Here is a 57,671-nt window from a genome sequence, read left to right on the forward strand (position 1 = left end):
GTCCCGGATCACTGCCCGAAGAAGAAGCGGAAGGGATCCATGGAGTCATCGTCGTCGCCCGAACCGCCCTGGCCAGAGTCACCGTCCTGACCACTGCCGTCCGAGTTCCTCCTGTTGGTTCTGGGCTTGCCCTGGACGGTCTGCTCCTCGCTGTCCAGTGTGGCGCTCAATTCGGCGGTCTTGCCGTCGCGCACCACGGTGATCTTGACCGAATCGCCGAAGGCGGCAGCCCGGACGAAGCCCAGCAGGGAGTAGTTGTTGTTGACCGCATGGCCGTTGAAAGCCACGATGGTGTCGCCCGTCTTGATGCCCGCCTTGTCGGCCGGTGAGCCGGAGACCACCTTGGTGACCTTGGCCCCGCCTCGGGTTACCCCATCGGCCTGGGCCGTGCTGCTCTGGATGGTGACACCCAAGGAGACATGCTTGGCCTTGCCGTCCTTGATGATTTCATCGGCAATCCGCTTGACCAGGTTGGACGGGATGGCGAACCCGATGCCTATGGATCCCGCCTCGGACTTGGAGGAGGCCATGGATGCGATGGAGGAGTTGATCCCGATGACCTCGCCAGCCGCGTTGAAGGTTGGACCGCCCGAGTTGCCGGGGTTGATTGCCGCATCCAGCTGAACCGCGTTGGTCACAATGGGGTTGTTGTTGCTCTCGTCCATGACCGAGACCGGGCGGTTCAGAGCCGAGACGATGCCGGTGGTGGCCGTGTTCTCGTAGCCCAAGGGATTGCCAATGGCCATGACATTCTCGCCCACAGCCAGCTTTTCGGAGTCGGCGAACTTCACAGGCTTCAGGTCGGAGGGCGCATGATCCAGGCTGAGGATGGCCAGATCGGCCGTGGTGTCGGTGCCGACCACCTTGGCCGTGTACATCTGCCCGTTGGAGAGGGTGACGTGAATCTCCTGGGCGCCATCGACTACGTGGTTGTTGGTGACCACATGGCCCTGGGTATCGAAGACCGCGCCCGATCCGGCCCCCACCCCGCTCTTGGTCTGCACCTGGATGGAGACCACGGACTCGGAGACCTGCTTGCTGATGGTCTGCCAGTCAGGAGCCTGCCCGCCCTGGACCTTGGCTGTGCCCTGGCCCGAGGAGTTGGAGGAGACCCCGCTGAGCGAGGAGGACGATGGCAGGGTGATCCATCCGTTGGACAGTGCCGCCCAACCCAGGCCCAACATGAGGGCAGCAGCCACTAGTGCAGCCACCACGGCGGTGAAGACGTACTTGCCCGTGCCGCTCATGTTGCTGCCGGCGTTGTTGACTGGACCAGGCCGGCCATTGGGGCCACCGGAGCCGAAGGGCACGAACGGTCCCTGACCGGAGGGCTGGCCACCCTGAGGGTTCTGGCCGGCATTCTGACGGGGCTGGCCACCCTGACCGAACTGGCCAGGCTGCCCGTATTGTCCGAAGAAACCCTGCTGAGGACTGGAACCATACCCCTGGTTATTGGGCTGCTGGTTCGGCTGCTGCTGACCCTGATCGTTGGCAGGCAGACGCGAGCCTGCTGGCGCGTAAGCTCCATACTCGGGCGCAGGCCGGTAGAAAGGCTGCTGCTGCGTCGGCGCATCCTGCCCCGTGGTCGAGCCACTGGAAGCGAAGGCTGAAGTCCCGGTGCCGCTATCGTCATTCGACCCGTTTTCCGTAGTCGTAGGCCGGGCATCACCACCAGGCATGGCGATGGGGGTGGTGGGCCTCTGGTCCCAGGCCTGGGTCTGCTGGTCCCCTTCTTCTGTCGCAGGGACTTGAGCAGAATCAGTCTGGTCCGTGGAAGCTCCCGTCTCCTGCTCTTGATCGGCGGCCCCGCGCTCGATGTGGCTTGGCTGCCAGGACTGATCGTCATCGCCGCCCCTCCAAGGGTCGGCCTTGTGCTCTTCAGCCATTTCTGCTCCTTTGGATCGATGCCGCTGCCTGCTATTCGGTCACGCTTGTCAATCTACCCCGTCGCCCGCGGTTTTTGCTGTTTCCGGCTGACAGGCGAAGCGGGTCCTCGCATGCATTGCTTCCAAGTCTAGAGCCGAAATGCTGAATGTTGTCTGAACATTGGATGAAAGTCACATCGACTGTACGCAGGGCGGCAGCGGGACGGTTGGAAGTCTTGGATACAGTGGAGCCATGAGCCTGATCACCAACCCACTGGGAACCGCGCCGGGCCGACCCGGCGACCGCGCTGCATTCTCTTTCGAGACCCTGAACCGCCTCCCTGACAGCGCCGAAGGCCTGGGACACGATGGCCGCCGCTACGGCCGCACCGGCATCATCCACACCCCTCACGGAGACATCCACACCCCCGCGTTCATCCCCGTGGCCACCCAGGCGGCCATGAAGGCCGTCCTGCCCGAGCAGATGCGGGAGCTGGGTGCCCAGGTCCTCCTGGCCAACGCCTTCCACCTGTTTGAACGTCCCGGTCCCGACATTCTGGACCAAGCAGGCGGCCTGGCCCGGTTCATGAACTGGGACGGCCCCACCTATACCGACTCGGGCGGCTTCCAGGTCCTCTCGCTGGGGGCTGGATTCAAGAAGACCCTGGCCATGGACGTGACCGGCATGAAATCGGACCAGGTGATTGCTGAAGGCAAGGAGCGCCTGGCCTTCGTGGACGAGGACGGAGTCACCTTCAAGTCTCCGCTCAACGGTGACCGTCACCGCTTCTCGGCCGAAATCTCCATGGGCATCCAGCACCGCATCGGCGCCGACATCATGTTCTCCTTCGACGAGCTGACCACACTGATGAACACCCGCACCTACCAGGAACAGTCAGTGGAGCGCACCTTCCGTTGGGCCAAACGCTGCGTGGAGGAGCACCAGAGGCTGACCCAGGCACGGACCGGCAAGCCCTACCAGGCCCTGTTCGGCGTGGTACAGGGGGCCAACTATGAGGACCTGCGCAGACGCGCCGCCCGCCAGATCGCCTCCCTGGACTTCGACGGCGTGGGCATCGGAGGCGCCATAGAGAAACGGCTGCTGGGACAGACCTGCGCCTGGATCTGCGACGAAATGCCCGAATCCCGGCCCAGGCACGTGCTGGGCATCGCCGCCGTGGACGACATCTTTGCAGGCGTGGAGAACGGCGGGGACACCTTCGACTGCGTATCCCCGGCCCGCTGCGGCCGCAACGGGGCCGTCTTCACCCGTGACGGCCGCTGGAACATCAAGCGCGCCCAGTTCAAGACCGATTTCAGACCCATCGAAGAGGACTGCGACTGCTACACCTGCACCCACTACTCCCGGGCCTACATCGACCATCTCCTTCGCGCCCATGAGCTCAACGGCTACACGCTGGCCACCATCCACAACGAACGCTTCTTTGTGAGGCTGCTGGACGAAATCCGCCAGTCCATCGACGGCGGCTACTTTGACGAGTACAAGAAGGAGACCCTGGCCCGGTTCTACGCTCACGGATCCAAGGGCTGAACCAACACGCCCTTATTGCGCCGCGCAGACAACCGTGCTAACCTTTTCAGTTGTCTGCGAACGTGGCGGAATGGTAGACGCGCTGTCTTCAGGTGGCAGTGAGCTGATGCTCGTGAGGGTTCAACTCCCTCCGTTCGCACTTGTAGATATAAATGAGGCGCCGGAATCCCGGCGCCTCATTTATATTTTCTGACCTGTCTTTAGCCGTTCAGGCCAGCAGGGCAGCGATGCGGTCTTTGATTGGCCCATCCTGGGCGTTGGCCATGAAGTATTCCGCAAAGTGTTCGCCTGCTATGGTTTCCTTGACGAAATCAGGATCCAGCCTATCCAGCACTTCGGTGAGAGGACGATAGACTTGAGCCTTCACCTTCTGCAGGATACCGGCATTGCAACGCTCCGGCACAGCCCGCTCCTTGGGATAGCCGCCTCCCATGGGCTCTGCGAAGAGCCGCTCGAAGATCAGCTCCAGATTGAGCTCACCGCCCCAGCCAAAACCCTTGGCGAAGGGAATCGACAGGGCGTTGCCTCCGTTGATCTGGCTGAACAGATAGGCGTCAGTGGGCTCCTCCGCCAGACCGCAGACAATCCCGGGGAAGCTGTTCAGGGCGGTCATGGCCCCTTGACCTGTGCCGCAGCCGGTGATCACGAAGTCGACTGCCCCAGCGTTGAGCAGAATGGATGCCAATAGCCCATTCTGCACATAGGTCAGCTGGCTCTCTCCCTGCTTGCCGTACATGCCGTAGTTGAAAGTCTGATATCCCTTGCTGTCGCAGACCTTCTTCAAGGTCTCAAAAATAATCTGATTCTTGGCGGCCTGAGAATTTTCGTTGATTAATGCCACTTTCATGATCGTGCATTCTCCTTTGCTGATAGATTGTCAATATAGTGGGATTCTGGCACCGCAGTTCACTCCGGCTGCTTGCCGATATAAGCCAGGATGCCCCCATCCACATACAGCACCTGACCGTTGACGAAGTCGGATGCCGGGGAAGCCAGGAAGACTGCAGGCCCTTGTAGGTCTGCGGTCGAACCCCAGCGGGCAGCCGGGGTCTTGGAGATGATGAACCGATCGAATGGGTGCCGGGATCCATCAGGCTGGCGCTCGCGCAGGGGAGCCGTCTGTGGTGTGGCGATGTAGCCTGGGCCAATGGCATTGCACTGGATGTTGGCGTGCCCATACTCGGCGCAGATGTTTCGGGTCAGCATCTTCAAACCGCCCTTGGCCGCCGCATAGGCGGATACTGTTTCCCTTCCGAGCTCGCTCATCATGGAGCAGATGTTGATGATCTTCCCTGCGCCCTTGGCGATCATGCCCGGCAGCACAGCTTTGGAGACGATGAAGGGGCCATTCAGATCCACGTCCACCACCTTGCGGAAATCGGCGGCGCTCATGTCAAGCATGGGAATGCGCTTGATGACGCCTGCGTTATTGACCAGGATGTCTACGGTACCCACCTCCTTGCCGATGCGCTCCACCATGGCCGCCACAGCCTGCTCATCCGTGACATCGCAGACGTAGCCATGCACCGGAATCCCGGCTTCCCGATAAGCGGCCAATCCACGATCCACCGATTTGGGATTGGAGGCGTTGAAGACGATGGTGGCGCCTGCCTCATGCAAGGCCGAAGCAATGGCGAATCCAATGCCGTAGACGGCCCCGGTGACCAGCGCTACCTTACCTTTAAGTGAAAACTGGTCCATGGAAAACCCTGTCATGATAACCTCCTTACGAATTGGTCGGGATCCAAGGAACCCAACCGTTTTCCTCTGCTCCGCGGACGCGAATATACGTCAATTCAATAATTGGCATATCTCTCCACTACGCGGGCGATGGCCGGCCCCTTGGTCTCCTCGAAGACCACAGCCGACATGGGCCTATAGGCCTTGACAAGATCCAGAACGGCGGGAACGTCCATGATCCCCTCGCCATTGTCGCAGGGTTGGACCTGTTCCTTGCCGGGTACGATTCGATAGTCCCGTACATGAACGGCCAGGATCCTGTCAGCAAAGGCATCAAACCCGGCCCGGGCCAAGTCCATCTGTTCCCCGGCATTGCCGGCAAAAATCAGGGAAGTCGGATCGAAGACCACGCCCAGGTAGGGCGAATCGATCTCATCCAGCAGCCGCCGAGTGCGCGCCACCGAACAGATGGGATGGTTGATGCCCGGCTCGATGCCGACCATGGTCCCCATACGCTCCCCGTAGGCCACAAGCCGTGATATGGATGCGCGGGCCTGCCGGTAGGCTTCCTCAGTGAAGTTGGCCTCGGTGCGACTTGTAGGCTCGGGAAGAACCGAACCTGTCTCGCTGGCCACCATCGGCGCGCCGAAGCAGCGCGCGAAGCGCAGATGCGCCTCGAATTGCCGCAGCAAGGCCTCCCGACGCACCGGGTCGGGATGGATCATGTTGATATAACACCCCAGTACAGCCACATCGACCCCGTGCGCCCCCAACTGACGACGACAGGTCTGACCAATGCCGGGATTGATTCGGTCCACCGAAGCCAGATCGGGGAACTGCCGAGCCAGAGACAGCTGGACCGCATGGACCCCATACCCCTCCAGTCGGGCGCCCAGGGATTCGAAGTCATCGACCCCGGGAACGTCATGCCCCCTCACTGCAACGGTAATCATCCTTGGGCTTCCTCCTCACCATCTCCGATTGATTGGTCAACTGTAATAGCAATGTCTGCAGGGTTTGACTTTGTTTCATGCTCTTGCCATACTCCGTTGCCAGCGAGCCGAAAGAACCAGATCTCCGGCGGTCGACCCCGAGTAAATCAACTTCTGGCCAGCCACTGCATCGTCGCCTCCCGGGTAGGTATAGCATTCCCCGGGATCGTATGCCAGGGGATGCTCAGACGGTCGGCCCTGAATGCTCAGGCGCAAACAGGTGCGATCATCCTCGGCCCCGGCTACGATCTCCGCCGGCTGCGCCTCGGAAATCCTCCAAACCCCATTGCCATCGGCCCTGGCTCCGGCACGAATCCCCATCTGGTCCCCCTGCAGAGCCAACAGGCACGTATAGGTAGTGACGGGACCTTGAAAGCGGGCGCGCAGATTGAATCCATCCGGGCACATCTCGACTTCGATCCGCGTAGACAGAGTCAGATCGTCCCGTCGGCGCCGATCGAAGTCCATGCAGGCGAAGAACCTTCCTTCGTCGGTTAACCGGTATGCAGCATCGTTTCGGCAGAATCTCTGATCAAGCGGCTGGTAATAGCCGCTGGTACGTATATCGCGCATGACCCAGGCCAGCCTGTTGCCCTGTCTGACGCAGTGGCCGGGGCGCAACGGACCCAGGCCGAAGAACTCCGGGGATATTCTCAGTGTCTCCAGAGTCAACCCAGGCGTTGAGAAATCGACAATCGTGGAGTTGTTGGCCAGCCCCGAGGCCACCCGACCAGTATCGGGAAAGTCCGATCCGGCATAAATGGAGGCTGTCATGCTCGATTGAGCCCATGAATCTCCGGACAGCAGGACCCTGGTCAGCCCGGACTGCTGATACTCCTGAACCCGATCATCGCGGTCCTCGGCCCCATCGACCTGGGGCAGAGGCCCAGCCAGGCGCGGATCCACCAGAAGCTCAGCCAGATGTCGAGCCGGATCAGCCAGACGGCGCCGGGAAAGCCACGAGGCCCAGCGAACCACCCGCGGGTCGCCCTTGACCACAGCCAACAGCCGGGCCTGCGAAAGGAAGGGCTCGGGGTCGAATGGCCGGTTCTGGTCCTGACGACGCGATTGAACGGTCTCCATCATTCCGTCTGGTCGCATCAGAGCAACCTGGGCGCGCAGGTTCCTCTCGACCAGGTCCAGGTATTGGGTATGTCCGGTCCTGCGCGACATGGCAATCAGACATGGGTTGGTCACATAGGCTGCGTAGTTGGGGCTGCGCTCCGAATAGAGACCATCGGGCTGAATATCGATGCCTTCGGCCAGCCAGGCCTCAGCACGGGAACGCAGTTCGCTCCCACCCAGGAAGAGGTTGAGCCCAACCAGGGCGCTGGCTATCTCCCATCGGTGGTTGGGAGTATGCACGCCCCCCTGCAACATGGCCGGGGCGGCACGGCGGGCTATCTCAAAGAGGGGTTCACGCACGGCCTGGATCACGGACTGGGGGCAGTCCTGGACCTGCATCAACTCCAAGGTCAGGCACAGATCATTGATGGTGAAGGCGCTATCGGGAGGAGAAACCAGATTATCCCCGCCAGAGAAGAGCCCCTCCTCCAACTGTAAGTCGGCCAAGTGCTCCAGCAGGGCCGGGAGCATTTCGGCCAAGTCCGCCGTCTGCCCGGAGGGACATATTGCAGACACAGCAACCACGGCCTTGATCAGCTCCATCGTCGGACGGTGCGACAAACCAGCCAGCAAATCAGAATCCCTATCCAGAGCCTGCAAGCGTGTGCGAACGAATCGCAGCGAGCTACTGCTCAGGATTTGGGTGTAGGACATATCTGACATCACATAGGCCTTTCCTCCATGGAATGTCCGCCCGGACATGGCTCAGCCCTTGAAGGCTGCATCGACATCCGAACCAACGATGTACTTTTGGCAGAACATGAAAATCAGAACCAGCGGGATCATGGAGATGACAGATGCCGGCAGCAGGATGGCCCAGTCGATCTTCTCCGCACCAACCAGCGTCCGCAGTGCCACCTGCAGAGTGAACCGTTTAGAGTCATTGAGAATCAGCAATGGCCAGATATAGTCGTTCCAGCGCCACTGGAAGGAGAAAATGGCCAGGGTCACAATGCAGGGCTTGGCGATGGGCAACATGATGCGCAGGAAGATCTGCAGTTCGGAGCATCCGTCCACACGGGCCGCCTGCATCATCTCATCAGGGACCGTCAGGTAGTACTGGCGGAACATGAAGATGCCGGTGGCGGTGATGATCGAGGGAACGATTATACCGGCCAGGGTGTTGTACAAGCCGATGTCGCGCACGACAATGAAGGAGGGCGACATTATGACCTCAGTGGGCAGCATGGTCGTCAGCAGTATGCCGATGAAGAAGAGCCTGGTCCACCAGTAGTCATATTTGGCCAGTGCATACCCGGTCATGGAGCTCACGATCACAGTCAGCACGGTGGTGATGATGGCAACTACTGCCGTATTGCCGAAGTAACGGGCGAAGTCGATCCTGCTCCAGGCCGCCGCGTAGCCCGCAGTGGTCCATCGGCGGGGAAGGAAGCTCATGGGCACGGCGAAAAGCTCATCCGGCCCCTTGAAGGAGGACAGAATCAGCCAGAATACCGGGAAGGCGAAGCAGATGACCAGGAACCACATCATTATGGTGGAGGGTGCGTCTGTCTTGACCCGTTGCCACCACGTTCTCACAGATACAGCATGCATATCTAGCGACCCCCTGTTTTCTTGTTCAGGCGCATCTGCAGCAGCGATACCGCAACCAGAATGACCAGCAGAACCATGGAGGCTGCCGAGGCGTAGCCGATGCGGGAGTTGGAGAATCCTGTCTCGTAGATGTACTGGACCACCAGTCGATTGGACGTGCCTGGTCCGCCCCCGTTCAGGGCCTGGACCATGGCGAACTCCTTGATGCCTCCGATAGTGCCCAACAGGACGACCATGAAGGTGGTCGGAGCGATGCCGGGCAATGTGATGTGCACGAACTTCTGCCAGATATTGGCCCCGTCCAGTGAGGCCGCCTCATAGAGGGAGGTCTGCACATTCTCCAGGGCGGTGATGAACAGCAGCATATTGAAGGCCATTCCGGCCCAGACGCCGGCAAGGATAAGCACCAGGAAGGAGAGGTTGGCATCGGTTGCCCAACGCATGGGGTGTCCGCCCAGCCCCTGGATGACCTGATTGACGATGCCGAAGCCCTCGCCGAACATCCATCGCCAGATCAGACCGGTGATGATGGGAGAGACCAGCCAGGGGATGAAGAAGAGGGTGCGGGCCAGGGTCCGGCCGACTGCCTTCCGATTGGTCACCAGAACCGCCGCCAGCAGGGACAGGCAGACGTTCAGAGGCACCGAGCACAGGATGTACTCAAAAGTGCGCAATAGTGAGGACCAGAAGTCATGGTCGGCCAGCAGCGTGGTGTAGTTGGACAGGCCCACCATCCGGTACTTGGACAGGCCCTTGTAGTTGGTGAAGGAATAAAAGAGTCCGATTGCTGCAGGCCAGATGAAGAAAATCACATAGAGCACCACAGCGGGCAGAATCAAAAACAAGGGCGCTGCCAGCGGCTTTTTCATTCTCCTGGGCGCTTTACCGCCCTCACCCGCTCTTCCATGGGACCTCACCATAGACCTCACCTCCATAGTCTTTGCCGAACCAGTGGATTCACTGTTTGTTGTCGACGGTGTAGGACTTGGTGAACAGGCGGTTCATATTAGCCACGGTCGTGTCTACATCCTGCTCGTCAGACAGGTACTTGATCGTCTCGTCCTTCATGGGGTCCTGGCTCGGCAGAACAGCGCCCTTCAGTGCAAGCTCCAGCTGGGTCATGACCTGGCGGGAAAGCACATCCTGATCGGATTCACGAATGATCTTCTGGTAGAGTTCCATGTCCTCGTTGTGGTTGGCATACTTAGGCGTGATGTCGTTGAGGGCGGGTAGATAGTTGCCCTGCTCGCAGAAGGCAGTGTAGTTCTTCTTGCTGTAGAACCAGTCGAGGAACTTTTTGCCCGCAGGACTCAGGGCGACCATGTAATTGGTTCCCACATTGGTGGCCTTGGTGGGCGAGGCAGGCATGATGACACTCTTCCAGGTGAACGAGGTGATGGATGTGTTGAAATCAGCGATCTGCCAGTTGCCCGAATAGTAGGCGGCCACCTGTCCCGACTTGAACAGAGCCGAGGGATCCTCATTGGAAGCCCAGACCGACTTGGGCATGATCTTGTCGTCATCGATGCTCTTGAGGAACTCAAGGGCCGTCTTGGCCTTGTCATCCAGACCCCAGGATCCATCCGCATGCTTGCGGACGCCCTTGGATCCGAACTGATAGAGGAAAGAGCGTTCACGGTGACTGGAGGCATCCATGACCAGGCCATACTTGGCTCCAGTAGCCGCTTGCACCTTTTTCAAGGCGGCTATGAATTCCTCCCAGGTCCAGGATCCGTCGGGATCCGGATAGGAGACACCAGCCTTGTCGAACAGCGAGGTATTGAGGAAGAGGCCCACAGCTGTCAAATCAGAGGCAATGGTGAGTATCTTGCCGTCCGGAGACTTGCGCAGAAGGCTTTTCATGGCATTATGATTATTGGCTATATTGGTCAGATCCTCCAACTGATCGGACCAAACAGGGTTGATCTGGGGGACACGCGCCACGTCGGGAAGGTCATCGGCCTTGGCGGCATTGGCGATTTTGGTGCCGAGATCCGCATAGGGCACCTCCATGATATTGACCTTAACCCCGGTGTCCTTGGTGTACTTCTGGGCCATGGTCTTGTAGGCGTTGTTCTGATCATCCGAATAGGTCAGGGTGATCTCCTTGGCATCTGCCCCAGAATTTCCCTTGGACCCGCCACCGCAAGCGGTCAGGGCGAAGATAGAGACCACCGCCACTCCAGCGGCCAGGAATCGGCGAATTATCCTTGGCATACGACACTCCTTTGTGAGTCCGATCTCACGTCCACGTGAGATATCAACTTGAGAATAATACTAGCATAGATAACGAAAGTCTGTGAACAAAATAGTGAAACTCCTGTTGATTATTGTATTGATGCACTTTCAGAATCGCAATGAATCAGGCGTCTCCACCTGTGAATCATCAGGAATATCTTAATCTGAACTACTATTTACTATCATTATAAGAATAAATGTCGGAAAGGCAAGCAGGCAATCGGTCTCTTTGCGGAAAGAAAGACCGACCACATCGATATGAGAGACAGGAAAAACATGGGCAGACGGACCGCAGGAGCGAACATGGCCCTCCATGGGAACAGAGATCGGGTTGTCACAACCAATAGGAGCGTTATTCTAGACACCCTATGCCATACCGATAGCCTTTCTCGGGCCCAAATCGCTGAGTTGACAGGAATCCCGCTGCCAACTGTCCACCGACTTTGCACCCAGCTTCGGAAGGAAGGCATTATCCAGGAGAGCGCGAAGAACCGCGATGGCCGAGGCCGGCCGGTTCGCCTGCTGCATCTGAATCCGAGCTTCCACGCCGTTCTGGTCGTCAATGTCAGAGGAACAGCCATTGATGGAGCCGTGGTCAGCCTGAATGACTGGATCCTGCACGAGGAGCACATGCCTCAACCGCCAGAGGACGATAAAGGGGGCACCGGTAGCCGCATACGCGCCATTACCGCCATGGCCCGGCTCCTGGATCGCTGGGCCGCAGATCGGTCCATTCCCTGCACCGGTATAGGCGTAGCCGTGCCCGGCATCGTCCAGAACGACGGCATGGTTACGGCCGCCAGTGAATTGGGCTGGAATGAAGTACCCCTGGGCGACATCCTGCGTACGGCCGACAAAGGCCCTGTTCTTGTAGAAAACAACGCCAATGCCTATGCATATGGAGAAGTCCTGGCAGGAGCAGGGAAAAACCATAACCCGGTGGTCGGCTACACCATCCGCCATTTCGGCGTAGGTGCCGGCATCGTCGTGGACGGCTGCATCCTACGGGGGAGCCATGGCATGGCCGGCGAGATGGGCTACACGCTGACCAGTCGGGAATCGCTGGACAATCACTACACATACGGCGGCGATTTGGAATGGCAGATCTCCCAGATCAGCGCCGTCGAGGACCAACCGAGCAAACGAAGCGAGGAAACCCTGATCGATTTGATCAGTCTGTCCATCGGGGACATCTGCCTGGTGGCCGACCCGGAAATCATCGTCCTGGACATCGCTCCAACCTTGCCAGGGCAGCGAATCCGGGAGGGCATCCGACGGCGCCTGATCGGACGCATCCCCCACATGCCGGATCTCGCAGCAACCCAGCTGGGCAGGAAAGCTCCCCTGATTGGCGTGGGAGAGCTGATCAGCCAGCAGGTCAGGACGGCGGCCTTCAATGTCTAGCATGGACAGCAGGCGGCAGGGGAATCCCCTACCTGTGATCGGCGTGGACGTAGGCGGAACCAAGACCCGCATCGATACGCTTTTTTCAAGACATCGCCAAAGCCTGACCTTGGCTTCGGACTCATGGCGGAGGAACAGCGACACCGTACTTCCACACGATATGAGCCGACTGGCCGAGCTGGTACAGGCACAGGCGGCCAAACGCCGACCTGGGCCGGCTGTGCTGTGTCTGGGGCTTCATGGGGCCGATACACCCCAGCAGCTGAACCTGGCCACGACGGCATTGACCGAACAACTGCCCGGATGGCGGATCCGCGTGGTCAACGACGCCGAGCTGCTGGGGCCGACGGCGGGCATCAGGCAGGCGTTGAATCTGGTGGTAGGCACCGGCATGGTCGTTGTCGGTCGGGATACCTCCGGCAATCTGGTGCGAGCCGACGGATACGGATACGGTTGGCTTCTGGGCGACTACGGCAGTGCCCCTGCCTTGGTCCGGGAAGCAGTCAGGGAAATACTGAACCGCGGCGTCGTCGCGGGAACGGAGGCAGTCATGGAAGATCCTCTGACACAGGATCTGCTGGAGCACTTCACCGTGCGGGACATCAACCAGTTAGCCTTGGCTTTCGGATCATCCGCAGACGAACAGGCCTGGGGGCGTCTGGCTCCGCTCTTTTTCCGGTCTCTGCAGAAAGGCTCGGCCATCGCCGACGAAATATTGGACCAGGCCGTGACCCGCATCGGCCTGGCCGTGAAAGCAGTCATTCATGCCGGGGCCTGCGGGCGCCAAGTGGTGGCTGCTGGCGGGGTCATCACCCACCAACCGATCATGGCCCACAGGCTGAGCGGGGTCCTTGCCTCATTGACAGGCGGCCCTGTCGGCCTCCGCCTGTTGGAGGACCCGCCCGTCACCGGAGCTCTGGCGATGGCTTCAAGGCTACAGAGCGATACTGGTCAAACGACCTCAACAGATGAGACAATTATCATGCCGATTAACAAAAAGGGGACTGAATCATGAAACCATCATCACCAGCGCAGTACGCCCAGGCGGCCGTGGACACCATGCGGCGTAAATTCCCCAAAGGAAGCGATCTGCCGCCCCGTAATCACTTCCATTATCACCAAGGGGTCTTCCTGTCGGGCGTTTACCAGACATTTCTGCTCAATGGCCGTGAGGACGACATGGCCTATCTGCAGGAATGGGTGGATGCCAATGTCGACGAGCGCGGACACGTACTCAACCAAGACCAGATCTGCCTTGACGACATTCAACCGGGCATTCTGCTTTTCCCCTTGGAGGAGCGAACCGGGGATCCCCGATACCGGAATGCCCTGGATCAGCTGGCCGGAGAGCTGCGGCTCTACCCCAAAAACAACGAAGGCGGCTTCTGGCACCAGCAGCGGGCGGCTGGACAGATGTGGTTGGATGGCCTCTACATGGGCGGACCTTTCATGACGGAATACGGTCGCCGCTTTGGGGACCCGGCACTGATGGACGAGGCCATCAGGCAGGCCCTGCTCATGCAGAAGAAGACGCGCATACCCGAGACCGGGCTCTGGCGGCATGCCTACGATCCTTCTCGCCAAGCCCAGTGGGCGGATCCGAAGACTGGTCTCTCGCCTGAATACTGGGGTCGATCTGTCGGCTGGGTGCCCGTAGCCATTGTGGATGAGCTCGACCAGATTCCACAGGACCACCCGGGCCGCGAGGATCTGCGAAACCTGGTCCGCGACCTGCTGACCGCCGTCTGCCGCTATCAGGGCCCCGACGGCCGCTGGTGGCAGGTTCTCGACAAGGTCGGTCAGGAGGGCAACTGGCCTGAGAACTCTTGCACCTGTCTCTTCGTGGCCGCCATCTGCAAGGCCGTAGACCAAGGCATTCTGGACAAGACCTATCTGGAAGCGGCCAACAAGGGGTATGAGGGGGTCATAAAGAGCCTTGAGTGGCAGGGAGATGACCTCCTCATCGGTGACATCTGCGTAGGAACCGGCCCCGGGAGCTATGAGGAATACTGCCAGCGACCCACCAGCATCAACGACATGCACGGGGTGGGCGCCTTCCTGCTCATGTGCGCAGGAATGGAACGCAACAGGGCCTAGTCCCCTGACTGTTGTATCTCCTCGTCCGCTTCAATGTCCTGGTCGTCGAAGACCTTGCGGCCCTTGTAAAGATCCAGGTCCAGCTCGTTCTCGGTCCTGGCCACGATGACTGCCGTATTGGCTGCGCCAGCCACGTTCACCAGCGTGCGGCCCATATCAACCAGCTGGGAAATAGGCTGCATGATAGCGATGAATGGTACGGGCAGGCCAGCCGCCGTGAATAGGGAGGTGGCGGTGATCGTGGCTGTGCCGGGCACACCCACCGTCCCCACGGAAACCACCAAGGCAAAGACGATCAGGAGGGCGAAGCGCAAGGGAGAGTAAGGAATCCCCTGGGCGTTGATAGCGAAGACCGCCAGGAGAACGGGCCAGAGCCCGGCGCATCCGGGCATGCCCAGATTGGCTCCCAGACTAGCCACGAAGGAAGCCGTCTCTTCGGGAACGCCGGCAGAGCGCAGCTGACGGACTGTGACAGGAATGGTGCCGATGCTGCTCTCCGAGGTGAAGGCCACCACGCCCGCCGGCCAAAGGGAGCGGAAGAAGGGCAGAGGATTGACCCTACCGACCAGGGCCAGGATCAGGGGTTGGACCAGGAAGAGCTGAATGGCCAGACCCAGGTATGCCACCAAGAGAACTGCCAACAGGGGCAGAAGGCTCTTCAGATTGCTGCGACCGATGGCGGCTGCAATCAGGGACAGAACCGCATAGGGGGTGAAGCCGACCACGATTTGGGTGGCCTTTGACAGGACCACATTGCCGGCTTCCACGAAAGCCTTGAAGGGGGCCACGCTCTGCTCGCCGCGCGGTGTTGAGGCGGCCTTGTTAAGAGAGACCGCCAAGAGGATGGCGAAGATCACGACGGGAATGACCTGGTTGTGGGCCCAATTGTCCGCCAGATTCGATGGGAAGAGACCGACCAGAGTATCGAGTACCCCTGGCACCTGGCGAGGTTTGGCCCCCTTGGGCAGGGCCTGGTTGAACCCCTTGCCGACCTGGAAAAGCAGTCCTAGAACCAGGGCAATCACGGCGGCTGTGAAGGTGTTGACCAGGAGAAGAACAATGGTCTTCACACTGATGCTCTTCAACCGACCAGACCCGCCGATACGGCTGATGCTGGCGATGATGCTGAAAAGCAGGAGCGGCACCACGAGGGCCGAGATGACCTCGGACCAGACGTTGCCGAATGCTCCTACATAGGTCGTGTGGCCGGAGAAGCCCACACCCACCAGGATTCCCAACACCGTCGCTATGATGACCCGCCAACTGAAGTTGACCTTGGTCTTCCTGCTCAGCAGGGCCAGTCCTGCAAAGAGAATGACGACCACTATCAGGGCCGCCCAATCCCAACTCGTTTTCGACATTGCCTCTCCCCTTCAACCTCTCTTTCCCAGGACCGAACGGCCCGGGGTTGGGGTTCAATCTAACAGGAGAAAAGCGGAAGTCCAACCATTCCCGGAAGAATGCCTATACCCGTTGCTTATGGACTGCTATTCCCAGGCGGATTAGGCCTGGCTGATGGGGGGGGGGGGGGCTAGGAGCGGACCAGGCGGGCGATGGCCTCGGAAGCCTCCTCCATCTTCTCGTCGGCCTCCTCGCCCCCCTTTTCGGCAGCCTCGCGGACGCAGTGGTTCATGTGGTCGTCCAGCAGGGTCAGGGCCACCGACTTCAGGGCGCTGGTCGAGGCGGCAATCTGGGTGAGGATGTCTATGCAGTAGGTGTCCGACTCGACCATCTGCTCAATGGCTCTGACCTGGCCCTCGACACGCCGGAGTCTGGTGATGGTCCGCTTTTTATCGTTGGCATATCCGGGCAAGAGTTACTCCATTCCTGGTCAATGGCCTTCATGGCGGAGCCAGGACCGGCCCGAATCCGTGAAACCCATATCGAAATTCACTATCAGTATACCCCTGGGGGGTATAGTAGGCCACATGAGCAGCATCCTGGTCCTTATCGCAGCCCTGGCCATCACGGCAGGCATCATCTGGTACTTCTTCGCGCCCAGAAAGGCCACCCAGGCCAGGGATGAGGGCGGCGTTCAGACCGTCCACATCACAGTCAAGGGCGGATACAGCCCTCAGCTGATCCAGGTTCAGGCCGGACGGCCGGTCAAGCTGGTCTTCGACCGCCAGGAAAGCGGGGAATGCTCCTCGCACGTGGTCTTCAACGACTTCAACATCGACAAGACCCTGCCCGCTTTCCAGACCTCGACCATCCAGCTGACCCCACCCAAGGCCGGCGACTACCCCTTTGCCTGCGGGATGAACATGCTCCACGGAATGCTCCGGGCCACCGATGGACCGACGACCGGCAGTGCCGAGGCACAACCCGAACCTTCGCAAGCCGAACCTGTCGAGGCCGCCAAAACCGCCCAGACCACTGGCGGCAGCGACCAGGACGAGGCGGATCAGGAGCGCACAGCGGAAATCCGCGACCTGACCAGGCGATTCATCGTAGCCCTGGTCTTCACGCTCCCGGTCTTCATCCCGGCCATGTTCGGCATGTTCCTGCCCATGCCCCACATTCTGATGAACCCCTGGGTCCAGCTGGTCCTGATCCTGCCAGTGATGTTCTATTCCGGCTGGCCCATCCACCGCACCGGGTGGCTGGCCCTGGCACACCGGGCCCCAGAGATGAACTCCCTGGTTGCCCTGGGCACTGCCACGGCCTTCCTCTACTCGCTGGTGGTCACCGTGGCTCCACAGCTTCTACCTGAGGGAAGTCGCGAGCCGTATTACGAGGCCGTAGGCACCATCATCACCCTGATGATCCTCGGTCAGATTCTGGAGGCACGGGCCCGGCGCGGCACCGGCGATGCCATCCGCGCCCTTGTCGGTCTGAGGCCCAAGACCGCCACCGTGGTGAGGGCCGACCAAGACGGCAGGGAGACCACCCAAGAGATCGCCGTCGACGATGTTGCCGTAGGAGACGTGATTCAGGTCCATCCGGGCGAGAAGCTGCCAGTGGACGGCCAGGTCATCTCCGGATCATCCTCAGTGGACGAATCCATGGTGACCGGCGAGCCCATGCCCGTCCTCAAACAGAAGGGTGATTCCCTGGTCGGAGCCACCGTCAACGGCACGGGCTCCCTGCGCTACAGGGCCACCCAGGTAGGGCAGGACACGGTTCTGGCCCAGATCATCCGGCTGGTCAAGACGGCCCAGACATCCAAGGCACCCATCCAGAAGCTGGCCGACCGAATATCATCCATCTTCATCCCCGGGGTAATCCTGGTGGCGCTCTGGACCTTCGTGGCCTGGTGGATGTTCGGCCCCATGCCCCGCGGCGTATACGGAATCGTGGCGGCGGTCTCCGTCCTGGTCATTGCCTGCCCCTGTGCCCTGGGCCTGGCCACTCCCCTATCCGTGACAATCGGGACTGGACGTGGCGCCCGTGCCGGCGTGCTCTACCGCTCGGCAGAGGCCCTGCAGGGGGCGCATGATGTCGATACCATCGTCCTTGACAAGACCGGCACCATCACCCAGGGCCGGCCTGAACTGGCCGATGCCCTGAGTGTGCAGGGGCTGGATGAAAACCTGCTGATCAGGGCGGCCGCGAGCGCCGAGAGCAATTCGGAGCATCCCCTGGCCCAGGCCATCGTCCAGGCCGCCAAGGACCGCAACCTGGAACTGGTCCCGGCCAAGGACTTCGACTCGGTCACCGGCGCCGGCATCGATGCGACCTTCCCCTCAGGATCTTTCGAAGGGAGCAAGGGCACCTCGCACGTCCTTGTCGGCAACCGCAGGCTGCTCGAAGGCAAGGGAATCGACCTGGAGAACGAAACAGCGAACCAGGCAGGCGCGCAATCCCTCTTCGACACCGCTCGCAGCTGGGAGGATCAGGGCCGCACGACCATCTTTGTAGCCATCGACGGCAGGCTTGCCGGAGTTCTGGCCGTGACCGACCAGGTCAAGACCGGCTCCAAGCAGGCCATCCACGACATGAACGAGCGTGGCATCCAGACCATCATGTTGACTGGCGACAACCAGGGCACCGCCGAGCAGGTCGGGGGCCAGGTGGGGGTCACCCGGGTGGTGGCGCAAATTCATCCCGAGGACAAGGCGAGCATCGTCAAGGCCCTTCAGGCCCAAGGGCACAAGGTGGCCATGATCGGCGACGGCATCAACGACGCCCCGGCCCTGGCCCAAGCCGACCTGGGCATGGCCATCGGCACCGGAACGGACGTAGCCATCGAGTCCGCCGACGTGACCCTGGTCTCGGGCGACCTGAACGCGGCTGTCAAGGCCATCGACCTCTCGGCTGCGACCATGCGCAACATCCATCAGAACCTCTGGTTCGCCTTCGGGTACAACGGCCTGGGCATTCCCATCGCCGCCGGCGTGCTCTACCCCTTCATCGGACTCCTGCTCAACCCCATGATCGCCGGAGCGGCCATGGCCTTCTCCTCCCTGTCGGTGGTGCTCAACGCCAACCGGCTGCGGCATACGCCCCTGAAGGCAAGGCCGGTCAAGGAGACCAGGCCAATCGACATGGATGCCCTGACCAGGGACCTCAGTATTTCCACTAACCAAGAGAAAGGAAATAAGATGGGACTCTTCCACCATCATGACGACATGCAGCAGAATCAGACACAGGCAGACAAGGTCACCGACCCGGTCTGCGGCATGTCCATCGACCCCAGCACGGCCGCAGCCAAGCGCGACTACCAGGGCAAGACCTACTACTTCTGCTCGCAGAACTGCGTCGATACCTTCGATGCCGATCCGCAGAAGGTGCTCAACAAGTAGAACTGCGCGTTCTTCGTCTGATCAGCGGTCGTCAGCGAGCTGCCAGGGCTGGTCAAAAAAGTCGAAGATGCGCTCCAAGTATGGCCTCAGGACCTTGTCCGGCATCTGGTAGAGCTCGTGCATGCTGCCTGGGATGCGCACCAGCGTGGCCTGGCAGCCGCCCTGCTGGACCTGGTCGACAAAACGGTTCTGGGGCATCGGCAGCACAAACCGGTCGGGCTGAGCCTGGAAAAGCAGCAGAGGGGTCTCCACCCGGCTGCACCGGTCGGGACGCAGTATGGCCCGGCTCATCTCCAGGCTCTCCCTGACCCAGCCAAAGGTGGCGGCGCTGGTCTGGTAGTGCAGTTCCTTGGCCCGTAACTTATGGGTCCAGGCCACCCGCGCCTGGCTGCCATTGGGGTACTTGCCCATGTCCAGCTCGGGGCGGAATGGGCCGAACCCCGGAGCCATGCTGCGCGAGCGGCCCATCATGCAGGCAGCGTTGGCTGCGGTCCAGGCCACCGATGGCATGAACCCGGTCCGCGGCGCAATCATCGGCGATGACAGGACCGCCTTATCGATAAGCGAGGGGAAGGTTTCCAGCATCCGCGCAGCCACGCCGCCGCCCATGGAGTGGGCATAGAGGACCATGGGATTGTCCTGGGCATACTGCTGGCCCACCTGGGAGCAAAAGGCGGCCAGATCCGCCACATACCGCTGCCAATGATCCACCCATATCAGGCTGGGATCGCTCACACCACGGCCGGAGAAACCGTGCCCCCAATGCTCGGGAATGCAGACGGAGTACCCCTGCATCAGGAAGTACCAGGCCATCTCCTGGTACTTGTCGGCGAATTCCGAAAAACCGAAGGAGATGATTACGGCCCCGCGCACACGAGCCGAGCCGGACTCCACTGCGCCCTGACGGAAGAGCGTCCTGTCATAGCAGACGTAATGCAGGAGTCGCGAGGGGTCCACACCGCTGAGATGGGCCTTGTCCAACACGGTTCCCCCATCCTCGCCGCCGTCATGGGAGATCATCCATCCGTCACTGCGACAGGAGGCCAGGTCAGGAAGGACGCGATCCTTCATGATTTGGTCGTAGCGGCGCTCCTCAACCAGTTGGACGCTCATGCTCTCACCCTATACCACCTGCCGTTGGACTCGGCCCTACATGAGCCGGGTGCTCTCGAGGTTTCTGACGATCCAGTCATTGAAGCGGATGACGGGCTTGCGCAGGACCAGCCCCAGCAGCAGCGAAGGCACCAGGAAGAGGGCCAGGATGGCCATCTCCCGCCAGAACTCCATGCCATAGGCTCCGGCAACGGCCGACTGCATGGCTCCGATGGCGTGGACGAAGGGCAGGAAGGGATAGACCCCCTGGAAGAAGCCGGGCAGGGTCTCCATGGGGAAGGTGCCGCCCGAGCCGGCCACCTGCATGACCAGGAGGATGACGGCGATGGCCTTGCCGATGTCACCGAAGGAGACGACGAGGGTATAGATCAGATTCATGAAGACGAAGGAGGCGAAGACCGCAACCAGCACGAACATCAGCGGATGTACGCACTGGACTTTCAGGTAGAAGAGGTCTCCCAGCGCGATCAGGCAGCCCTGGAGGATGGCCATCAGGGCGAAGACCGCGAATCTGCCGAAGTACTCCTGGTAGAGCTGAAGGCCAAAGCGGCGGGCGTTGCCCGGCGACTCCGGGCGGAAGGCTCCCCAGGAGCGGCGGCCGTCGGAGTCCTCATCCAGGTCATCGGCCCTCTTCCAGGCATCCTGCAGGGAGTCCAGGTGCAGGACGAAGGCCTTCTTCTTGTCGGACAGGGCCACCTTCATCATGGCCGCCAGAATGGTGGCACCCACCCAGATGGAGAGGATGGTGTAGAAGGGGGTCATGGCCGACCCGTAGTTCATTACGGGGAAGACCGCATGCCGATGGATGCCGACCGGCGAGGACAGAAGCACAGCCAGGGTTTCGGAATCCCCGCTCAGCAGGTTTTTGACCTCCTGCGTATCTTTGCCCTGCGAAGCCTGGGTCAGGTGTCCTCCCAGGTCGGTCAGCCGCTTGGAGGCCTGATCCAGACGCTGGGAGATTTCACCCAGCTGGTCCTTGGCCTGGTTGATGTCGTTGGTCATGGGTCCCGTCAGCCCGGAGGCGCCCTTGACGGTTCCATCCAGACCCGTCAGCAGCCGGTCGGTCGAGGTGACCACGGTGTCCATGGAGGAAGCCAGGTCGTCCAGGCGTGGCTTCAGGTCATTGCGGTACTGGGTGCGAACCTGGTCGACCGAGGCGCGGGCCTGGGCAATCCTGTTCTTCAGGTCCTGGCGCTGACCGGCCAGCTTGTCCTTGCCCTCACTGGCTGTCTGGGAGGCCTGGCTGATCCGATCGGCCAGGTCGCGCTGGACCGCCTGGGCCGCGCGCATTCCGGCCTGGGCCTGATCGATGGCGGTCAGAAGAGCCTGGCGCTGGTCGGCTGTCAGATTGGCATCGGATTCCACAGTGCTGCGCAGACCCTCCAGGCTGGCGATCATCCCGTCGTAGTCGGCCGCCGAGTCTCTGATCCGTTCGCTCAAATCGTTCAGCTGGCTGCTGACGGCGTCGCTCTGCTGACCCACCTTGTCAAAAGCGTCGTCGATCTTGGAACCGATGGTGTCATAGGCGCCCGAGGCCTGGTCAAGGGCAGCGTCGACCGCCTGGGCCGACCCGGAGAGGGACTTGCCCAGATCCTTGGACCCCTTGGTGCCCTGGTTCAGGGCCTTCTTGGCATCGGCCATGGCGGAATCGGACCGACCCAGAATCCTGCCGGTGGAGTCAATCATCTTTCCGGAGGAGTCCAGAAGGCCCGCATAGGCATTCACCTGGCTGGAGGCGGTGGTCAGCCGCTGTGACATCTGGTCAATGTGGCCTGTCGTCCTGGCCAGATAATCCTGGACCTGGGGGCTCTGGGAGTATGTGAAGACCTGGCTGGCCAGGTCGATTCCCACCTGGCCCACGGTCTTGACGAAGGTCTTGTCAATGGTCGTGGCCACGGTGTCGGCCCCCTGCTCAGTGACATGGGGAGCGATGGCGTTCTTCTTCTCGTTCAGGTAGTACTCAAGGTTGGCGTGCTTCACGTCCTGCGAGAAGAGGGTCATCATGTCCGCGCTGAAATCCTTGGGGATGACGATGGCGGCGTAGTACTCACCTGAGCGCACCCCCTCCAGGGCCTGGTCACGGTTGACGAACCTCCAGTCCAGCTGGTCGTTGGCCCGCAGGGTGCTGGTGACCGTCTCCCCTACGTTGATCCTGACCGGAATCAGGTCGGACTTGTACCCCTTGTCGGTGTTGGCCACGGCCACCTTGATGGCCTTGGTGTTCTTGTAGGGGTCCCAACTGGCGGCGATGTTGAACCAGGCATAGAGGGCCGGGACGATGATCAGACCCATCAGGACAATGATGGCGATGACGTTGCTGGTGGCATCGGCCAGGTCCTTGCGCAGGATCCTCCAGATGTTCCTCATCGGCGATCACCATCCTCGGGAGCGCCCTCCCCATCACGATTCAGGACTGATTCGCGCACGGCCGTGGTCAGCCTGGTCATGGCCGAAGGCCCCTGCCTGCGCGTGCGAATCAGGGTGTGGAAGTCCATGCCGGGACGTTCGGCCAGGCCCAGCTGCTGCACATAGCTGTCACAGATGTATTCGACGATGATCAGGTAGGCATCGATCAGGACGATGGATGCGATGCAGGCGATCAGCATGACGATCTTGGCCTCGGTGCTGAACAGCAGGATGAGGAAGAGGACCGGCAGCAGAACCAGGGCCAGACCAGCCCGGATCAGCGTTGGATAGAGTGCCAGGAAGCGATGCGCCCGCCGCCTTATGACGGCACGGTAGTCTCCCTCGCCCAGGATGGAGCGGGCCAGGCTGCCCAAGCTCAGACGACGGTCGGCGGAATGGTTCTGCTCGGTCAGCATCAGGTCGGTGGCGCCGAGCCGCCGGTCGAAGAGGGCATTCAGGTTGAGCAGGTACCGCCGCACCACCAGTCCGATCAGCAGGGCCGCCGGTAGGTACCAGAAGATGTGGAGCATGTCCTGCCAATAGTGGTTGCCGTACATGCCGCCGATGGTCTCGCGCATGGCATTGATCCCGTAGGTGAAGGGCAGCCAGGGGTTCAGATTACGGAAGAAGTCGGGCATCATCTCAATGGGGTACATGCCCGAGGAGCCGGGTATCTGCAGAATGACCAGGACCACGGCCAGGGCCTTGCCGATGTGCCTGAAGGAGGCGGCCAAGGCGTAGATGATGTTGATGTAGACGAAGGAGGCGAAGACCCCGGCCAGGACGAACAGGGCCGGCTGCTGGCATTGGATGCCCAGCATCAGGTCGCCCACTGTAGCGATCAGCGCCTGGAAGAAGCCGACGAAGACCAGCAGAAGCCAGCGGCCCAGGTAGGCCTGGGTGGCGGTGCACTTGCGGATGCCCTCCTTGTCGACCTCCAGCTTGTAGATGGCTATCAGGATGAACCCGCCCACCCAGAGGGCCAGATTGGTATAGAAGGGTGCCACGGATGACCCGTAGTTGCTGACCGGATAGACCGTGTGCGAGGCCAGCTCCACCGGCGAGGCCATGGCCTTCCCGAAGGATTCCGGACTCAACCCAAGGGTTTGGGACATCCGGTTCCAGGCGGCCGAGGATCCCAGGGCTGCCACATCGGTGCGAACCCCCTCCAGGTCGGACCTGACCGAGACCAGGGAGGCCCTGGTGGTGGTCAGGGTCGACTGGGCCTGACCAATGGTGGAATCCAGCTGATCCAGCAGGGCATCGGTCTGGGCGGCCGTGGTGGCCAGGCTGCTCAGGGCGCCCTGGAGCGAGCCATTGGAGGCATTGAGGTTGTCCAGCCCGGTAAGGAGGTTGGGCATGGTGGTCCCCGTCAGGCTCTGGCTGGCCGCAGTCAGGGCCTTGATGCCTGTGTCGCCGGTGTCAGTCATGGCCGAGCTCAGGTCCGATGCGGCCTGCTTGCCCGAGTCCAGGGCCGTCGAGGAGTTCTTCTTGAAGGCATCCAGGGATGCCTGCTGCTGCTGGTTGGTCTTTTTCAGATCGTTGATCTGCCGCTGGATACTCTGATATGCCGGATCCCCGGGATGCAGCCCGGAATGATCCAGACCAGACTGGAGCCGGTTTACGGCCTTTCCGTTGGCATCGACCAGCTGACCAAGGCCGGAATTGACCCGGTCCACCTTGTCCTGGGTGGCGTTCAGATCGGCGGTGATTCCGCCCGCCACCGTATTCACATCAGTGACCGCACTGGACAGCCGTACCGACCCGTCCGCCAGGGCCTGGTTCAGGGCGGAAGAGAATCGAAGACTGTCGTCGCGGGTCCTGGCCATGTGATCCTGGGCCTTGCTCAAGGTGGTCTGGGTGGCCGATATCTGACTCTGCAGGTCCTTGATGTCGTTTCTGGAGCCGGCCACGGTCTGTCGGGCCTGAGCCATGGTGGAACCAATTCGGTCGAGCTGGCCGTCCGTCCGATCCAGCTGGTCGATGATGTCCCCCAGGTCGCCCACCACCTGGCTGCGGCTCTGCTCAGCCGCGCCCTGGGCATCGCCGGCGGTCTGCAGAACCTTCCCTGCCAGGGCATCGCTGACGGCCGAGACGAAGACGGTGTTGATCTCCTGGTCGATGGTGGATGCGCCGGTGTCGGTAACCTTGGGGGCGATGGCGTTCTTCTTCTCATTGACGTAATAGTTCAGAGCAGGCCTGTTCCCGGTTCCCTCAACGATGCCGACCAGGTCGGCGCTGAAATGTTCGGGGATGACAATGGCCGCATAGCACTGGCCCGAGTGGACCTCGTCAATGGCTCTCTGGTCATCATCCATGAACTTCCAGCCCAGGCTGTTGTTGCCGCGCAGCTCCTGGATGACCGATCTGCCGGCGTTGATCCTGCCGGTTTGCGCGGATTGCGCCCCTCGATCCATGCTGACGACGGCCACAGGGAGGTTCTTGACATTGCTGTAGGGGTCCCAGAGGGCCATGATGTTGAACCAGGCATAGAGGGAGGGCAGCACGGCCACCCCGATGGTCACAACCAAGGCCACGGGATTGCGCAGTATCCGCCAGAGATCTCGCCTGAAGATGGCCAACACGGTCTTCACCGCCAGGCACCTCCTTCTTGTCTGTCCGGGGGATCACGGCACTGGCCTGCTCCGCTCGGATTGGCTGCATCCTCCCGGGACTTACGTCCGGCCTGAGTATAGCCACCCTTCCTTACTGGCCCAGACCGGTCAGCTGACCGTGAATGCCCACTCAAGGCTGGAGGCGGTAGGGCAGACATGTGACCAGTGGTGGTTTCATCGTATATGAGTGAGGACGGAATCCTTCGGCATCACGCAAGGCCGGATCGTCAGGGCAACAAGGGCTTCCGACGACGGTTTATGCTTTAGCCACGAATAGACGCGAGACCGCCATCGACAGGGCCACAGCCAGGCCCATGGGCATGAAGGCCATGACTGGCAGGTGACAGACCTCCATCAACATGGCCATGGCCATGAGCGGGGCCTGCTGGGATGCTGCCAGCAGGGAGGCGGCGCCGATTACAGCGCACTGCCAAACCGGTAGGCCGGGCGCAAGACCTGCCAGCAAGAGACCCAGAACAGCGCCCATGGCGGATCCCAGGGCTATGGACGGCGTCAGGGTGCCACCGAAGGCCCCGGCACGGATGGTAGCTGTGGTCAGCAGAGCCTTGGCCAGCGCAAAGAGGGCCAAGAGGGCAAGTGACTGAGCCAGCTGGAGCCCTGAGAACCCGACAGGCAACCGCTGATCCATGCCCATCTGGGCCAGGGCCCGGCCGTTGCCCATGACCTGGGGGACAGCCAGAGCGACCAGACCGGTCAGTAGGGCAACCCCTGTCAGCTGCCAGATAGCCGCAGGACCATTGGTCCTATGGGCCTCCGCCCAGGAGGTCATCCGCCGGAATCCGACCCCCAGCAGTCCCATGACCGGTCCGATAAAGAGGACCACTGCCATAAGCCATGGCCGGAAGGGCTCGGAGCCGACCTTATAGTATGGAGCAAACCCCTTGATAGAGCCGCCAACCAGGGTAGCCAGGGCTGACATGGCCAGATTGACCGTCACCACTTCGGCATCCACCCGCCGCAGCAACACCTCAATGCCGAAGAAAGCCCCAGTCAGAGGCGCAATGTAAATGCCGGCGAATCCCGCACCAGCTGCAGATGCCACCAGCAACGGACCGTCCTGATCACGCAGCCCCAGCCGTCGACCCATCCTGATCCAGAGACCGCCCAGAAGGGCCCCTGCCTCGCGAGGGGCCACCTCCCTGCCTATGGAACCACCGGCAGCCACAAAGAAAATCTGGGTGAGCACATGAATCACGGTCCGCCCCGGGGGCATGGGCGCACCCTTGACGGCCTGGCCAACCGAGGGAACCAGCCTGGTCCTCGTCCGCAGCCAGGCCCAGACCAGCCCAGCCACCAGTCCGGCAATGGTCACCGAGGCCAGCCTCCTGATCGGCGACACCACCTCAGCCGTGGGAGCCTCTGGAGTCTCAGCGAAACCCAACAGGCCGACCTGGGTCAACTCGAAGAACCTTGCCAGCAGGCCTGAGGAAAGTCCGACCAACAGGCCCAGGCAGAGCACCGAGACCGCCAGACCCCAGCTACGGGGAAGCCGGGATCCGTGATTGGGCCCTGGAGTCTGGTCAGGCTTTCGTTGGATATGCACAACCCCAATCTAGCGGAAGCAACCGCCAGCAGGGCGTCAGCGCAAGCAGCCTTTCTGTCAGTCCGTCTTGTTCTTGAGGGCCTCCCGCAGGAAGTCCCGCTGCAGAATAAGCAGGTTCTCGGCCACGGTCTCGTCGTTGGTCATGTGGGTGATGCCGGTCAGCGGCAGGACCGTATGGGGACGGCCGGCCGCCATCAGAGCACCGGAGAGCCTCAGGGTGTTGGCCACGGAAACGTTATCGTCCGCGAACCCATGGATCAGCATCAGAGGGCGACGCAGCGAGGGGGCATCATCAATGATTCCGTTACGTCGGTAGACGGCCGGGTCCAGACCCAGATAGCGCTCGGTGTAATGGGTGTCGTAAAGAGTCCAGTCCGTGGGCGGGGCTCCTGCACAGGCCGCATGGATCCGGTCGGGAGCCCGCAAAACGGATAGGGCCGACAGGAAGCCGCCATAGGACCAGCCGATCATGGCCACATGCCCCAGGTCGGCCTCGGGAGCAAAGTCCGGCAGGGCCTCCAGAGCCTCAAGCTGGTCATCCAGAGTCACCTGGGCCATGTCCTCGAAGATGGCCCGATCCCAGGCGGGACCACGACCAGGTGTGCCCCGGCCGTCGGCGGTCAGGACCAGGAAGCCCTGATCAGCCCACCACTGGGACTCCCAGTAGTAGGACTGATTGAAGACCACCTGCTGGGCACCTGGCCCGCCGTAAGGCTTGAGCAGGACGGGCAGGCTGTCGGCGCTGGCGTAGGGACTGGATTCGGACGGCCTGACGATGGCTGCGAACAGCTCGTGCTGGCCGATGCGCACGAAGTCCACGTTGGGGGTGAACCCGGGATCGCTGCTGGTGTCGGCCAGGATGGCGCTCATGGCCCCCTGGCTATTGATATGACCGGCATCCACAGCCCGGCGATCAGGACGGTCCTGATGCTCAAGCCGCACAGGTTCGCCGGTCTGTCTAGCGCTGCTGTCGGGGCGGGCTTCGCCCACCAGGCCCAGCCCTTCAGCGCCCAGGCGGTCCAAATCCCCGTCAGCCCCCAGGTAACAGTGGCGCACCTGTCCCTGCGCCGAAGCCATGGTCCGGCCACTGACCACGATGCCATGGCCGGCTCGCGAGGCAGTCCACACTCCGGGCAGACGGTTGAGTACATGAATGGAGCCGTCATAGCTCAGACGCATCAGGTCGAAGCTCCGGGGGTCAGTGGAGACGACCGCCAGCACATCGCGGTCCCCCACAGACAGCACCTGCCGAATCTGGCAGCCAGCCGGGGAGAATACCCTCCCGTCCAAACGTAGCCGCGTGGTGTCGGCTTCTGTATCGATGAAGGCATCCACCAGCCCGCCCTGGGGCTGGTAGGCCGGCAACCCGGGCACCAGGTCGATCCACTGATCGTTGTCATGCGTCTGCAGCACCCTGGTGGCCACCTTGGGCGCCGCCTCGGGATTGAGCAGGGTCATATTCTGCCCTGGCTCCAAGCCCTGACGGGTGTCCGGCACCTGCACATCCAGGATCCTGTCCTCGGTCTGTCGACGGTTCTGAACCAGCAGCAGGGGCCGATGCCCGTCCTGCCAGCGGACCACGGCAAGGTACTCGAAGGCCTGATGATCCCAATCCACCTCGCCCACCCAGGGGTCGGCGTCATCCTGGCCCAGGAGGACCAGGCTCAGCCCGACGCGGGCGTTGGCGGTCAGTGCCTGGGGATACCGCCGGGCACGCGGTCCAACCTGGGGATTGGCCGGATCGCTGATGTACCAGATCGGCTCATCGGAGGAATCGGTGTGCTCGACCAGCAGGGCCCGGGAATCCGGAGACCACCAGAACCCCTGGTAGCGGTCCATCTCCTCGCCGGCCACGAATTCGGCCAGTCCCAGCCGCATCCGATCATCGGTGCCGGGGCGCAGGGACAGGACAGCCCGTTCACGATCCTGCCCGCCACCCTGCCCGATGGTGACCACCATCAGCCGGCCGCCAGTGGTATAGGCCACCATGGTGCCGTCCGGGCTGATGGCGGGATTGAGCACAGCCGAATCGCTGTCTTCCAAGCTCAGAGCACGTGTGGAGGCGGTGAGACCGTCAGGAGCTATCAGCGAGAGCCAGAGCCGGCCGCCCAAGGCAAAGACCACCCGATCCCCTGCAGCATCCACGCTGTAATCGACAATGCCCTCGCCGCCTTCCCGCGAACGCTCCCTGCGAGCCAGCTCGGCGGCCGGCACCTGTTCCTGGTCCGCATCCTCCAGCAGGGCCCTGGGGTCGGCCAGGAGCACCTCATGGTGGCGACCTTCCTGGTCAAAGACGGACAGCCAGAGCCCGGTCACCAGATCTTCGGGTCCGTCGGAGCGCAGGAATACGGCTCGCGAACCGTCCCCCACCGCCAGGGCCGACCGTGGCGCACCCAACGTAAACCGCAGGGTCCGGGCCTTGGCCCGCGGATATGCCTCCATCGCCCGATCCACCTCTTCGGCCATGCTCGCTCCTCGAATATCTCTGACATGATCCCCATGACCATGCGTCTGCCACGATGATAAGCGCCCAGGTGCCAAAGGGGAATTCGAATAGGTCAACTGCGATCTGCCGCTCTGCCTGCAACGGACGTTAATCGTTCTACGTGAGAAACTTTTATCGTCGAATAAGGCATATTCCCGGACTACGACCGGCCGATGACCATTCCCTGCGGTAGGATTGTGGCGTGTTATCGCCAAAGATTGGTCGATGATGCCTGTTTCCCCGGAGTAGGGGTGTCAAGGCAGGACACCTCATGAATGTATCTGGGGAGCAACTGACAACAGAGAAAATAAGAGGTAACCGATGAACATCATGGTTCGTTTCAAACGCGCATGCGCAGTACTCGCTGCCGGCGCCACCCTGGCAGGCGGCTTGGCATTGCTGCCTACCGTGGCCCAGGCTGTCGAGAGCAAGAATGTCCAGACCAAGGCCGCTGGCTACAAAATCACGTTCATTGACCCAAGCGTAGATATGGAACACCCCACCGAGGTGACTAAAACTACCGATGAAAACGGCAAGCTGAGCCCCGACCAAGTCCCAGAAGTTAAGGTGCCGAATTCATTGGTAGACACTATGAAAGGTGACGGCTGGAACTTCGAGTACGGAAGCCCGGAACCGGCAATCGACTTCGATACCTACGTTTTCACCGGAGACACCACACTCTATCCTCGCTACGCCGAGAAAACTCCCACCACCTACAACATTACTTTCATCAGTACGAATCCGGAAAATCCAGAAGATTCCTACTCGCAACTACTTGTAACCAATAGTAAACGCAGGCTTTCTGAAGACCCCAAGATCGTCGACTACGACGGTTATACTTTCGCCGGCTGGTATAACACCAATGGCTGGGGTCCTCTTGTCCCTGGCGCTCCCTACACCTCAGATACTACTTTCATAGCCAAGTATGACAAGGTGACCACTCCCACCCAGCCTGACCAGTCTGGCCAGACCACTCCCAACCAGCCTGACCAGTCTGGTCAGACCGCTCCGGTTGACAACAACACCAAGCAGCCTGCCAAGGACAACAAGGCTCCCGCCAAGGATCCGGCTAAGCAGGACACCAAGAAGAACAACAACACACTGGCCCAGACCGGCGCCGACGCCACGGCTCCTCTGGCCATCGCCGCTGGCCTCTGCCTGGCTGCCGGCATCACCCTGGGTCTGCGTCGCAAGCTGGCTCTGTGAGCCCGCAGGCCTCAGCCTGACCTATGATGATTGAAGCCCAAAGGCCCCTGGTCCATTGCGGCCACGGGGCCTTATCCATATCCGGCAGTCGCGGTCGTTCGAACCTGTTCATTGAAGAAATTGCAAGCATCCGACCGCCCATTACCCCCTTACGGCAGGGTCACGTACTATGAAAGGGTTATATGGAAAGGGATGACTATGAGCGTTCTCGATCGTTTCGAGAAGAGCGTGGAAGGCGCCGTCAACGGTGTCTTCTCGAAGTTCGGCTCCAAGGACCTACAGCCCGTCGACCTGTCGAGCGCCCTCGAGCGTGAGATAGACTCACAGGCCATGCCCGTCGGTCGCGACCGCACCGTGGCGCCCAACGAGTATCGATTCAGACTATCCACACCAGACTTCGACCGCATCGAGCAGTGGGGTTCGGAGGCTCTGGCCAACGAGCTGGCAGACAACCTGACCAAGTACGCCGAAAGCCAGCACTATGCCTTCGTCGGCCCGGTCGTGGTCATCTTCGAGGAGGACCTCAACCTGAACAAGGGCGACTTCCACCTGTCTGCCGAGTCGGTCCAGGGCAACGCGGCACCCGTCACCACACCCGAGGAGTCCAAGGACTGCCCGGTGCTGGAGATCAACGGCCGCCAGTACCTGCTGACCGCCCCCATCACCACCATCGGCCGTGGATCCTCCTGCGACATCGTCATCGACGACGCAGGCATCTCCCGCCGACACCTGCAGATCGAGATCACTGACAAGGGCGTGGTAGCCCGCGATCTGGGATCCACCAACGGCACCTATGTAGAGGGACATCAGGTTCCCGCAGCCACCCTGCTGGACGGCAATACCATCACCATCGGCCGTACCCGCATCCTTTACTGGGCATCGTCGCAGGAACAGGATTCGTAAGCCGCCCAGACCTTGAAGTAAGGTCGAATCATTATGCTGACTGAACTGACATTCGCCATCCTCAAATACGGATTCCTGGCTCTGTTATGGGTATTCGTATGGCTGGCCATCCGTTCACTCCGCAAAGACATCGAAACTTTCAGCCCCAAAACCTCTCATACCCGCCGACGTAGCGAACGCGCAGCCCAGGGCAAGCTGCCGGTGGCCGCCAGATCCGTACCCATCGCCCCGGTCAGCAAGACGGAGCCCGCAAACAACGAGCCTTCCCTGCTGGTGGTCATTGACGGACCTTTGGCCGGCTCCTCCACGCCGCTGTCCGGACGACCCATCACCCTGGGCCGCTCCTCCTCGAACACCCTGGTGCTGGACGATGAGTTCGTCTCCGGCCATCATGCGCGGGTCTACCAGGATCCCGCATCGGGCCGATGGGCCATCGAGGATCTGGGCTCCACCAACGGCACCGTCGTCTCGGGGCAGAAAATCACGGCACCGACAATCCTACCGGCGGAGGTTCCCGTGCGCATCGGAGCCACCACCTTCGAGTTGAGGTAGCCGCCCATGACCAGGAACGATGCGAGTAAAAAGCTGTTCCTCTACTCCACGGCGGTTTCAGACGTGGGGTATGTGCGCAGCAACAACCAGGATTCGGCCTTCGCCGGCGAGCGCCTGGTGGCCATGTGCGACGGCATGGGCGGCCACGCAGGCGGGGATACAGCCTCGACCATAGCCATCCGATCCCTGGCCCACATCGAACGCGACGACCGGGAACAGGACGTGCAATCCCTGGCCCGGATGATGGAGACTTCGGTCATCGCGGCCCATGACGCCATCGTGGGCAAGGCCAAGCGCGAACACCGCCTGTCAGGCATGGGCACCACGGTCACGGCCCTGGCTCTGGCCGACGACTCCTGGGTGCTGGCCCATATCGGGGACTCCCGAGGCTACCTGCTGCGGGAAGGCAAGTTGATCCGGATGACCCAGGACCACTCCTACGTGCAGCACCTGATCGACACCGGCCGCATCTCCCCGGCAGAAGCCCGCAACCACCCTCAGCGCAACGTGGTCATGCGGGTCCTGGGGGACTTCGACATCGACCCCCGTCCGGACATCTCCATCTCCAAGGCCTTGCCCGCAGACCGCTGGATGATCTGCTCGGACGGCCTTTGCGGCGTTCTGGAGGACTCGACCATCGCCGAAGTGCTGTCCTCTGTTTCGGACCAGGCAGAGTGCGCCCAGCAGCTGGTCACTTTCGCCCTGAAGGCCGGCAGCACCGACAACGTGACCGTGGTCATCGCCGATGCCACGCTGGCACTGGACGCCGATGCCTTCGATCTGCCCCATCAGACCCCCTTGGTCGGTGGCGCAGCCAGCTCCAACCTGGAGGCCTTGGCTGACATTCTGGATGAGCCCGTAGCGGCCGCACCGCGCCTGCGCGACGAGTCCCGGGAATCCCCCGCCAAGCGGGCCGCCGACCTGGCCCAGGACCGGGATGCCGGCAAGCAGGAGGACGAGGATGACGATGTCCGCACCGCCCAACCCTCGGCTGCACGTGAAGAGAGCGGCGAACGACGTGTGCCCGACACCAGCGAGATCCCCGTCGTCCACAAGAAGGACGGCTCGGACTCAGCCGACCCCTACGACCCGGACGTGGCCGACGCCATCCACAAGGAGCACCTGGAGCAACGCAAGCGTCAGCGCTCAAGGCACCGGCGGATTCGGCTGATCCTGGCCGGCATCATCACGCTGGTAATCCTTGCCCTGGCCGGAGGCACGGCGGCTGCCTACCGCTGGAGCCAGGAACAGTACTACCTGGGCACGGACCAGGGCCGAGTTGTCATCTACCAGGGCGTGCCCACCAAGGCCTTCGCCCTCTCGCTGTCCCATCCGGTGCAGACCACGGACATCGCCGTCAAGGGTCTGCCCCAGTCCTGGCGTGACCAGCTGGAAGAGGGCATCACCGTCTCCAGCATGGACGACGCCAAGGAGCACGCCCGTCTGATCCGCAAGGAGGCCGGCGACCTCAAACGCGAGCACGCCAAGGAGGCCAAGGACGAGTCCGACCAGACATCGGCTTCTCCCTCAGCCTCGCCCTCACCGTCGGAAACCGATCAGAGCGGGCGGCAGAAGTCATGATTATCACCCGTCTGCGCCGCATAGGCCTTCTGCTCTTCTCCCTGCTGGTGGGGTTCATCTGCTTCTTCCAGATGTTCGCCCGTGTGGCGGGCCACTTCCCCAAGGATTATGCCGCCCTGTTGGCAGTCATAGCCGCCCTCTTCATCGCCCTCTGGGTCCTGCTGGAGATTTTTCAGCCTTACGGCAGCCAGGCCATCCTGCCCAGCATCGTCATCCTGAGTTCCCTGGGCATCACCCTGATCACCCGCATAGATCTGCGCAACGCCCAAATCGGCCAGCCCACACGGGTGGGCTTCACCCAGCTGATCTGGCTGTGTCTGGCCCTGGTCCTGTGCGGACTGCTGGTGGTGCTGCTCCGGGACTACAGGCTGTTGCGCCGCTTCTCCTATGTGAGCATGGTAGTGGGCCTGGTCCTGCTTCTTTCGCCCATGCTGCCCGGCATCGGCCGTGAAATCGGCGGCGCCCGCATCTGGATAGGCGTGGGGTCGCACACCCTGCAACCCGGCGAATTCGCCAAACTCTTCCTGGCTTTCTTCTTCGCCGCCTACCTATTCGACCATCGGGACCAGCTGGCCGTGGGCGGCAAGAAAGTCCTGGGCATGCGGATGCCCCGAATCAAGGACTTTGGCCCCATCATCATCGTCTGGCTTATTTCGCTGGCCGTCCTGGTCATCCAGCATGATCTGGGCACCTCGCTGATGTACTTCGCTATGTTCGTGTCCATGCTCTATGTGGCCACCGGCCGCACCAGCTGGATTGCCATCGGCTCGGTCTTCTTCGTCATCGGGGCTGTGGCGGCATCCATGATCTTCGCCCACGTGGGTGCCCGTGTGGACGCCTGGCTGCACCCCTTCAGCGATGCTGAGTTCAGCAAGGCCTTCGGCGGATCCGGCCAGCTGGTGCGCGGCATCTTCGGCCTGGCCGCCGGCGGGTTGACCGGCACCGGCCTGGGCCAGGGACGCCCCTGGATCACCCCCCTGGCCAACTCCGACTTCATCTATACATCGGTGGGCGAGGAGCTGGGGCTGAGCGGCCTGCTGGTGGTCCTGGCCCTCTACCTGGTCATCGTGGCCTCGGGCATGATCACGGCCATGAAGATCAAGGACGGCTTCGGCAAGCTTCTGGCCTCCGGTCTGGTCTTCACCATGGCCTTCCAGGTCTTCACGGTGGTGGGCGGCATCACCCTGGTCATTCCCCTGACCGGCCTGACCATGCCCTACATGGCGGCGGGTGGCTCCAGCCTGGTGGCCAACTGCATCCTGGCCGTCCTGCTGATCATCATCTCCAACGCGGCCAACAAGCCTGCGCCGGAGGTCAGCTCGGACACCTTCAAGTACGAGGCCTTGGCAGTGTTGCGCCAGCAGGAAACCAGCAAACGCAGCGGAAAGGACGACTCGGACTCCGAAGAGCCCCATGGTTGTCATGCCGGGCCGATCGAGCCAACCGACCAGGATGAGGAGACCGATCTGCCAGCCACCGGTCGCATCCCTGTCCGCCAAGTTCGAGGAGGTGGACAGTGAACAAGGCCCTGCGTCAACTCTTCAACGCCGTCATCGTCCTCTTCGTCATCCTGGGGCTTTCCAGCTCCATCATCATGGTGATCCGGGCGGGCAGCCTTAACTCGGACCCCCGCAATCTGCGCGCCCTCTACCACGAGTATGCGGCGCCCAGGGGGGCCATCCTGACATCGGACGGTGCCGTCATGGCCCAGTCCGACCCCATCAACGACTCCTTCCAGTACCAGCGGCACTACCACAAGGGGCCCGTCTACGCACCCATCACCGGCTATTACTCCATCACCAGCCCGGCAGACCGGGGAATCGAAGCTTCGCGCGACCGCCTGCTGAGCGGCCAATCGGACAGTCTTTGGATGGACCGGCTCAAGTCCCTCTTCACCGGCACACAGAACAAGGGCGCATCCATCGAGACCTCCATCAATCCCCAGATGCAGGAGGCCGCCTACGCCATGCTGGGCAACCTGTCCGGTTCGGTGGTGGCCATCGAGCCCTCCACAGGCCGCATCCTGACCATGGTCAGCACACCGAGCTACAACCCCGAAGACCTGACCGCCCACGACAGCGGCGATGCCTCCCAGGCCTACCAGAAGCTGGCCTCCCGTTCCGACAACCCCATGCTCAACCGGGCCACCTCGCAACTGTATCCGCCCGGGTCCACCTTCAAGGTGGTTGTGGCCGCCGCCGCCCTGGAGTCCGGCCAGTATCACCCCGATAGCCAACTGCCGGCCGGGGCCTCATACACATTGCCCGGCACCAACTACAATCTGACCAACACCACTACAGCGGCCGGCGGGGTCAACGGGAAGATCAGCCTGGAGAATGCCCTGGCCTACTCATCCAACACGGCCTTCTCCCAGCTAGGGGTCACTCTGGGCGGCAAGACGCTGGCAGCGCAGGCCCGCAAGTTCGGCTACGGCTCCACCATCACCCTGGACGGGACCACCTCCACAGGACGGCCCATGAAGGCCGTGGCCTCCAAATTCCCCGAGGACCAGTCCCAGGACCGGATCGCCCTAGCTTCCATCGGCCAGGGGGACACCCTATCCACCCCACTCCAGGCTGCCATGACGGTCGCCGCCGTGGCCAACGGCGGCAAGCTCATGCAACCGACCCTGGTGGACCGGGTGCGCTCCAGTGACCTCAGCGTCATCAGTGAGACAACGCCCTCGGTCTACTCACAGGCCTTCTCATCGGACACCGCCAAGGCCCTGACCACCATGATGGAGGCAGTAACCACCAAGAGCTACCCGGAGCTTGAGATTCCAGGAGTGCAGGTGGCCTCCAAGTCCGGCACAGCCCAGATCGGCACGGGCAATACGGCAAATGACGGGTGGATGGTAGGATTCGCTCCGGCCGACAAACCCAAGGTAGCCGTAGCCGTCGTGGTGCATGGAATCTCCTCCTATGGCATAGACATTGCCGGGCCAATCATGAAACGCATCATGCAGGAGGCTGCCAAGTGAAACTGGTACAAGGACAGCTCATCCATAGACGGTACCGTCTGGACCGTCGCCTGGCCCAAGGGGGCATGGGCGAAGTCTGGAAGGGCTATGACATCGAACTGGGACGAGTTGTGGCCATCAAGGCCCTGCGCGAGGATCTGACCAACGAGGAGTCCAAGCTGCTGCGGCTGCGGGCCGAGGCGCACAATTCCGCCAACCTGGCCCACCCCAACATCGCCGCCCTCTTCGAGTACTACGAGCACGACGGCATCGGCTTCCTGATCATGGAGTACGTTCCCAGCCAATCCCTGGCAGACATCTACAGGGAACGGGGTGCCCTGGATCCCATCGAGCTGCTGCCCATCCTGATACAGACGGCCCGAGGGCTCTACGTGGCCCACTCCCACGGGGTCATCCACCGGGACGTCAAGCCGGCCAACATCATGGTCTCCGACACCGGCGAGGTCAAGATCACCGATTTCGGCGTCTCCTACTCCACCAACCAGGGGCAGATCACCCAGGACGGCATGGTGGTAGGCACGGCCCAGTACATCTCGCCCGAGCAGGCCCAGGGTCTCCAGGCCACGCCCCAGTCCGACATCTACTCCCTGGGCGTGGTGGCCTACGAGGGGCTCTGCGGGCACCGGCCCTTCACCGGCGCCACCCCGGTGGACATCGCCGCAGCACACGTCAATGACCCTGTGCCACCGCTGCCCGACTCGGTGGACAACCAACTCATGAACTTCGTCATGTCCATGCTGGCCAAGGACCCGCGAGACCGCCCGGCGAATGCCCTGGTAGTCTCGCACACCCTGGCCAGGATCGAACAGCGGCTGCTGGACCAGCAGCTGGGCGAGACGGAGGTCATCGACCCGCGCGCACCCATGCCTCGACGCATTATGAGCAGGCCACACGCGGCAAAAGACATCTTCAGGCCCTTCTGGGGGCACTATGGAGGAGGAAGCGCACAGCGCGGCCTTGAAGCGACGAACGGAGGGGATACCCTATGAGCATCACACTGCCGCCATCCCTAGCGGACGGACGCTACCGTCTGGGACAGCTGATCGGACGCGGTGGCATGGCCGAGGTCCACAAGGCTGTGGACACGCGTCTTGGAAGGACGGTCGCGGTCAAGATCATGCGTTCCGATCTGGCCAACGACGAGGTCTTCCTATCGCGGTTCCGGCGGGAGGCTCACTCGGTCGCCCTGCTCAACAACCCCAACATCGTCTCCATCTATGACTCGGGCGAGGAGATACTGACCGACGACCAGGGCAACCATGAGCGGGTGCCCTACCTGGTCATGGAGTACGTCAAGGGACAGACCCTGAGGTCCATCCTCAAGGAGAACGGTGCTCTGAGCCAGCGCGACAGCGAGCAGGTCATGCTGGGCATGCTGAGCGCTCTGGACTACTCCCACCACATGGGCGTCATCCACCGGGACATCAAGCCCGGCAACATCATGATCTCGGAGCAGGGCATCGTCAAGGTCATGGACTTCGGCATCGCCAGGGCCATGGACGATTCGGCCGCCACGATGACCCAGTCCCAGGGTGTGGTGGGCACGGCCCAGTACCTGAGCCCTGAACAGGCCCGCGGCGAGAGCGTGGACATGCGCTCCGACCTCTATTCGGCCGGCTGCGTCCTCTACGAGATGCTGACCGGGCGGCCGCCCTTCAACGGGGATTCGGCCGTGGCCATCGCCTACCAGCACGTCACCGAGGTGGCCACCCCACCCAGCACCATCGTGCCCGGCCTGCCGAAGATGTGGGATTCCATCTGCGCCAAGGCCATGGCCAAGGACCGCCAGAACCGGTACGCCACGGCCGCCGCCTTCAAGAGTGACATCCTGGCCTTCATGAACGGCGGAACCCCGGTAGCTGCCGCCTTCAACCCGCTGACCGACCTGGCCAACGTCAAGGCCCGCAAGGATGCCGAGCAGGGCACCGAAACGGCAACCCTGCCGCTGACCGAAGAGGAGACGGCCGCCACCCAGGCCTTCAACCCTGTTCAGGACCCGCTCAATCCGGCCGCCGCCACCGATCTAGCCACGGCTGAGCGCACGGCCACCAGGGCGGCCCAGAAGAAGTCCAAACGGCGCAAGCAGATCATCATCGGCGCCATCGTGACGGCTTTGGTCCTATTGCTTGCTGGATTGGGCGCGTGGAACGTCCTAAGCCGAAACCGTCATCCGATGGCCGAGGTACCCACCATCAACGCGCAGATGTCGCGGATCCTCGCCCGTGAGAAGGTCACCGCCGCAGGCTTCCAATACCAGGAGAAGGAAGACAACGACTCGGCCGAGCCCAAGGGGACCTTCACCAAGCAGAGCCCCAAGGGCGGAAGCATGGCTCCCAAGGGCTCCACAGTGACCGTCTGGTTCTCCTCCGGGCCCAAGGACTCGGCCATCCCCGATGTCAAGGGCAAGACCCAGCAGGAGGCCCGCAGAGCCCTGGAGAAGGCCGGATTCAAGGTCTCTCCCGCTGCATCAGTGGAAGATAGCCAGGATGTACCCAAGGACCATGTGACCCGCACGGATCCCGCTGCAGGCCAAAGCGTGGCCAAGGGGACCAGCATCCTGATCTACATCTCCTCGGGTATGACCAAGGTGCCCGATCTGTCTGGCAAGACCAAGGACGACGCGACCAAGATTCTGCAGAACCTGCACTTCAACATCACCATCCGCGAGCAGGCCTCCAACACAGTGGCCAAGGATATGGTAATCAGCACCGATCCGGCTGCCGGGTCCTCCATCCAGCAGGGAGCCATGATCACGGTCACCGTCAGCAACGGCATGCAGCTGAGCAACTACATCGGCATGACCCTGGGCGAGGCCAAACGCAACCTGGGCCAGGGGGTCAACATCACGGTCAACGGCCCCAATAACGACAACGCCGAGGTAACCGGCCAGGATCCCACCTCAGGTTCCTCCTTCGACAAGTCCAAGGACACCATCACCCTGACCACGGCCATCCGCATCCCGCCCTTCTCCCAGGGCGAGACCTTGGGCAGCTACCGGCAGAAGCTGACCAACAGCGGTGTCAGCGCCGACAGGGTGACCTCCATCGGCAAGGACACGGACAAGGTGACCGCGGTCAGTCCTGGGGCCGGCAGCAGGGTGGACGACAGCACCCCCATCACGGTGACCACCGTAAGCTCCAGCAACTGACCCCATGGCTCGGCGGCCAAAGTCTTGCCGCCGAGCCATATCGTTGGTCATATAGGACCGGTCAGAGTTAATACGGGGTGAACATAGCGGCATCTACCAGACCATGACCGCAGAAGAGTCTTGGGTAAACCTCGGGCAATTGCTTCTGGCGGTCAGCAATGCATGACACCAATAAGCGGCGGGGCCGCAGAATCGCATTGGATTCCGCGGTCCCGCCGCTTTTCCATGCCGCCTAGGTCAGAAGGTGGAGTAGTTGGACATCTGTCTGAGCATGGGCACGTTACTGGCCAGCCATGGGAAGCCCCATTCCATCAGGGCACAGGCCAGAGCCAACAGGAGCAGAATCAGCAGAAGCCAGCGGATCGGCGCTATACCGGACTGGTGCCGCAGCAGCCAGCCATAGAGGCTGATCATGGGCTGGGGCTTCTCGCCCTTGCGAATCTGCCGCAGCAAGGGATAACGCCAGGCAGCCAGGGCCGCCAGGTAGATGATCAGATAGGCTGCTACCAAAACCATGAAGATCGGCTGCAGAGAACCCAGCTTGGCCACGACGGAGCCCTTGTCGTCCGCAAAGGCCACTTTGCCGCCTCGGTCACCCAAAAGCTCCTTGGGCACTCCGTCGGACACCTTGGCCCAGTAGCCGAATTCGCCCCAGCTTATCCAGCGGTGGGTGGCCGTGGTGTACTTGGGCTCACAGGTGGTCAGCGTGATCATGGGCCGATCAGGAGACTCGTTGGGCGAATAAGGGTTGGGAGCGATAACGCTGACCTCGTCGGCAGCGACGATCTTGTAGCGGGTGTAGTGGTAGACGTACCAGTAATCCTTGGTGCGCAAAACGATGGCATCGCCTACCCGTAGCTCATCCACATGACCCAGCGGCTCACCATAACCGGCACGGTGTCCGGCCAGGGCTACGTTGCCTATCTCGCCCGGCATCTGCGTATTGGGGTAGTGTCCCAGTCCCGCGTAAGCCAGCTCCCGGGGCGATGTGCCCTGAACTACGTTGCGCTCCCAATTCTGTCCAAAACGAGGAATGTAGGCCTGGGCCATCAGTTCACCCTCGGAGGCCTGCTTGGGCTGCACAGGCGGCGCCCCTTTCTGAGGCTTGGCTACCTTGCGGGAGTCACCGGATCCCGGATTGCTCCAGGAGGTCGAGGCACGGGCCTCCAACTGCTGATGCTCGGACTGCACGCCGGTCCACCAGAGCTGCCAGACCACGTAAAGTGCGCAGACGACGGCCAGCGTAATCAGCAGCTCCCCTACGATTTCTGCAATGCCGACCAGCCAGGTTCGCCGCTTATCCGCCGGTTCATCGACCGACGTCTTTTCGTTTCCCGAGTCCTCTGTCGTCATTTACCGTGCCTTCTCATCTAGCGATGCGTACTGGAGTGGCTGCAGGACAGCCGTCGTCTCAGGGAATCTCAGATTGTCCGAAGACTCGACATCCCAACCCAGACCCACCGTATTCACGTACTCCTTGTAAATTCGGATGGATGGCGAAGCATTCAGGGACTTGGTCATCCGATCGACTGGTCCTATGGCTGAAATCTTATATGGCGGCGAGTACTTTCGGCCGTGCAGCAGCAACACATTACCCACGCATCGCACAGCCGTGGTGGGCAGAACCCGCTGATCCTGAATCCTCATGGACTCGGCTCCCCCGGCCCAGAGCGCGTTGACCACGCTCTCCACGTCCTGCTGGTGGATGACGTAATCGTTGATGTTGGCCGTCGACCCGTCGGAACCAACCTTCTGTTGCCAAAGCGGGGAATCATTGAGGGTCACCGTCAGCCCCGGCCCCTGGACGGCCTTGAGCACCGTACCAGAGCCGGGGTCCTCGCGGGCCTGGTCCGAGCTGCCCTTGTCGTCGGTCAGGGTCTTCAGCGCGTTGATCTGCGAGCTCATATCATTGATGTCCTTGCGCAGCTCAGCAGCCTTGTTCTCGCGCTCCTCCACCAGCCCGGCCGTATCCGAGGTGACCGTGACCGTCCTGTTGACGCGGATGTTGGTGGTCAACATGAACCCGACCAGGGCCAGCACCACAGCCACGGCCACTGTGCCGACCAGGGACCTGCGCGCACCGTGCCGTCCTGTCCGTCTGGTCATAGGCATACCCTCATCCTCGTCTGCGATAGTATTACGTTCGAGTCTAACCGCTACTATGGCTTAGTAGATCTACTGAAGGAGAATAACCTCATGGCAGAGCATCAACTCCATGATGACGAGGACGATGCGGTGGACGAGGCCAAGAAGACCGAGGCCGAGGACAAGACCGCTGACACTGGCGAGGATGCCGAGGACGAGGAGTACGGCCTGTCCATGGACAAGGTGGAGGCCGTGCTCAACCAGAGCGTTGACAAAAAGCACATGACTCCGCAGATGCGCCGCATCGTGCAGCGTCAGGAGGAGAACACCCGTCGCGTGGAGGACACCATCAAGAGCACCAAGGCCAATCCGCGCTGGTTCGTGCCCCTCTTCGTCACGCTGATGGTGGTGGGCCTGATCTGGATCGTGGTCTACTACATCTCCTCTGTCAGAGGCAGCGTCTTCCCCATCCCCGGCATTGGCAACTGGAACCTTGCCGTGGGCTTTGGCATTCTGCTGGTCGGCTTCCTCATGACCATGTGGTGGCACTGATCCAACAGCATTACTCTTCAGGAACCCCGCAACCGTCCAGGCATGGCTGTGGGGTTCTTTGTATGCCCATCCACACCTGAGCGTCAGGCATGTGTGGATTCAAGCCTCCAGCTCCACCTATTTCATCCACCGATTCGAAACTCAATCTAAAGTTATCCACAATCGCCCGAATTCCTCGTGGACGGCTTAAGGCACTCGTCCACAACCCTACTGCTGATTGAGTTCTGCATTCACTTATCCACTTTTTACAGGCATATATACACCAGTTCTGAATACTTATTCCCAGGTTATCCACAAGATTGTCAACAAATGTGGATAGATGACATCCATGTCATTTATCAATTACCGGACCCAAAACGAGGACGAAATAGTTGGCAGTCAGCGGCAGGCAATCGACAGCGGGCAGATGCTGATTTTCAGCGCAAGGGGTTGAACATGTTGCAGCCCAGAGCCAGCAGAACCAGAGCCAGCAGGAAGATCAGCGTGGGCAACAGCCAGGAGAGCAGACCATGCACCCGGGAGCCAGGCCGGCCCACGTGCAGCAGGACCAGCATGAAGAGGCCGCCGACTATGAACCCGCCCACATGATCCTGCCAGGCGATGCCGGGCACGAACAGGGGCATGCAGAAGTTGATGGCCATCCAGACCACCATGGAAATGATGTCAATCCCCAGACGGCGGTAGACCACCAGAATGGCGGCGAAGAGCCCGAAGAGCGCGCCCGAAGCCCCGATGGCCGACGTGCCCCAGCCGTTGGGCGCCAGGACCGCATAGACCATCAGCCCCAGGTCTCCGCCCAGCCCGCTGATTATGTAGAGGGCCAGGAACCGCCTATGCCCTATCAGATTTTCCAGCACCGGCCCCACAACCCAGAGGGTGATCATGTTGAAGAGGATGTGCGAAACATTGGTGGCATGCAGAAATATGTTGGTCACAAACATCCAGGGCTCATGAATGGCTGCAATCGGCACGAAGGCCCAGTAGCCCAGCAAAAGACGCTGGTACCGAAGCGGAGCCAGCAGATACAGGGCCATCTGGATGACCCAGGCGACTATGCAGATCAGGGTGATGGCTATGGTCACCACCGGAGCATGGTCACCCCAGTACCGCCGGATCCATCCCCGCGGCCCCCGACCGTTCCCTCCGCCAGTGAAACTGGTGCCCATGCCATTGACCATGAACCATACCTTACCTGACCGTCCAGCCCGGGTGTGCGGTTTCCGTGCCGCAATGGCACCGATGCGCCCCACAGTTCGCCGCTTTCTACTAGGATGTTGACTAGGTCGGTCGAAGTGGGCAGGACCGACGAAAGTCGTCGAAAGGAGCCAAACATGGAGAATTCATCTTCAAACGGCTGGAAGTTCTTTGCACTGCTCTTCGGCACGCTGCTGGCCGGCGTTGTCGCTCTGTTCGTATACAAGCAGCAGAACCCGGATTACGATCCCTGGGAGGAGCCTTGGGAGAACAGCTCATCGCCAGTCGACCTGGGCCTGGCCAAGGATGAGGAGGACAAGGGGTCCGAGGATCCCGAGACCCCTCTGCAAGCGGGCGCACAGGCCTGACTGTTCCGGTCGGGAAGGAATCCGACCCAGCGTCAAGGACGTGAGGGCAACGGATTCCTTTTTTCATGCCTGACTTCGGCCTGACCACAGTCTGTTGGACACGCCTGTTGGGGCGGCGCGTCACAATGGAGCCATGAGTGCCATACGGGAAGCAGACATGGAAGAGGGCCGCCGGGATTTTCTGACCTGGCGCGATGCAGCCAAGGAGGCCGCAAATAATCTGGGCCCGGAGGGCGACCGCCTGTCAGTGGCCCCACAAACGGATAGGCGTAGCAAGGCCATGGCGGTCCGCTATTCCTTGCACATGCTGGAGATCAAGGCCCCCGGCCCCGGTGTGGAGGTCAGGGTGGCCCCCTGGGGAGCCGTCAAGATTCTGGACGGTCCGGCATCCGACCCGCATAACCTGACCCCGCCCGACGTAATCGAGCTGGACCCGGATGTCTGGCTGCGGCTGGCCGCCGGCATCACCGACTGGAGCGAAGAAGCCGCCGCCGGGCATATCAGCGCCGTGGGCGAACGCGACGATCTGCACGAGCTGCTGCCGCTGGTATGACCAATAGCCGGCTACCTCGGCGGTCGGCTACCTGCTCGCCGACCCCTTGGCTGCGGTCTTCTGGTCCTTATGGTGTTTGAGCGCGCTGGGCACGGGAATGGGTATACGCTTGTGCGGCTTGGGCGTGGCTGGCATCTCCCCAGAGGTGGCTTTGGCAGCAGCCTCGGCGGCCCACCGGGCGTAATCGTCCAGATCATCGTCCGGGGAATCCTCGGGAGCCTGGCCCCCCGATTTGCGCGAATCCGGCTTGGAGTACTCCTCTTCAACCATTTTGAAGGGATCTTTGCCCTTGGTTCCGGGTTCCTTGCTGCTGAGCTCTTTGGCCAGCTCGTCGTAATCCGTGTCCGTTGTCAGATATTTGAGCTTCCGGGCTATTTTCGTCTGCTTAGCCTTCTGACGTCCGCGGCCCATCCGACCCCCTTCGCCAGGTAACGTGCACTTAGGCAACTTGAATGTGAATTTGCATCATTTATGAGAGTACCACCTGAGCATCTTGTCGGCTCGGACTTTTACCATAAAAGCAATTCCCAGAAGGACATTCGGCACGACGACGAGGGTGGGACCATGCAGGAAGAAGTCACAGCAGCGGGCAATGAGATCAGCGACAGCTTCAGAGCCGCCAAGCATCGGTCCGACCAGGTGCTGGCCGAGCTGGACAAGAATCCGAGCCGCTACACCATGCTGACCGGCGACCGCCCGACCGGCAGGCTCCATCTGGGCCATTACTTCGGCTCCATCCGCGAGCGTGTCCAGATGCAGAACCGCGGCGTGCATACCAACATCGTCATCGCCGACTACCAGGTCATCACCGACCGGGACACCACCGAACACATCCGCGACAACGTGCTCAACCTGGTGCTGGACTATCTGGCTGCGGGCATCGACCCCAAGAAGACCATGATCTTCACCCATTCGTCCACCCCTGCAGAGAACCAGCTGCTGCTGCCCTTCCTCTCCCTGGTGACCGAGGCCGAGCTCCACCGCAATCCCACCGTCAAGGCCGAGATGGAGGCCAGCGGCCACGCCCTGACCGGCCTGCTGCTGACCTACCCGGTCCACCAGGCCTGCGACATACTCTTCTGCAAGGCTAACGTGGTGCCCATCGGCAAGGACAACCTGCCGCATGTGGAGCTGACCCGGACCATCGCCCGCCGCTTCGACGAGCGCTACCCAGGCCAGGCTCCGGTCTTCCCAGAACCTGATGCCATCCTGTCCGACACCCCTGAGATCCCGGGCCTGGATGGCCGCAAGATGAGCAAGTCCTACGGCAACTCCATCATGCTGGGTGCCACCGCGGAGGAGACCGCCAAGCTGATTCGCAAGTCGCCCACCGACTCCGAGCGCAAAATCACCTTCGACCCTGTGAACCGCCCCCAGGTCTCGGCCCTGCTGACCACGGCCGGCCTGGTGACCGACCGGAAGCCCGAGGACATCGCTGAGGAGATCGGCAATGCCGGCTCAGGCGCCCTCAAGGCCTATGTAACCAAGTCGGTCAACGAGTTCCTGGCACCCCACCGCGAGCGCCGTGCCGAGCTGGCCAAGGACATGGACGCCGTGCGCGACATCCTGGTCGAGGGCAACAAGCGCGCCAACCAGATAGCCGAGGAGACCCTTGATCAGGTCCGCTCGGCCATGGGCATGCGCTACTAAACGTCGTACCGCCAGGAACGGTCGGTCAGCACCCGGGCCGTGACCAGGCCGATAGGCAGGCAGATGATGACCATGAAGGCCCGGAAGGCCCAGTCCAGGGCGTTGAGCGTATTGAACTGCCCCAGGTAGAACATGGCCCGGTACATATACAGGCCGGGCACCATGATGACGATGGAGGGCACGGTCAGGCTGATTCTTGGGTAGCCCAGGTGGGGCGGCAGCAGGCCGTGACGGACCGAGGAGCGCCAGACAGTGGCCAGCATGCCGGCCAGGAAGGCGCCCAAAAAGGCGGCCATCTCCGGAGGGACATGAAGCAGGTCCTGCATCTCCAGGCGCATGGTGTCGGTCAAAGCGCCGATGACGGCGGCCACCAGGGCCATGCGCTGGGGTGAGTTGAAGAGGACCGAGAAGCCCCAGACCCCGCAGAATGCTGCAATCATGCGAAACCCGGCCATCAGCCAGGGGCTCAGGTTCATCGGTTCGAAGCCCTGGGGATTGAGCATGACCATCCGCGCCACGGCCCAGCCTCCCAGTGTGGCCACCAGGATAATCGAAAAGGCGTAGGTGATGCGCTGCACCCCCGAAGGGAAGTCCAGCTTGGCGATGTCCAGGCCGCCGGTGACCAGGGGGAAGCCGGGAATGACGAATAGGATGGCGCCGATGTAAGCCGTGTCGTGCTTGAGGGCCACCGGGTCGAAGATACCCACCAGCCTCAGTGTGCCGACGCAGGCCAGGGCGGCGATGATGACCGCCACCCCGGTGGCGAAGAACTGGTTGATCCGCCTGCCCAGCATCTGACGGCGCACCCACTGGCCTATGCCAGCGCCGACAAAGGCTCCGGCCATGTCGTAGGGGCCACCGCCCAGCAGGAAGACGAAGGCCGCGCAGGCCACGGCCGACGCGAAGCCCGAGAAGAGGGGCGAATAGAGGGGTTTGCGGCGCTCGATCAGGTCCAGGCGTTCGTGCGCCTGCCGGACCGTGATGCCACCCGTTGCCTGCGGCTCCGGGGACGCGGACTTGTCAGAGGAGGCAGGCCGCCCGGCCTCAGAGCCGCGGCCTTGGCTGGTTGCAGACGATCCGGTGGCTGCAGAACCGGCAGCGCTCGAATCCGAATCCTTGGCCACGCCGTCGGCAGACGCGGAAGCAGAGACAAAAGCAGCCTTGGAGCCTTTGGAATCCTCCGGCCGAGGCGTGGAGCCTACGGTTCCCAGACCGGCGGCTGTCCTGGTGTCTATGGCCGCCGCATCGATCCGGCTCTGGCTGATCTCGTCCTCGTTGTGTACGGCAGTGGCCACCGCGTCCTTGAGCGCCTTGGCCGCATCCTGGTCCTGGGCCAGCACCTCTTTGACCGCCTTGCGGGCCGCTGCATAGACGTTCGGCTCGTCCAGGTTGTCCACCAGCTCCCTGGAGACCACCGACATGGCGTGGTAGGTCCCCGCCTGCCCGCACTTGACGCTGAGCCAGTCCGCGAAGTGTTCCAACAGCCAGATCCGCTCGGTGTTGACCCCGGTGGTGGGCAGGTCCACCACCTCAGTGATCCGAGACACACCATCCGTGCAGGTGGCCTCGATGTCGGTCAGGTTCACGTCGGCCCGCACATGCACGCCCATGGGGTAGGCAATCCTGTGCATCATCTCGCGCACGCGGAAGCTTCCCGTTCCAGCCCCCAGCTCCAGCATGCCCACCCGCACGATCAGGCTGGTCTTGGCCGCGATGCAGGCCTCGACGATGGGCTTGTCGTAGTCGCGTTCAATATCCTCCATATCCAGTGGGATGGAATGGGTGTGGTACTTGCTTACCCGTCTGACCTCGGCTGCGGTCCTGCCGCGATAGCCGTCCTTGGAACTCCTGCTCTTGAATTTCACACCCACATTCATACTCCACCCGGGTCACGTGCCCTTGCACCGCCGCATGGGACCATGAAACGTATTCGACCCGAAAGCGTCCTAGAATGGGCCGCGAGCCATCGAACCGAAGGCTGTGGGCCTGCAACGCCGACCACCAATAACCGCGGAGGAGCCGTGGAATGGCCGAAGACCAGGCAACCTGCGATTCGACAAGGAGGACTGATGACAGATAGTAATCAGCAAATCACGGCTGCCGATGCGACCCTGGTCACATCCGGCACCGGGACCAAGGGGCCGGAGGAACGCAAGCTGCCTCAATCGTTGGATGAGGACATGGCCTTGTGCCTGCGGCTGCTCAGGGATGTGTTGGGGGAATTCGATCAACAGCTGCTCAAGCGCTTCGACTCCCTGCGCGAGGACGTGATGACGGCCAGCGCCGAGCACTTCAACCGCCACCCCTCGGACCCCGTGCCTGACGAGGACGGACTGTCCAAGGCTGTGGCCCTGATCGACGACACCTCAGTCAAGGATTCCCAGTTGCTGGCCCGCGCTTTGACCACCTACTTCCATCTGGCCAACCTCTGCGAGGAGAACTACCGGGTGAAGGTCCTGCATGAGCGCGAGGGCAAGGTGGACCTGAAGGTCAAGGGCACCGACCCCATCAACGAGATGACCAGCGCCTACAGCCAGCTCCTTCAGGAGATGGGCCCGGCCAAGGCCTCGGAGCTGCTGGAGAAGCTGGAGTTCCACCCCGTCTTCACCGCCCACCCCACCGAGGCGCGGCGCAAGGCCGTGGAGGGCAAGATCCGGCGCATCGCCAACCTGCTGGCCGTTCGCCGCGGCCTGGGCGGTTCCGAGCTGGAGGAGAATGAGCGTCTGCTGCACAACGAGATCGACGCCCTCTTCCGCACTTCGCCCATCGCAGCCAAGAAGCCGACGCCCGTCGAAGAGGCCAACACCATTTTGGACATCTTCGACGCCACGCTCTTCGAGACCATTCCCAAGGTCTACCGCCGCTTCGACGACTGGATGCTGGGCAAGAAGGCCGGCATGGTCAAGCCCGTCTGCCCTGCCTTCTTCCACCCGGGCAGCTGGATCGGTTCCGACCGCGACGGCAACCCCAACGTGACCGCCAAGGTCTCTCGCAAGGTGGCGCGCAAGTTCTCCGACCACATGCTCGAGGCACTGGTCAAGGCCACCACCACCGTGGGCCGCAATATGACCATGGAGGTGACCACCACCCCTCCCAGCTCCGAGCTGAGGAGCCTGTGGAGCCACCAGAAGGAGATGAGCGAGCGCCTGACCGACCGGGCCACCACCATCTCGCATAACGAGCTGCACCGGGCCGTGGTCCTGGTCATCGCTGACCGTCTGCAGGCCACCATCCAGCGTGACGCCGACCTCATGTATGCCGACTGCGACGACTTCATCGCCGACCTGCGCGTGGTCCAGGACTCCCTGGCCAAGGCGGGCGCGGTCCGTCAGGCCTACGGCCCCCTGCAGGATCTGATCTGGCAGGCCCAGACCTTCGGCTTCCACATGGTGGAGATGGAGTTCCGCCAACACTCTCTGGTCCACGCCCGCGCCTTGGAGGACATCCGCGAGCACGGCCTGCATGGCGAGCGCGGCGAGCTGCAGCCCATGACCCACGAGGTGCTCGACACCTTCCGTGCCCTGGGAGCCATCCAGAAGCGCAACGGCCAGAAGGCCGCCCGCCGCTACATCATCTCCTTCACCAAGTCGGCCCAGAACGTCAAGGATGTCTACGAGCTCAACCGGCTGGCCTTCGAGCATGCCGAGGACGTGCCGGTCATCGACGTGATCCCCCTGTTCGAACAGCTGGAGGATCTGCAGAATTCGGTGGACGTGCTGGAGGAGATCATCAAGATCCCCGAGGTCCAGGCCCGACTCAAGGAGACCGGCAACAAGATGGAGGTCATGCTGGGTTACTCCGACTCCTCCAAGGACGCCGGCCCCGTCTCGGCGACCCTGGCCCTGCACTCCGCCCAGGAGCGCATCGCCAAATGGGCCGAGAGCCATGACATCGACCTGACCCTCTTCCACGGACGCGGCGGCGCCGTAGGCCGTGGCGGCGGCCCTGCCAACCGGGCCGTGCTGGCCCAGCCTGTAGGCTCGGTCAACTGCCGGTTCAAGCTGACCGAACAGGGCGAGGTCATCTTCGCCCGCTACGGCAACCCGGTCCTGGCCATCCGCCATATCGAGTCCGTGGCTGCAGCCACCCTGCTCCAGTCCGCGCCCAGCGTGGAGGAGCGCAACACCACCATGACCGAGAAGTACGCGGACATGGCCGACAAGCTGGACCAGGCCGCCCACGAGCGCTTCCTGGACCTGCTGCACACGCCGGACTTCGCCCCCTGGTTCTCCATCGTGACGCCTCTGAACGAGATCGGCCTGCTGCCTATAGGCTCCCGGCCGGCCAAGCGCGGTCTGGGCGCCAAGTCCCTGGACGATCTGCGGACCATACCCTGGGTCTTCTCCTGGGCGCAGGCCCGCATCAATCTGGCCGCCTGGTACGGCCTGGGCACCGCCTGCGAGAAGTTCGGCGACCTGGAGACCCTGCGTCAGGCCTATGAGGAGTGGCCGCTCTTCAGCACCTTCATCGACAACATCGAGATGAGCCTGGCCAAGACGGACGAGCGCATCGCCAAGATGTACCTCTCCCTGGGCGATAGGGACGACCTGAGCCAGAAGGTCCTCTCGGAGATGGAGCTGACCCGCAAGTGGGTTCTGCAGATCGTGGGCGACGAGTGGCCCCTGCAGCACCGACACGTGCTGGGCCAGGCCATCCGGATCCGCTCTCCCTATGTGGACGCTCTGTCGGTGACCCAGGTACGCGCCCTGCGGACCCTGCGTCGTCGCAACGACAAGGAGGAGCTCAGCAAGAGTCAACAGGCCGACTTCATCTACCTGATCCTCTGCACCGTTTCGGGAGTCGCCGCCGGCCTGCAGAACACCGGCTGATCCCCGCCCGGCAGTCCAGCTGCGGAGCCCCGTCCTCCCGCATATCGCAGGAGGCGGGGCTCCTCCTGTATTCACGCAGGCACCGCCGTCAAGCGGCGGAGCCACAGAACCCGCGACCGCCTGTCTCCCCATGCACGACCGAGGATGTCGCCGGGCATTTGTGGTGGTATGGTGTTGATGGTCGGCGTGGGGGGCGATTGGTTTGGGATGCCGTGTTGGCTACTCTGCCCGCGGGGAGGACAGGCGACGGCTGACGTTGCTGGCGAAGGGGAGTTGTCATGCGTTTAAGGTTCAGACTGCGTCAGCTGGTGCTGGCGCTGGTCCTGCTGGTCCTGCTGGTCCTGCTGTCTGGCTTGGGCGTAGTGGCCGCCGCTGCAGGAGGCTCGGCTACCGTTGCCGACAAGGCGGAACCTTCTATCCTCGCCGGGGGGAGGGGGGGACAGCCCTTCCGCCTAGCGGACGGATCCTCAGCCGTCTCGCCTTCCCCTCACGGTGAGGAGGGCGTGCCTGTCTCGCCTTCCCCCTTGGCGCATGCCGGGACATCCGTCGGCAGGCCCACAGCCTCGTCGGCAACCGGCGGCCAGACCGCGCACGTGGTGCGCTTCGACCCTGCAAATGGAAGTGCGCCAGTGAGATCAACCGTGCGGGAGGGGAGCCTCGCCAGCCCTCCCGCGAATCCCCGGCGCGACGGCTACAGGTTCGACGGATGGATGCAGGAGGGCAGGCCCTTCGACTTCCGGATCCCCGTCCTTCAAGACATGGTTCTGACTGCCCAGTGGGTCCGAAGCGGGAACTGGGCGCTCAGCCCGGATCGCGGCCCCGCCGCAGGCGGCATCCACCTGACCATCAGCCCGCCCTCCGGGCAGGAACCGGCCCTGACCTGCATCCAGGCTTCCGGCGGCAGACTGACAGCCTTGAGCGGAGACGGCAGCTTGTACACATGGACCGGAACCTCTTCGCCCACGCGCATGCCTGCCCCCGCCCAGGCCGGAAACGGGTTCCGCTACCTGCAGGCCGTCTCAGCCGGAGACTGGCAGATGATCCTGGGTTCTGACCAGCAGATCTACGCTTGGGCCGCTTCTCATCCCACCCCCGTCCCCTTGGGCGCGGGACGGGACACCCGGTACACGCACATCAGCGGTAACGGAGAATGGCTCCTGGCCGTGGACCGGCAGGGCCGCGTCCACGTCTTCCAAGCAGGCCGACAGGACCCAGGCCCGCAACCCGCCAGTCAGGCCGAAACAGTCCTGCCTCAAGGTAAACGGGCCGTGGTCGCGGTCGCCTCAGCCGGCCGGTTCCTGGCCGTGGACGAGGACGGACAGGCCTGGTCATGGAGCCCCGGCCAGGCAGACCCGCACATCACGCGCATCAGTCAGGATCCGTCCAGACGCATTATCCAGGCCGAGCCCCTCAGCCAAGGGATCCTCCTTCTGGACGCAGACGGCCAGGCCCACTGGCTGGCTGACGAAGCGGACGACGCTGATCCGGTCAACCTGACCGGCGGCAGACCGGCCAGCCGGATCAACACCAACGAGGGTCAGGCTGTGATCACGGACGCAGACGGACACCTCTGGGCCTGGAAACCAGGCGACCCCGCAGCCCGCGTCCACGACGACGGGCGCGTCTGGACACAGGCCACCAGCGCGGACGGCAGGATCACCGCCCTGGATGGGCAGGGCGGCCTCGCCTCATGGGGTCCAAGCCAGGCCAGCAAACCAGTCGTCATCACCATTGTCTCGCCCCCGCTGCTGGAAGCGGCCAGCCTCGACGGCCAGCCCCTCAGACTCACCCGTATCAGCAATGCCTGGCAGGCTACCACACCCGCCCACAAGCCCGGACCAGCAAGCATCGCCATCTCTGGCAGGCAAGCCGGACAGCCCTTTGCCAAAAATCTCGAATACACTTTCGAGCAAGACGCTGGCCAGACCCCAGGCTTCGCCCGGACGACCCAGCCAGACGTAGCCTTCACAGTCACCTTTGACACAGCCGGAGGCAGCCCCCAGCCCACCAGCCAACAAATCGCCAGCCCCTACCAAAGAGTCAGACGGCCCACACCCGACCCTGAACGCGACGGCTTCCTGTTCGACGGATGGTTCAATGGCAAGGCCGCCTACGACTTCAGCAGACCTGTCACCCAGAACCTCGCTCTTACCGCCCGCTGGACGCCCGACTCCTGGTCCATCAACCCGAAGCAAGGCAGTCAGCTCGGTGGACAGGCCACAACCATCACTCCCCCAGCCACCCGTGGCATCCAATTCAACCAAATCAGCAGCGGGCCCGACACCAACCACTCCCTGGCCATAGGCAGCGACGGCAACGCCTATGCCTGGGGAAGCAACAGCAACGGCCAGCTCGGCGACGACACCACCACCAACAGGAGCGCACCAATCACCGTCAGAAAACCTACGGGAGCATCAAAGGACTTCACCTACACGCAAGTCAGCGCTGCAGGCCCCCACTCTCTGGCCATAGGCAGCGACGGATATGCATACGCTTGGGGACGAAACCAGTATGGCGAACTCGGCAACAACAGCACCAGAGACTCACACGTCCCCGTGCGCGTGCGCGACCCAGCCCACCCCAACGACCCCAACGCCGGACTCAAAGCCACACAAGTCAGCAGCGGAAACTGGCATAGCTTGGCCATAGATCAAGAGGGTAACATTTGGACATGGGGATATAATGACTTCGGCCAGCTTGGCAACAACACCGGCGATGACTGGCAGGGCGTGAATTCCGTCCCCGTGCGGGTACGCGACCCAGCCCACCCCAACGACCCCAACGCCGGATTCAAAGCCACGCAGGTCAGTGGCGGAGGCGATGACTCACTGGCTGTCGGCAGCGACGGGTACGCATACGCCTGGGGATGGAACCAGTATGGCGAACTCGGCAACAACAGCACCAGCGCCTCATACGTCCCCGTGCGCGTGCGCGACCCAGCCCACCCCAACGACCCCAACGCCGGACTCAAAGCCACACAAGTCAAGGGTGGAACCTGGCATTCAGTGATCATAGGCAGCGACGGATACGTATACGCCTGTGGACGGAACCAGTATGGCCAACTCGGCAACAACAGCACCAGCGACTCACACGTCCCCGTGCGCGTGCGCGACCCAGCCCACCCCAACGACCCCAACGCCGGACTCAAAGCCACACAGGCCATCGGCGCAGGCTTCTATCATTCTTTGGCTTTCGATGACCAGGAAGGGAGCATTTGGGCATGGGGATACAATGGTGACGGCGAACTCGGCAACAACAGCACCGTCAGCTCGCATGTTCCAGTGCAGGTGAAGTTCAGCCTGGCACCGATCATCACCGCAGCCAGGTTCGATGCCTCCCCCGCTGCCATCAGCCGGTCCCGCACCGCTAGCAACAGCGTCACAGCGGTGACCCCGCCCCATCAGCCCGGCCCGGTAACCGTCAGCATCGACTACACGATAGGCGGCACAGGCCCCACCCTGACCAACACCTCACTGACCTATACCTACCAACCCTTGGCCCTACCCAAGGCGGGAGGAGCAGGCATCCTGCTCACCCTAGCTGCCGGAGCCACCGGCACAGGCGCCATCCTGGCCTCACGGCGGAGCCGACACGAGCAAGCCCGCACCGGTCACCTCACCCGCTGAGCAAGTAAAGCCAGGACAGGTCTGTACCATAGTCGCCACACAATGGAGCAGAGAAGAAAGGCATGAGTCAGGTGCCGGATAAGCAGTCGGAGACGCGATGCGCGCAGCCTCATATATTTCAATGCATTTGCCACTGTACCTTTTACAAGTAAGGCCGGATTACCACACTGCAATCCGGCGAACTAGCGGTTGCGCCTACCCCAACTACGCCCGCCATATACGCCTATGCCATTTACCTCTATATGGCTGAGAGGTACCCGTCGTAGCGCTCAGGCATGTCAGAGAACTCCAGGCCAGCCGGCTGATACCAGGAGTATCGGCGGGTGCCGCCGTCGTCAGTCCAAATCTCAGGGCAGTCGTTGACCAGCCAGTCCGAGGGAATAGCATGGGCGCCGCCGGTCGAGGCCAAGGCCAGCGCCTGCCTGAGCTGGCCCTCTTGGTCGGCGGTCAGACTGCCGGGACGAGCCGAGAAGAAGAGTGGAGTGCCGGTCCGCGCTAAGAGGTCCATCCACTGGCGGTTGAGCTTCCAGTCGATTGAGTCGGATATGCCCACGCAGTCGGCGTCGGTGGCGTAGAAGCTACCGTACGCTGGGCGGCGCACCCCCCCAAACGCCGGACACCTCCCTCAGGTACACGTACCTGCCAGCAGGCGTGCTCCCCAATGCCGGAGGGGATGGCATCCTGCTCGCCCTGGCCACGGGCATGACCGGCATGGGCGGGGTGCTGGCATCCCGCCGCCACCGTAGGGAACAACACCAGCTGATTCACGCTTCGCACGAGTAAGACAGGCCGGGCGGCGTATCAATCCCCCAGCCCCCGGCCCATACAGGGGGGCAGGGAGGAAAAGTGCCACTGAAAGCTCAAACCCCAAGAGAGCCGACACTTCCCTCCCGCGCCCCCACCACACTCCTGCAGGCAGAAGCCGAGGGCAGACATGCACGCCCCCGCCCCCGCCTGGGAGAGGAGGAAACACGGCCAGGCCGGCCAGGAAGCTAACAGCCTACAGCCAGCTTGGCCGCTGTTTACTCATTCCGCCAGCCTTAAGTTCCGCCGACACTGGACCTGGCTGTCATAGTCATTGCGCGATGATAGGGTTGTATCACTGTACAAAGATGCAGAAGCGAATGACATGCACCGTCTGTTGGGGAGACAGTCGGCAGAGTTCTTGGGAGGCTCTGTAAATGTCGTTATCGAATATTCCCCGCTGTGCTTCGCACGAGTAAGGCCGGATTCCCATCACTGCAATCCGGCGAACAGGCGGCTGTGCCCATCCCAACCGAGCACGGCCGCCATCTACTTCTAGACGGCGGAAAGATACCCGTCGTAGCGCTCGGGCATGTCCGCGAACTCCAGGCCAGCCGGCTCATACCAGGAGTATCGGCGAGCGCCGCCGTCGTCAGTCCAAATTTCAGGGCAGTCGTTGACCAGCCAGTCCGAGGGGATGGCATGGGCGCCGCCGGTCGAGGCCAAGGCCAAGGCCTGCCCGAGCTGGTTCTCCTGATCGGCGGTCAGGCTGCCGGGGCGGGCTGAGAAGAAGAGCGGGGTGCCGGTCCGCGCCAAGAGATCCATCCACTGGCGGTTGAGCTCCCAGTCGATTGAGTCGGATATGCCCACGCAGTCGGCGTCGGTGGCGTAGAAGCTCCCGTTCTGAGGCAGGCGGAAGGCCAGGGTGTTGACTCCGATCTGCCTGGTCCGCTCCCACTGCAGGCCGCTGGTGTCGTCGCCGGTCCGGTTGATCTGCATGAAGCCGACGCCCAGGTGGCCGACCACATTGCACCCTTGGACCAGCATCCCGGCCTTGGTAGCCTGCTCGAATATGGCCCGGTAGAGCTGCTTGACCACCTGGGCGCTGGTCAGGCTCCGGTCGTAGAAGTGCCAGCCGTCCGGGCTGGGCCAGGGGTTCATCTGGAATCCCCACCTGCCCAGCAGGTCAAAGGTGCTGAAATCATGCTTGACCAGCTGGTAGCCCCACTCCCCCAGCTGGGCGACGTCCTGGCGGATGTAGTCCAGGGCCTGCGGGTTCGAGGGGTCCAGGCATCCGTTGTGCGGGAGCCTGAACTGGTCGGCAATGGTCTCATCCTCGTTGAGGAGCGGGCGGTACCAGATGCCGGGCTTGATGCCCATGGCCTTGATTTGGTCGGCCAGGGCGCCCATGTCGCCGAACTTCTCGTTGCCACGCCGCCAGGGGCCGCCGTTGTAGTCCTCAAGCCGGTGGTGGTCCTGCCAGCCGTCGTCCACGACCATGGTGGGGCGGTGGGCATTGCCCTGGGTCAGGTCGGCCAGATACTCGGCATCGGCAAGAATCCGGGAACGGCTGGAGTCCCCGTAGGCGTAGTACCAGTTGTTGCTCCCGTAGACCGGCTCAGGGGGCATAAGGCCCTTGCGGCTGATCCGGGAGCAGAAGTCACTGGCCAAAGCAAAGACCGGGGCGCCAGCCCGCTCCTGGAGCGGATATTGCAGGCAGATGATGGTGGCCGCTTCAAGCTCCCGACCGTCCAGCACCAGGCCACTGCCGCCGTTGCGCAGGTCCAGGAAGAGGGTGATGCCGGCCGTATCGACCTGCCAGAAGCAGAAAGCGTTGGCACCGGTGGCCACCCCGTACCCCTCGGCCTGCTCCTGACCCGCCGCCAGGAAGTACCAGGGCATGAACCGGTTGGCACGCATGGTCTGGAAACCCATCCGGCCGTATCCACGCTCCCAGGCGTCGCCCAGATAGAGGTCGTCGGCGGGCATGGGCCTGGTCCAGCGCAGCGCCAGGGAGCGGATGGGGGTGGAGCCGGCGGTCAGGCTGACCGTCAGAGCAGACTCGCCCTTGAGGCTGACCCTCGCATCGGGGGCTGTGCGGAAAGGCCTGCCTGCAGGGGCCGTCTCCCTGTCGGCATCGGTGGTCAGCGTAATCCAGTCCGGCTCTCCCAGGCTAAGGCTGGTTGGGTTCATGATTCAGTGCTCCTTCATCCCCGTGGTGTGGCTGATAGCGGCGGGTCAGACCCGGACCAGGTCGATCAGGCG

Annotated in this window: 42 protein-coding genes, 1 tRNA gene and 1 pseudogene (1 of these 44 only partly in view); 21 read left to right on the plus strand and 23 right to left on the minus strand. The window is 62.2% G+C overall.

Features of this window, described 5'->3' with window-relative positions; genetic code table 11:
* Positions 1-8 precede the first annotated feature (8 nt).
* A complete protein-coding gene (locus H3T88_RS07125) occupies positions 9-1,886 on the minus strand; it encodes a S1C family serine protease (RefSeq protein WP_198204099.1) in 1,878 nt (625 codons plus the stop codon).
* 232 nt (positions 1,887-2,118) lie between these two features.
* On the opposite strand from H3T88_RS07125, the gene tgt reads away from it, so the two are divergent.
* Both tgt and H3T88_RS07135 read left to right on the plus strand, forming a co-directional pair.
* On the plus strand, positions 2,119-3,417 hold the full coding sequence (gene tgt, locus H3T88_RS07130; protein ID WP_015021142.1) for a tRNA guanosine(34) transglycosylase Tgt: 1,299 nt from the start codon (positions 2,119-2,121) through the stop codon (positions 3,415-3,417).
* A 56-nt stretch (positions 3,418-3,473) separates the two neighbouring features.
* Positions 3,474-3,556, plus strand: a tRNA-Leu gene (locus H3T88_RS07135).
* 69 nt (positions 3,557-3,625) lie between these two features.
* Here the strand turns inward: H3T88_RS07135 and H3T88_RS07140 are convergent.
* The 7 genes from H3T88_RS07140 to H3T88_RS07170 all read right to left on the minus strand — a co-directional run bounded on the left by H3T88_RS07140 (position 3,626) and on the right by H3T88_RS07170 (position 10,985).
* Positions 3,626-4,264 carry an RpiB/LacA/LacB family sugar-phosphate isomerase gene (locus H3T88_RS07140; RefSeq protein ID WP_015021141.1) on the minus strand — a complete coding sequence of 213 codons (639 nt, stop codon included), beginning with the start codon at positions 4,262-4,264 and terminating at the stop codon, positions 3,626-3,628.
* Between the two features lie 59 nt (positions 4,265-4,323).
* Positions 4,324-5,133: a gluconate 5-dehydrogenase gene (locus H3T88_RS07145; RefSeq protein WP_015021140.1), complete on the minus strand. Its 810-nt coding sequence runs from the start codon at positions 5,131-5,133 to the stop codon at positions 4,324-4,326.
* Positions 5,134-5,213: 80 nt separating this feature from the next.
* Positions 5,214-6,050, minus strand: coding sequence for a sugar phosphate isomerase/epimerase family protein (locus H3T88_RS07150; protein ID WP_015021139.1), 837 nt, complete (start codon positions 6,048-6,050; stop codon positions 5,214-5,216).
* A 75-nt stretch (positions 6,051-6,125) separates the two neighbouring features.
* Entirely contained in the window at positions 6,126-7,880 is a 1,755-nt protein-coding gene (locus tag H3T88_RS07155; RefSeq protein ID WP_198204100.1) for a hypothetical protein, read from the minus strand.
* A 39-nt stretch (positions 7,881-7,919) separates the two neighbouring features.
* Complete coding sequence (locus H3T88_RS07160; RefSeq protein ID WP_332461026.1) at positions 7,920-8,753, minus strand: carbohydrate ABC transporter permease; 834 nt, start codon at positions 8,751-8,753, stop codon at positions 7,920-7,922.
* A 17-nt stretch (positions 8,754-8,770) separates the two neighbouring features.
* The gene (locus tag H3T88_RS07165) at positions 8,771-9,637 is read right to left on the minus strand and encodes a carbohydrate ABC transporter permease (RefSeq protein WP_232347244.1); all 867 of its coding nucleotides are present in this window, start codon (positions 9,635-9,637) and stop codon (positions 8,771-8,773) included.
* Between the two features lie 88 nt (positions 9,638-9,725).
* Positions 9,726-10,985: an ABC transporter substrate-binding protein gene (locus H3T88_RS07170; protein WP_198204102.1), complete on the minus strand. Its 1,260-nt coding sequence runs from the start codon at positions 10,983-10,985 to the stop codon at positions 9,726-9,728.
* Between the two features lie 324 nt (positions 10,986-11,309).
* On the opposite strand from H3T88_RS07170, the gene H3T88_RS07175 reads away from it, so the two are divergent.
* From H3T88_RS07175 to H3T88_RS07185, 3 genes are read left to right on the plus strand one after another with little or no spacing between them, the layout of a single operon-like run.
* The gene (locus H3T88_RS07175) at positions 11,310-12,410 is read left to right on the plus strand and encodes an ROK family transcriptional regulator (RefSeq protein ID WP_269749015.1); all 1,101 of its coding nucleotides are present in this window, start codon (positions 11,310-11,312) and stop codon (positions 12,408-12,410) included.
* Complete coding sequence (locus tag H3T88_RS07180; RefSeq protein ID WP_198204104.1) at positions 12,403-13,425, plus strand: sugar kinase; 1,023 nt, start codon at positions 12,403-12,405, stop codon at positions 13,423-13,425. Before H3T88_RS07175 ends, H3T88_RS07180 begins: the two co-directional genes overlap by 8 nt.
* The gene (locus H3T88_RS07185) at positions 13,422-14,507 is read left to right on the plus strand and encodes a glycoside hydrolase family 88/105 protein (protein ID WP_198204105.1); all 1,086 of its coding nucleotides are present in this window, start codon (positions 13,422-13,424) and stop codon (positions 14,505-14,507) included. The genes H3T88_RS07180 and H3T88_RS07185 overlap by 4 nt, the downstream gene beginning before the upstream one ends.
* On the opposite strand, the gene H3T88_RS07190 is transcribed toward H3T88_RS07185, so the two are convergent.
* Together H3T88_RS07190 and H3T88_RS07195 are read right to left on the minus strand one after the other, a co-directional pair.
* Positions 14,504-15,868, minus strand: a complete 1,365-nt coding sequence (locus H3T88_RS07190) for a dicarboxylate/amino acid:cation symporter (protein WP_198204106.1) — start codon at positions 15,866-15,868, stop codon at positions 14,504-14,506. The two genes, H3T88_RS07185 and H3T88_RS07190, sit on opposite strands and share 4 nt — an antisense overlap.
* 170 nt (positions 15,869-16,038) lie before the next feature.
* Entirely contained in the window at positions 16,039-16,320 is a 282-nt protein-coding gene (locus tag H3T88_RS07195) for a metal-sensitive transcriptional regulator (protein WP_110416674.1), read from the minus strand.
* A gap of 115 nt (positions 16,321-16,435) precedes the next feature.
* Between H3T88_RS07195 and H3T88_RS07200 the strand changes: the two genes are divergently transcribed.
* The gene (locus tag H3T88_RS07200; protein ID WP_198204107.1) at positions 16,436-19,252 is read left to right on the plus strand and encodes a heavy metal translocating P-type ATPase; all 2,817 of its coding nucleotides are present in this window, start codon (positions 16,436-16,438) and stop codon (positions 19,250-19,252) included.
* 21 nt (positions 19,253-19,273) lie between these two features.
* Here H3T88_RS07200 and H3T88_RS07205 read toward each other — a convergent pair whose 3' ends face one another.
* The 5 genes from H3T88_RS07205 to H3T88_RS07225 all read right to left on the minus strand — a co-directional run bounded on the left by H3T88_RS07205 (position 19,274) and on the right by H3T88_RS07225 (position 29,416).
* Positions 19,274-20,365, minus strand: a complete 1,092-nt coding sequence (locus tag H3T88_RS07205) for an alpha/beta fold hydrolase (RefSeq protein ID WP_198204108.1) — start codon at positions 20,363-20,365, stop codon at positions 19,274-19,276.
* Positions 20,366-20,401: 36 nt separating this feature from the next.
* Positions 20,402-22,732: a YhgE/Pip domain-containing protein gene (locus tag H3T88_RS07210; protein WP_198204109.1), complete on the minus strand. Its 2,331-nt coding sequence runs from the start codon at positions 22,730-22,732 to the stop codon at positions 20,402-20,404.
* Complete coding sequence (locus H3T88_RS07215) at positions 22,729-25,365, minus strand: YhgE/Pip family protein (protein WP_198204110.1); 2,637 nt, start codon at positions 25,363-25,365, stop codon at positions 22,729-22,731. Before H3T88_RS07215 ends, H3T88_RS07210 begins: the two co-directional genes overlap by 4 nt.
* Before the next feature lie 277 nt (positions 25,366-25,642).
* The gene (locus H3T88_RS07220; RefSeq protein ID WP_198204111.1) at positions 25,643-26,950 is read right to left on the minus strand and encodes a chloride channel protein; all 1,308 of its coding nucleotides are present in this window, start codon (positions 26,948-26,950) and stop codon (positions 25,643-25,645) included.
* A 57-nt stretch (positions 26,951-27,007) separates the two neighbouring features.
* Positions 27,008-29,416: a S9 family peptidase gene (locus H3T88_RS07225; RefSeq protein ID WP_198204112.1), complete on the minus strand. Its 2,409-nt coding sequence runs from the start codon at positions 29,414-29,416 to the stop codon at positions 27,008-27,010.
* Between the two features lie 340 nt (positions 29,417-29,756).
* On the opposite strand from H3T88_RS07225, the gene H3T88_RS07230 reads away from it, so the two are divergent.
* From H3T88_RS07230 to pknB, 8 genes are all read left to right on the plus strand, one after another.
* Positions 29,757-30,641 (plus strand): LPXTG cell wall anchor domain-containing protein, encoded by an 885-nt coding sequence (locus H3T88_RS07230; RefSeq protein WP_198204113.1) that lies wholly within the window; start codon positions 29,757-29,759, stop codon positions 30,639-30,641.
* A gap of 198 nt (positions 30,642-30,839) precedes the next feature.
* Positions 30,840-31,544 (plus strand): FhaA domain-containing protein, encoded by a 705-nt coding sequence (locus H3T88_RS07235; RefSeq protein WP_015021121.1) that lies wholly within the window; start codon positions 30,840-30,842, stop codon positions 31,542-31,544.
* Positions 31,545-31,580: 36 nt separating this feature from the next.
* Complete coding sequence (locus H3T88_RS07240; protein WP_415873731.1) at positions 31,581-32,096, plus strand: FHA domain-containing protein FhaB/FipA; 516 nt, start codon at positions 31,581-31,583, stop codon at positions 32,094-32,096.
* Between the two features lie 6 nt (positions 32,097-32,102).
* Entirely contained in the window at positions 32,103-33,677 is a 1,575-nt protein-coding gene (locus H3T88_RS07245; RefSeq protein WP_198204115.1) for a BofC C-terminal domain-containing protein, read from the plus strand.
* Positions 33,674-35,197 (plus strand): FtsW/RodA/SpoVE family cell cycle protein, encoded by a 1,524-nt coding sequence (locus tag H3T88_RS07250; protein WP_198204116.1) that lies wholly within the window; start codon positions 33,674-33,676, stop codon positions 35,195-35,197. Before H3T88_RS07245 ends, H3T88_RS07250 begins: the two co-directional genes overlap by 4 nt.
* On the plus strand, positions 35,194-36,657 hold the full coding sequence (locus H3T88_RS07255; RefSeq protein ID WP_015021117.1) for a peptidoglycan D,D-transpeptidase FtsI family protein: 1,464 nt from the start codon (positions 35,194-35,196) through the stop codon (positions 36,655-36,657). Before H3T88_RS07250 ends, H3T88_RS07255 begins: the two co-directional genes overlap by 4 nt.
* A complete protein-coding gene (locus H3T88_RS07260) occupies positions 36,654-37,646 on the plus strand; it encodes a serine/threonine-protein kinase (RefSeq protein WP_015021116.1) in 993 nt (330 codons plus the stop codon). The genes H3T88_RS07255 and H3T88_RS07260 overlap by 4 nt, the downstream gene beginning before the upstream one ends.
* Entirely contained in the window at positions 37,643-39,805 is a 2,163-nt protein-coding gene (gene pknB, locus H3T88_RS07265) for a Stk1 family PASTA domain-containing Ser/Thr kinase (protein WP_198204117.1), read from the plus strand. The genes H3T88_RS07260 and pknB overlap by 4 nt, the downstream gene beginning before the upstream one ends.
* Before the next feature lie 237 nt (positions 39,806-40,042).
* Here pknB and H3T88_RS07270 read toward each other — a convergent pair whose 3' ends face one another.
* Both H3T88_RS07270 and H3T88_RS07275 read right to left on the minus strand, forming a co-directional pair.
* On the minus strand, positions 40,043-41,158 hold the full coding sequence (locus H3T88_RS07270; protein ID WP_015021114.1) for a class E sortase: 1,116 nt from the start codon (positions 41,156-41,158) through the stop codon (positions 40,043-40,045).
* A complete protein-coding gene (locus tag H3T88_RS07275; RefSeq protein ID WP_015021113.1) occupies positions 41,159-41,911 on the minus strand; it encodes a DUF881 domain-containing protein in 753 nt (250 codons plus the stop codon).
* 90 nt (positions 41,912-42,001) lie between these two features.
* Here H3T88_RS07275 and crgA point away from each other — a divergent pair, with 90 nt between their 5' ends.
* Positions 42,002-42,442 (plus strand): cell division protein CrgA, encoded by a 441-nt coding sequence (gene crgA, locus H3T88_RS07280; RefSeq protein ID WP_110416662.1) that lies wholly within the window; start codon positions 42,002-42,004, stop codon positions 42,440-42,442.
* Between the two features lie 416 nt (positions 42,443-42,858).
* Here the strand turns inward: crgA and H3T88_RS07285 are convergent, their stop codons facing one another.
* The gene (locus H3T88_RS07285) at positions 42,859-43,620 is read right to left on the minus strand and encodes a rhomboid family intramembrane serine protease (protein ID WP_232347245.1); all 762 of its coding nucleotides are present in this window, start codon (positions 43,618-43,620) and stop codon (positions 42,859-42,861) included.
* Positions 43,621-43,773: 153 nt separating this feature from the next.
* Between H3T88_RS07285 and H3T88_RS07290 the strand changes: the two genes are divergently transcribed.
* Both H3T88_RS07290 and H3T88_RS07295 read left to right on the plus strand, forming a co-directional pair.
* Positions 43,774-44,004 (plus strand): hypothetical protein, encoded by a 231-nt coding sequence (locus H3T88_RS07290; protein ID WP_015021110.1) that lies wholly within the window; start codon positions 43,774-43,776, stop codon positions 44,002-44,004.
* A 133-nt stretch (positions 44,005-44,137) separates the two neighbouring features.
* Positions 44,138-44,557: a sterol carrier family protein gene (locus H3T88_RS07295; RefSeq protein ID WP_198204118.1), complete on the plus strand. Its 420-nt coding sequence runs from the start codon at positions 44,138-44,140 to the stop codon at positions 44,555-44,557.
* Between the two features lie 27 nt (positions 44,558-44,584).
* On the opposite strand, the gene H3T88_RS07300 is transcribed toward H3T88_RS07295, so the two are convergent.
* Positions 44,585-44,968, minus strand: a complete 384-nt coding sequence (locus H3T88_RS07300) for a DUF3073 domain-containing protein (protein ID WP_198204119.1) — start codon at positions 44,966-44,968, stop codon at positions 44,585-44,587.
* Positions 44,969-45,121: 153 nt separating this feature from the next.
* Between H3T88_RS07300 and trpS the strand changes: the two genes are divergently transcribed.
* On the plus strand, positions 45,122-46,207 hold the full coding sequence (gene trpS, locus H3T88_RS07305; protein ID WP_110416658.1) for a tryptophan--tRNA ligase: 1,086 nt from the start codon (positions 45,122-45,124) through the stop codon (positions 46,205-46,207).
* Here trpS and H3T88_RS07310 read toward each other — a convergent pair.
* Entirely contained in the window at positions 46,204-47,970 is a 1,767-nt protein-coding gene (locus tag H3T88_RS07310) for a threonine/serine ThrE exporter family protein (RefSeq protein WP_232347255.1), read from the minus strand. The genes trpS and H3T88_RS07310 overlap by 4 nt on opposite strands.
* Positions 47,971-48,276: 306 nt before the next feature.
* Between H3T88_RS07310 and H3T88_RS07315 the strand changes: the two genes are divergently transcribed.
* Both H3T88_RS07315 and H3T88_RS07320 read left to right on the plus strand, forming a co-directional pair.
* The gene (locus H3T88_RS07315; protein ID WP_198204121.1) at positions 48,277-51,036 is read left to right on the plus strand and encodes a phosphoenolpyruvate carboxylase; all 2,760 of its coding nucleotides are present in this window, start codon (positions 48,277-48,279) and stop codon (positions 51,034-51,036) included.
* Between the two features lie 278 nt (positions 51,037-51,314).
* The gene (locus H3T88_RS07320) at positions 51,315-54,662 is read left to right on the plus strand and encodes an RCC1 domain-containing protein (RefSeq protein ID WP_198204122.1); all 3,348 of its coding nucleotides are present in this window, start codon (positions 51,315-51,317) and stop codon (positions 54,660-54,662) included.
* Positions 54,663-54,900: 238 nt separating this feature from the next.
* Here H3T88_RS07320 and H3T88_RS07325 read toward each other — a convergent pair whose 3' ends face one another.
* Positions 54,901-55,263 (minus strand): hypothetical protein, encoded by a 363-nt coding sequence (locus H3T88_RS07325; protein WP_198204123.1) that lies wholly within the window; start codon positions 55,261-55,263, stop codon positions 54,901-54,903.
* On the opposite strand from H3T88_RS07325, the pseudogene H3T88_RS08810 reads away from it, so the two are divergent.
* Positions 55,248-55,445, plus strand: a pseudogene (locus tag H3T88_RS08810) (hypothetical protein); the annotation flags it as partial. The gene H3T88_RS07325 and the pseudogene H3T88_RS08810 overlap by 16 nt on opposite strands.
* Positions 55,446-55,961: 516 nt before the next feature.
* On the opposite strand, the gene H3T88_RS07330 reads toward H3T88_RS08810, so the two are convergent.
* Complete coding sequence (locus H3T88_RS07330; RefSeq protein ID WP_198204124.1) at positions 55,962-57,599, minus strand: glycoside hydrolase family 36 protein; 1,638 nt, start codon at positions 57,597-57,599, stop codon at positions 55,962-55,964.
* Positions 57,600-57,644: 45 nt separating this feature from the next.
* Positions 57,645-57,671 carry the 3' portion of an alpha-galactosidase gene (locus tag H3T88_RS07335; RefSeq protein WP_198204125.1) on the minus strand. The gene runs 2,094 nt beyond the window's last position, so 27 of the gene's 2,121 nt are visible here — the last part of the coding sequence; the start codon falls outside the window, past its right edge — the gene reads right to left on this strand; it ends in the stop codon at positions 57,645-57,647.

It is taken from the genome of Bifidobacterium sp. W8110 (assembly GCF_016101375.1).
GTDB lineage: Bacteria > Actinomycetota > Actinomycetes > Actinomycetales > Bifidobacteriaceae > Bombiscardovia > Bombiscardovia asteroides.

Coding starts and splice junctions, on each gene's coding strand:
- H3T88_RS07125 (WP_198204099.1), bottom strand. CDS start 1,886: ATGGCTGAAGAGCACAAGGCCGACCCTTGGAGGGGCGGCGATGACGAT.
- tgt (WP_015021142.1), top strand. CDS start 2,119: ATGAGCCTGATCACCAACCCACTGGGAACCGCGCCGGGCCGACCCGGC.
- H3T88_RS07140 (WP_015021141.1), bottom strand. CDS start 4,264: ATGAAAGTGGCATTAATCAACGAAAATTCTCAGGCCGCCAAGAATCAG.
- H3T88_RS07145 (WP_015021140.1), bottom strand. CDS start 5,133: ATGACAGGGTTTTCCATGGACCAGTTTTCACTTAAAGGTAAGGTAGCG.
- H3T88_RS07150 (WP_015021139.1), bottom strand. CDS start 6,050: ATGATTACCGTTGCAGTGAGGGGGCATGACGTTCCCGGGGTCGATGAC.
- H3T88_RS07165 (WP_232347244.1), bottom strand. CDS start 9,637: ATGAAAAAGCCGCTGGCAGCGCCCTTGTTTTTGATTCTGCCCGCTGTG.
- H3T88_RS07170 (WP_198204102.1), bottom strand. CDS start 10,985: ATGCCAAGGATAATTCGCCGATTCCTGGCCGCTGGAGTGGCGGTGGTC.
- H3T88_RS07175 (WP_269749015.1), top strand. CDS start 11,310: ATGGCCCTCCATGGGAACAGAGATCGGGTTGTCACAACCAATAGGAGC.
- H3T88_RS07180 (WP_198204104.1), top strand. CDS start 12,403: ATGTCTAGCATGGACAGCAGGCGGCAGGGGAATCCCCTACCTGTGATC.
- H3T88_RS07185 (WP_198204105.1), top strand. CDS start 13,422: ATGAAACCATCATCACCAGCGCAGTACGCCCAGGCGGCCGTGGACACC.
- H3T88_RS07190 (WP_198204106.1), bottom strand. CDS start 15,868: ATGTCGAAAACGAGTTGGGATTGGGCGGCCCTGATAGTGGTCGTCATT.
- H3T88_RS07200 (WP_198204107.1), top strand. CDS start 16,436: ATGAGCAGCATCCTGGTCCTTATCGCAGCCCTGGCCATCACGGCAGGC.
- H3T88_RS07205 (WP_198204108.1), bottom strand. CDS start 20,365: ATGAGCGTCCAACTGGTTGAGGAGCGCCGCTACGACCAAATCATGAAG.
- H3T88_RS07210 (WP_198204109.1), bottom strand. CDS start 22,732: ATGAGGAACATCTGGAGGATCCTGCGCAAGGACCTGGCCGATGCCACC.
- H3T88_RS07225 (WP_198204112.1), bottom strand. CDS start 29,416: ATGGCCGAAGAGGTGGATCGGGCGATGGAGGCATATCCGCGGGCCAAG.
- H3T88_RS07230 (WP_198204113.1), top strand. CDS start 29,757: ATGAACATCATGGTTCGTTTCAAACGCGCATGCGCAGTACTCGCTGCC.
- H3T88_RS07235 (WP_015021121.1), top strand. CDS start 30,840: ATGAGCGTTCTCGATCGTTTCGAGAAGAGCGTGGAAGGCGCCGTCAAC.
- H3T88_RS07245 (WP_198204115.1), top strand. CDS start 32,103: ATGACCAGGAACGATGCGAGTAAAAAGCTGTTCCTCTACTCCACGGCG.
- H3T88_RS07250 (WP_198204116.1), top strand. CDS start 33,674: ATGATTATCACCCGTCTGCGCCGCATAGGCCTTCTGCTCTTCTCCCTG.
- pknB (WP_198204117.1), top strand. CDS start 37,643: ATGAGCATCACACTGCCGCCATCCCTAGCGGACGGACGCTACCGTCTG.
- H3T88_RS07270 (WP_015021114.1), bottom strand. CDS start 41,158: ATGACGACAGAGGACTCGGGAAACGAAAAGACGTCGGTCGATGAACCG.
- H3T88_RS07275 (WP_015021113.1), bottom strand. CDS start 41,911: ATGACCAGACGGACAGGACGGCACGGTGCGCGCAGGTCCCTGGTCGGC.
- crgA (WP_110416662.1), top strand. CDS start 42,002: ATGGCAGAGCATCAACTCCATGATGACGAGGACGATGCGGTGGACGAG.
- H3T88_RS07285 (WP_232347245.1), bottom strand. CDS start 43,620: ATGGTCAATGGCATGGGCACCAGTTTCACTGGCGGAGGGAACGGTCGG.
- H3T88_RS07290 (WP_015021110.1), top strand. CDS start 43,774: ATGGAGAATTCATCTTCAAACGGCTGGAAGTTCTTTGCACTGCTCTTC.
- H3T88_RS07295 (WP_198204118.1), top strand. CDS start 44,138: ATGAGTGCCATACGGGAAGCAGACATGGAAGAGGGCCGCCGGGATTTT.
- H3T88_RS07300 (WP_198204119.1), bottom strand. CDS start 44,968: ATGGGCCGCGGACGTCAGAAGGCTAAGCAGACGAAAATAGCCCGGAAG.
- trpS (WP_110416658.1), top strand. CDS start 45,122: ATGCAGGAAGAAGTCACAGCAGCGGGCAATGAGATCAGCGACAGCTTC.
- H3T88_RS07310 (WP_232347255.1), bottom strand. CDS start 47,970: ATGGAGGATATTGAACGCGACTACGACAAGCCCATCGTCGAGGCCTGC.
- H3T88_RS07315 (WP_198204121.1), top strand. CDS start 48,277: ATGACAGATAGTAATCAGCAAATCACGGCTGCCGATGCGACCCTGGTC.
- H3T88_RS07320 (WP_198204122.1), top strand. CDS start 51,315: ATGCGTTTAAGGTTCAGACTGCGTCAGCTGGTGCTGGCGCTGGTCCTG.
- H3T88_RS07330 (WP_198204124.1), bottom strand. CDS start 57,599: ATGAACCCAACCAGCCTTAGCCTGGGAGAGCCGGACTGGATTACGCTG.